This is a genomic window from Frankia umida (assembly GCF_023242945.1).
Lineage (GTDB): Bacteria > Actinomycetota > Actinomycetes > Frankiales > Frankiaceae > Frankia > Frankia umida.
On the sequence record NZ_JALKFT010000019.1, the window covers coordinates 1 to 57,671 of the forward strand.

At 72.8% G+C, this 57,671-nt stretch carries 38 protein-coding genes, 1 pseudogene and 1 riboswitch (1 of these 40 running past the window's edge); of the genes and pseudogenes, 15 read left to right on the forward strand and 24 right to left on the reverse strand.

Annotation, left to right across the window (positions count from 1 at the left end; genetic code table 11):
• The 5 genes and pseudogenes from MXD59_RS17740 to MXD59_RS17760 all read right to left on the reverse strand — a co-directional run.
• Nucleotides 1–269 (reverse strand): annotated as a pseudogene (locus MXD59_RS17740) (hypothetical protein); the annotation flags it as partial.
• Nucleotides 266–3,004 carry a PA14 domain-containing protein gene (locus MXD59_RS17745; protein WP_248825812.1) on the reverse strand — a complete coding sequence of 913 codons (2,739 nt, stop codon included), beginning with the start codon at nt 3,002–3,004 and terminating at the stop codon, nt 266–268. The pseudogene MXD59_RS17740 and the gene MXD59_RS17745, both read right to left, overlap by 4 nt.
• Before the next feature lie 73 nt (nt 3,005–3,077).
• Nucleotides 3,078–4,394, reverse strand: a complete 1,317-nt coding sequence (locus MXD59_RS17750; protein WP_248825813.1) for a glycosyltransferase — start codon at nt 4,392–4,394, stop codon at nt 3,078–3,080.
• A gap of 478 nt (nt 4,395–4,872) precedes the next feature.
• Nucleotides 4,873–7,491 (reverse strand): HelD family protein, encoded by a 2,619-nt coding sequence (locus MXD59_RS17755; RefSeq protein WP_248825814.1) that lies wholly within the window; start codon nt 7,489–7,491, stop codon nt 4,873–4,875.
• 74 nt (nt 7,492–7,565) lie between these two features.
• The gene (locus MXD59_RS17760; protein WP_248825815.1) at nt 7,566–8,225 is read right to left on the reverse strand and encodes a hypothetical protein; all 660 of its coding nucleotides are present in this window, start codon (nt 8,223–8,225) and stop codon (nt 7,566–7,568) included.
• Between the two features lie 183 nt (nt 8,226–8,408).
• On the opposite strand from MXD59_RS17760, the gene MXD59_RS17765 reads away from it, so the two are divergent.
• Nucleotides 8,409–9,467, forward strand: coding sequence for an Acg family FMN-binding oxidoreductase (locus MXD59_RS17765; protein ID WP_248825816.1), 1,059 nt, complete (start codon nt 8,409–8,411; stop codon nt 9,465–9,467).
• A gap of 4 nt (nt 9,468–9,471) precedes the next feature.
• Here the strand turns inward: MXD59_RS17765 and MXD59_RS17770 are convergent, their stop codons facing one another.
• Nucleotides 9,472–10,935, reverse strand: a complete 1,464-nt coding sequence (locus MXD59_RS17770) for a hypothetical protein (RefSeq protein ID WP_248825817.1) — start codon at nt 10,933–10,935, stop codon at nt 9,472–9,474.
• A gap of 311 nt (nt 10,936–11,246) precedes the next feature.
• Between MXD59_RS17770 and MXD59_RS17775 the strand changes: the two genes are divergently transcribed.
• On the forward strand, nt 11,247–13,526 hold the full coding sequence (locus tag MXD59_RS17775; protein WP_248825818.1) for a protein kinase domain-containing protein: 2,280 nt from the start codon (nt 11,247–11,249) through the stop codon (nt 13,524–13,526).
• A 550-nt stretch (nt 13,527–14,076) separates the two neighbouring features.
• Complete coding sequence (locus MXD59_RS17780) at nt 14,077–14,364, forward strand: DUF559 domain-containing protein (protein WP_248825819.1); 288 nt, start codon at nt 14,077–14,079, stop codon at nt 14,362–14,364.
• A gap of 268 nt (nt 14,365–14,632) precedes the next feature.
• Here MXD59_RS17780 and MXD59_RS17785 read toward each other — a convergent pair whose 3' ends face one another.
• The 5 genes from MXD59_RS17785 to MXD59_RS17805 all read right to left on the reverse strand — a co-directional run bounded on the left by MXD59_RS17785 (nt 14,633) and on the right by MXD59_RS17805 (nt 22,635).
• Nucleotides 14,633–17,197 carry an FHA domain-containing protein gene (locus MXD59_RS17785; RefSeq protein WP_248825820.1) on the reverse strand — a complete coding sequence of 855 codons (2,565 nt, stop codon included), beginning with the start codon at nt 17,195–17,197 and terminating at the stop codon, nt 14,633–14,635.
• A gap of 663 nt (nt 17,198–17,860) precedes the next feature.
• Nucleotides 17,861–18,982: an LmeA family phospholipid-binding protein gene (locus tag MXD59_RS17790; RefSeq protein WP_248825821.1), complete on the reverse strand. Its 1,122-nt coding sequence runs from the start codon at nt 18,980–18,982 to the stop codon at nt 17,861–17,863.
• Between the two features lie 692 nt (nt 18,983–19,674).
• On the reverse strand, nt 19,675–20,523 hold the full coding sequence (locus MXD59_RS17795) for an SDR family NAD(P)-dependent oxidoreductase (protein ID WP_248825822.1): 849 nt from the start codon (nt 20,521–20,523) through the stop codon (nt 19,675–19,677).
• A gap of 124 nt (nt 20,524–20,647) precedes the next feature.
• The gene (locus tag MXD59_RS17800; protein WP_248825823.1) at nt 20,648–20,806 is read right to left on the reverse strand and encodes a hypothetical protein; all 159 of its coding nucleotides are present in this window, start codon (nt 20,804–20,806) and stop codon (nt 20,648–20,650) included.
• A gap of 131 nt (nt 20,807–20,937) precedes the next feature.
• On the reverse strand, nt 20,938–22,635 hold the full coding sequence (locus tag MXD59_RS17805) for an FAD-binding oxidoreductase (protein WP_248825824.1): 1,698 nt from the start codon (nt 22,633–22,635) through the stop codon (nt 20,938–20,940).
• 137 nt (nt 22,636–22,772) lie between these two features.
• Between MXD59_RS17805 and MXD59_RS17810 the strand changes: the two genes are divergently transcribed.
• Nucleotides 22,773–23,561, forward strand: a complete 789-nt coding sequence (locus tag MXD59_RS17810; RefSeq protein ID WP_248825825.1) for a TetR/AcrR family transcriptional regulator — start codon at nt 22,773–22,775, stop codon at nt 23,559–23,561.
• The gene (locus tag MXD59_RS17815) at nt 23,558–25,201 is read left to right on the forward strand and encodes a glycerol-3-phosphate dehydrogenase/oxidase (protein ID WP_248825826.1); all 1,644 of its coding nucleotides are present in this window, start codon (nt 23,558–23,560) and stop codon (nt 25,199–25,201) included. The genes MXD59_RS17810 and MXD59_RS17815 overlap by 4 nt, the downstream gene beginning before the upstream one ends.
• On the opposite strand, the gene MXD59_RS17820 is transcribed toward MXD59_RS17815, so the two are convergent.
• The 3 genes from MXD59_RS17820 to MXD59_RS17830 all read right to left on the reverse strand — a co-directional run bounded on the left by MXD59_RS17820 (nt 25,118) and on the right by MXD59_RS17830 (nt 30,626).
• Nucleotides 25,118–28,009, reverse strand: coding sequence for an ATP-binding protein (locus tag MXD59_RS17820; protein WP_248825827.1), 2,892 nt, complete (start codon nt 28,007–28,009; stop codon nt 25,118–25,120). The two genes, MXD59_RS17815 and MXD59_RS17820, sit on opposite strands and share 84 nt — an antisense overlap.
• A gap of 159 nt (nt 28,010–28,168) precedes the next feature.
• Nucleotides 28,169–29,407, reverse strand: a complete 1,239-nt coding sequence (locus tag MXD59_RS17825) for an acyl-CoA dehydrogenase family protein (RefSeq protein WP_248825828.1) — start codon at nt 29,405–29,407, stop codon at nt 28,169–28,171.
• A 25-nt stretch (nt 29,408–29,432) separates the two neighbouring features.
• Nucleotides 29,433–30,626, reverse strand: coding sequence for an acyl-CoA dehydrogenase family protein (locus MXD59_RS17830; RefSeq protein ID WP_248825829.1), 1,194 nt, complete (start codon nt 30,624–30,626; stop codon nt 29,433–29,435).
• Nucleotides 30,627–30,847: 221 nt separating this feature from the next.
• Here MXD59_RS17830 and MXD59_RS17835 point away from each other — a divergent pair, with 221 nt between their 5' ends.
• Both MXD59_RS17835 and MXD59_RS17840 read left to right on the forward strand, forming a co-directional pair.
• Nucleotides 30,848–32,689 carry a glycerol-3-phosphate dehydrogenase/oxidase gene (locus MXD59_RS17835; RefSeq protein ID WP_372512125.1) on the forward strand — a complete coding sequence of 614 codons (1,842 nt, stop codon included), beginning with the start codon at nt 30,848–30,850 and terminating at the stop codon, nt 32,687–32,689.
• Between the two features lie 100 nt (nt 32,690–32,789).
• Nucleotides 32,790–32,933: a GPGG-motif small membrane protein gene (locus tag MXD59_RS17840; protein ID WP_248811362.1), complete on the forward strand. Its 144-nt coding sequence runs from the start codon at nt 32,790–32,792 to the stop codon at nt 32,931–32,933.
• A 71-nt stretch (nt 32,934–33,004) separates the two neighbouring features.
• Here MXD59_RS17840 and MXD59_RS17845 read toward each other — a convergent pair whose 3' ends face one another.
• Nucleotides 33,005–34,468 (reverse strand): dihydrolipoyl dehydrogenase family protein, encoded by a 1,464-nt coding sequence (locus tag MXD59_RS17845; protein WP_248825830.1) that lies wholly within the window; start codon nt 34,466–34,468, stop codon nt 33,005–33,007.
• Nucleotides 34,469–34,942: 474 nt separating this feature from the next.
• Between MXD59_RS17845 and gnd the strand changes: the two genes are divergently transcribed.
• Nucleotides 34,943–35,959 carry a phosphogluconate dehydrogenase (NAD(+)-dependent, decarboxylating) gene (gnd, locus tag MXD59_RS17850; RefSeq protein WP_248825831.1) on the forward strand — a complete coding sequence of 339 codons (1,017 nt, stop codon included), beginning with the start codon at nt 34,943–34,945 and terminating at the stop codon, nt 35,957–35,959.
• Nucleotides 35,960–36,032: 73 nt separating this feature from the next.
• Here the strand turns inward: gnd and MXD59_RS17855 are convergent, their stop codons facing one another.
• From MXD59_RS17855 to MXD59_RS17870, 4 genes are all read right to left on the reverse strand, one after another.
• The gene (locus tag MXD59_RS17855; protein ID WP_248825832.1) at nt 36,033–38,438 is read right to left on the reverse strand and encodes an ATP-binding cassette domain-containing protein; all 2,406 of its coding nucleotides are present in this window, start codon (nt 38,436–38,438) and stop codon (nt 36,033–36,035) included.
• Nucleotides 38,439–38,489: 51 nt separating this feature from the next.
• Nucleotides 38,490–38,903 carry a VOC family protein gene (locus MXD59_RS17860; RefSeq protein ID WP_248825833.1) on the reverse strand — a complete coding sequence of 138 codons (414 nt, stop codon included), beginning with the start codon at nt 38,901–38,903 and terminating at the stop codon, nt 38,490–38,492.
• Between the two features lie 5 nt (nt 38,904–38,908).
• Complete coding sequence (locus MXD59_RS17865; RefSeq protein WP_248825834.1) at nt 38,909–39,418, reverse strand: helix-turn-helix transcriptional regulator; 510 nt, start codon at nt 39,416–39,418, stop codon at nt 38,909–38,911.
• A gap of 114 nt (nt 39,419–39,532) precedes the next feature.
• The gene (locus tag MXD59_RS17870; RefSeq protein WP_248825835.1) at nt 39,533–40,315 is read right to left on the reverse strand and encodes a hypothetical protein; all 783 of its coding nucleotides are present in this window, start codon (nt 40,313–40,315) and stop codon (nt 39,533–39,535) included.
• Between the two features lie 484 nt (nt 40,316–40,799).
• Here MXD59_RS17870 and MXD59_RS17875 point away from each other — a divergent pair, with 484 nt between their 5' ends.
• The 7 genes from MXD59_RS17875 (at nt 40,800) to MXD59_RS17905 (ending at nt 51,878) form a co-directional block, all read left to right on the forward strand.
• The gene (locus MXD59_RS17875; RefSeq protein ID WP_248825836.1) at nt 40,800–44,048 is read left to right on the forward strand and encodes a helicase HerA domain-containing protein; all 3,249 of its coding nucleotides are present in this window, start codon (nt 40,800–40,802) and stop codon (nt 44,046–44,048) included.
• A gap of 303 nt (nt 44,049–44,351) precedes the next feature.
• Nucleotides 44,352–46,787, forward strand: a complete 2,436-nt coding sequence (locus MXD59_RS17880) for a hypothetical protein (RefSeq protein WP_248825837.1) — start codon at nt 44,352–44,354, stop codon at nt 46,785–46,787.
• 130 nt (nt 46,788–46,917) lie between these two features.
• Nucleotides 46,918–47,841 (forward strand): type IV toxin-antitoxin system AbiEi family antitoxin domain-containing protein, encoded by a 924-nt coding sequence (locus MXD59_RS17885; RefSeq protein WP_248825838.1) that lies wholly within the window; start codon nt 46,918–46,920, stop codon nt 47,839–47,841.
• Nucleotides 47,842–48,010: 169 nt separating this feature from the next.
• Nucleotides 48,011–48,133, forward strand: a riboswitch (TPP riboswitch).
• Entirely contained in the window at nt 48,123–49,103 is a 981-nt protein-coding gene (locus MXD59_RS17890; protein ID WP_248825839.1) for an ABC transporter ATP-binding protein, read from the forward strand. Its footprint overlaps the riboswitch before it by 11 nt.
• The gene (locus tag MXD59_RS17895; RefSeq protein WP_248825840.1) at nt 49,100–50,068 is read left to right on the forward strand and encodes an ABC transporter permease; all 969 of its coding nucleotides are present in this window, start codon (nt 49,100–49,102) and stop codon (nt 50,066–50,068) included. Before MXD59_RS17890 ends, MXD59_RS17895 begins: the two co-directional genes overlap by 4 nt.
• The gene (locus MXD59_RS17900; protein WP_248825841.1) at nt 50,065–51,081 is read left to right on the forward strand and encodes an ABC transporter substrate-binding protein; all 1,017 of its coding nucleotides are present in this window, start codon (nt 50,065–50,067) and stop codon (nt 51,079–51,081) included. Before MXD59_RS17895 ends, MXD59_RS17900 begins: the two co-directional genes overlap by 4 nt.
• Nucleotides 51,078–51,878, forward strand: coding sequence for a TenA family protein (locus tag MXD59_RS17905; RefSeq protein WP_248825842.1), 801 nt, complete (start codon nt 51,078–51,080; stop codon nt 51,876–51,878). Before MXD59_RS17900 ends, MXD59_RS17905 begins: the two co-directional genes overlap by 4 nt.
• A gap of 54 nt (nt 51,879–51,932) precedes the next feature.
• On the opposite strand, the gene MXD59_RS17910 is transcribed toward MXD59_RS17905, so the two are convergent.
• The 5 genes from MXD59_RS17910 to MXD59_RS17930 all read right to left on the reverse strand — a co-directional run.
• Nucleotides 51,933–53,795: a class I SAM-dependent methyltransferase gene (locus MXD59_RS17910; protein WP_283097097.1), complete on the reverse strand. Its 1,863-nt coding sequence runs from the start codon at nt 53,793–53,795 to the stop codon at nt 51,933–51,935.
• A gap of 10 nt (nt 53,796–53,805) precedes the next feature.
• A complete protein-coding gene (locus tag MXD59_RS17915; protein WP_248825844.1) occupies nt 53,806–55,011 on the reverse strand; it encodes a glycosyltransferase in 1,206 nt (401 codons plus the stop codon).
• Nucleotides 55,008–55,928, reverse strand: coding sequence for an alpha/beta fold hydrolase (locus MXD59_RS17920; protein WP_248825845.1), 921 nt, complete (start codon nt 55,926–55,928; stop codon nt 55,008–55,010). The genes MXD59_RS17915 and MXD59_RS17920 overlap by 4 nt, the downstream gene beginning before the upstream one ends.
• A 97-nt stretch (nt 55,929–56,025) precedes the next feature.
• Complete coding sequence (locus MXD59_RS17925; protein WP_248825876.1) at nt 56,026–56,337, reverse strand: acyl carrier protein; 312 nt, start codon at nt 56,335–56,337, stop codon at nt 56,026–56,028.
• A 59-nt stretch (nt 56,338–56,396) separates the two neighbouring features.
• Nucleotides 56,397–57,671 carry the end of a type I polyketide synthase gene (locus tag MXD59_RS17930; RefSeq protein WP_248825846.1) on the reverse strand. Its footprint extends 4,053 nt past the window's final position, so 1,275 of the gene's 5,328 nt are visible here — the last part of the coding sequence; its start codon lies off the right edge, out of view; the stop codon is at nt 56,397–56,399.

Sequence of the window (57,671 nt, forward strand, 5' to 3'; positions counted from 1 at the left end):
TCTTCGCCCGGGCCGCCCTGCAACGCCTCGGGGACAACTTCGCCCCGTCGCTGCCCCCCAAGAGCGACGAGGCACCCGCTGGGCGGGGGCGGGGCGGGGGGCCCCCCAGCGGGGGGGGGGACGGGCACCCCACGGCCGGGGGGTGCGGGGTGCCCGTCGGGTCCGGTGGGCAGGCCGCGCTGGACCAGGACGACCGCGGCGCCGTTGACCAGCACCACCACCAGCGCGACGAGCACCAGGGTGCCGCGGCGCCCGCTGTGGCCGGTCATCCGATCCGGACCCAGCGGGCGACCGAGGGAACCCCGGCGGTGTTCTGCGCGAACATCATGTAGTACCCCGGCGGTAGCAGGTTCGGATTGGCGGGGACGTCGACGTTGATCTGGCCGTTCTGGCCGGCGGTGACCGGCAGGTCGACGCTGCGCTGGTTGGGGTCGGCCTGATGGGTGACCGACGCGGGGCGCAGCAACGTGACGCGACCGATGTCGCCGGTGACGCCGAGGGTCTGATGGGAGCCGTAGCCAAAGGTGGCGGCGGCGGCGGTGATCGACGGCCGGGTCCGGGTCATGTACCACGGCCGGTAGACGGAGATGGTCTGGTTGAACGAGCCGTCCAGCGGGTTGTTGCCCAGCGCCGCGACGCTGCCGTCGGGCAGCAGGAAGGCCTGCGAGTGGTAGGTGCGGTCCTGCGGATCGGCGGGCACCGAGGTGAAGTGGTTGGTCACCGGGTCGTAGAGCGACGCCTCGTGCACCGGGTCGGAACGCAGGTGCCGGCCGCCGCCGGTCTCGAGGACCAGACCGTCGGGCAGGATCACCGCGCTGACGTACATCTTCGCCGCGGGCAGGTTCGGGCCGGGCTGCCAGTGCGGGTCGGCCTGACGCAGGTCGATGAGGTCGGTGCTGGCGATCGCGTCGGCGCCGGCGTCGCCGTTGCCGCCGCCGAGGGTCAGTACCCGGCCGGCCTGGGCCGGTGGCAGCAGCACCGAGGCGCCCTGGTCACGCAGGTTGACGTCACGCAGGCCGGGGACGTCGTTGACGGTGGCGGTGGCCGGATCGTAGATGTTCGAACCGGCCGCGGTCGGCGCGTTGCCGAACGTGTGGACGCCGGCGTAGAACAGCCGTCCGTCGGACATCAGTTTGAGTTCCGGGTAGAGCCCCCAGAAGAAGAACGTCTGGGGTACCTGGGCCGCCGGCAGCCAGCGGCCCTGGGTGCTGTCGAACTGTTCGGTGGCCACACTGCCCGCCGCGTTCTGGTCCAGCCCGCCGACGGCGATGACGTCACCGGTGCCGAGCGCGGTCAGGCTCGGATACCAGTGGCCGCCGCCGGGAAGGTCGTTCGTGACGGTGTAGGTGCCCGCCACCGGATCGAAGACATAGCTTTTCGCCAGGCCTTTGTAGTTCGTTGTCGGCGTCGAATAGGCAGATGTTCCGCCGGCCAGCAGAATGCGCCCGTCCGGGAGCTGTACATGCCCGGAGCAGAAAAGGTCGTCCGCAGTGGGTGCGTTCGCGAACTGGCCGGTGCTCGGGTTCCAGACGGTGGCGGTGAAGGCGTGCGAGTCGAACGCCGCCTGGTCGTTTCCCGAACCGGCGACGAGCAGCACGTCTCCGGTGTGCAGAACGCTGGCGTGCACGGAGCGCACGGGCATCTGGTAGCTCAGGGTCTGCCAGGTGCCGCCGCAGTCGGCGGTGCAGCCGCCGGGTGGGGGCGGCGGGACCGGTCCGGGATCACCGCCCCCGGTGTAGTCGACCCGGATCTGCGCGCCGCCGGCACGCTCGTAGTACTCGGTGACGAGGGTGTGGGTGCCCGCGGTCAGGGTCGGGGACGCGGTGAACGTCGTCGGGCCCTGATCGTTCCAGCCGTCGATGACGCGGGTGCCGTCGACGTAGACGCGGACCCCGTCGTCCGCCGTCGCGGTGATCTGGATCGGGCCGCCGGCGAAGCTGTCGACCCTGGTCCAGCGGGCGGAGAAGGCGTCGGTGCCGATACCGGGCACGTCCGGGCCGCTGTTGCCGTAGGGATGGTGCAGGCCGGTCTCGCAGCGGGCCGGCGTCGGCGGGCCGGTCAGGGTCACGTTCGGGAAGTACTGCGCCGACCACTGGATCGAGTTGCAGGACGCCACCGGTGCCGCGGTGAACTGTTCGCCGACGTGGACGGTCGCGCCGCCGGTGTGCTCGTAGTACTCCACCTTCAGGTCGTGGCTGCCGGCGCTGACCGCCACGTTCGCCGTGTAGGTGGTGGGGCCCTGGTCGCGCCACTGGTCGAGGACGGGCTGGCCGTCGACGTACACCCGGATGCCGTCGTCGGCGGTCACGGTAAGCGCGAGCGTGCCGGCGGCGAGCGTCTCGGTGCGCGTCCAGCGGACGGAGAAGTTGTCGGCGCCGATGCCGGGCAGTCCCGGGTCGCCGCCGCCCCAGTCGTGGTCGATGTCGGCCGAGCAGCGGGGCACGCTGGTGCCGCCGAGCGTCCGGTTCGGGAAGTACTGCCCCGACCACTGGCCGGCAGGACAGTCCGGGCCGCCGGTGCCGGGGTCCGGGTCCGGGTCGCCGTCGGGGTCGCCGGTGAAGTCGAGGTCGACCAGCGCGCCGCCGGCGGCCTGGTAGTACTCGACGACCACGGTGTGCGCGCCCGCGGTCAGCGTGCGCGCACCGGAGTAGGTCTGGGGGCCGTGGTCACCCCAGCCGTCGGCCACCGGCTGCCCGTCGATGAGCACCCGGACGCCGTCGTCTCCGGTCACCGAGGCGGTGTAGGCGCCGGCGGCGAGGGTGAACGTGCGGGTCCAGCGCACGGAGTAGTTCGTGGTGCCAAGGCCGGTGACGCCCGGGCCGTTCAGCGACCAGTCGAAGTCGACGGCGGCGTCGCAGCGCTGGGCGACCGAGGTGCCGGCCAGCGCCGTGCCGGTGAAGAAGTCGGCGTTCCACTCGGTGTTCGGACAGGTCAGCGCCTGGGCGGGGGTGCCCACCGCGATCAGGGCGAGGCCCTGTCCGACGGCCGAGGCCAGCAGCACCACGCCCAGCAGCGCCCGCCTCGGCCGTCTGGACCGCCCTGACCGCCCTGGCCGGTGCCGCCGTGCGCGGCTGGGATCAGCCGGGGGCATCGGTGGCCTCCTCGCCCGCGGCCGCCGCCGCGGGGACGAGGGTCCGCTCTCGGGCGGTGGGACGGGCCCGGCCGCTCAGGTGGCGCGGTGCCCGACGTCCGGTGGGCGGGGGCACGGGACGGGTGCGGTAGACCAGCCGGTCGACCACCAGGTAGCGCACCAGCACGGCGGCGGCGAGCGACAGCAGGGTCGCGATGCCCACGCCCACCCCCCAGCGGCCGACCAGCAGCGCCAGCAGGGGCAGCCGGATGACCAGGTCCAGGTTGTTGAGCAGGGCGAAGGTCGGATAGCGCCGCAGCCGGGAGCCGTCGCGGCGATCCCAGACCAGCAGCTCACAGCCGACGAAGTTCCAGGCGATCGCGGCCTGCGTGGCGATGATCGCCGCGGCCAGGTAGTGCAGCCCGAGGTGGTGCAACGCGGCGGTGCCGAGCAGGTTCGGCGCCGTGCCGGACGCGCCGACCAGCGCGAACCGGGCGGCCCGCGGCACCCGCAGGGCGAACAGGCGGCGGGCGAACCGCAGACCCTCGGTCATCGACGCGTTGGACGCCCCGGCGTGACGCTCGGCGAACGTGTAGCCGACCTCGCGCACCCGCAGCTGTCCCGCGGTGGCGAGCAGCTCCAACAGGATCTTGTACCCGTCGGGGCGCAGTCCCGCGGTGTCGACCGCGGCGACCCGCACCAGGAAGAAGCCGCTCATCACGTCGGAGACCCCGCGCAGCCGGCGCGGGAACGCGAGCCGGCACAGCAGGTTCGACCCGGACGAGACGAAGTGGCGGACCGTCCCGGACAGCCCGGACGCGCTGCCGCCGGCCACGTAGCGGCTGGCCACGACCACGTCGGCACCGTCGCGGACCGCCGCGGCCAGCAGGTCCGGGATCGTCTCCGGCGGATGCTGCAGATCACCGTCGATGATCACGGCGAACGGCGCCGCGCACAGGGCGAAGCCCTCGGTCACCGCGCCACCGAGCCCGCCCGCGCGCTGCCCGGCGGCCCGGTGGTGTATCCGCACCGGCAGCCGCACCGTCGCGCGGACCCGCTCGATCTCCCGCTGCGTCCCGTCGTCGGAGTCATCGACGAAGATGACCTCCCCGGCGACCCCGGCCAGCGCCGCGTCCAGGCGGCGCAGCAACGGGGCGACGTTGTGCACCTCGTTGCGGGTCGGCACCACCACCGACACCTGGAGGTGGGGGCCTCGGACACCCCGCACCGGGACGGGTTCGTCGTCCGGTGGGTTGCGGGGGCGCGGCAGGTCCGGTCGACGCAGCATTCCGGTGTGATCGTCGGGTTGTTCACCCGCGGACATCGGTGTCACCGCAGCCAGCCCAGGAATGATTTCTGTCGCCCCACAGGCATATTTCTTACCAAGAGCATGACGAACTTCCCCCAGGTTTACAGGCCGAACTTCGGCCCTTTACCGCTCCCCCGGGCCGACCCTCGGCCGAACATTTGACGGCCGGTGGAAAAAGTACACGCACACGCCCGCACGAGGGGCCAGAGCACCCACCCGGCACACTCCGAGACACAACCAGAACATCTACAGCATCCACAACGTGGCCCAACCCGGCATGAAATTCCCGACATTCCCGCCAGGAATTCACTGCATCTTCAACCGCTTACTTCCTGCGCCGAGATTCCGTTTCTGGCGGGCCAGGGAGCATGTCTCACCCGGGAAGACCGCACGCCGGATGACGGCCCGCACCGAGGGTCGCGGGCGAAACGGGTCCGACCGAATCCAGTGGGGTCCGACCGAATCCGGTGGGGTCCGGTTGAATCCGGCGGGGTCAGGCGGGGTCGAGGCCGTCGCGCAGCATGTCGGGCAGGTCACCGGAGTGCACGACGCACAGGGAGCGGGTGGCCCGGGTCAGCGCGACGTAGAGGTCGGCGAGCCCGCGGGTCGGTTCGGCGAGCAGGTCGGCGGGTTCGACGAGCACGACCGCGTCGAACTCCAGGCCCTTGGTCTCGGCGACGCTGAGCACGGCGACCGGGGCGTCCAGCGCGTTACCGGCGACGCTGGTCGGGTCGATCGAGTCGGGGGTGACGGCGAGTTCGGGCATCAGCGCGATCAACGCCGAGCGCAGGGGCTGGACGTCCCTGGGCCGAGCGATGACCGCGACCCGACCCGAACCCGCCGATCCGTCGTGGCCGCCCAGGCCCAGGCGCAGCGCCTCGCGTTCGGCGGCGTGCGCGACAGCGGCGATCACCTCGGCGGTCGGCTCGCCGGGGAGCACCGGCCGCTGCGCGAGCATCGGGCCAAGGCCGGTCACCTGCTCCACCGGCACGTCGCCGGCCCGCAGCGCCGTGGGGCGCCGGCCCACCGAGCGCACCGACACCGGTGCGACCAGGTCCGGGTCCTGCGCGCGCAGGACCTCGGCGGCCACATCCATGATCTCCTGGGGGGTGCGGTAGTTGACCGTGAGCCGCTCGATGGTGAACCGGTCGTCGACCACCGGGGCGAGCAGCCGCTCCCACTGGGTCGGCGCGCCCGGGCGGGCCGTCTGGGCGAGGTCGCCGACCAGGGTGGCGGTGCGCCCCGGGCAGCGGCGCCACAGCAGCCGCCACAGCATCGGTGAGATCTCCTGGGCCTCGTCCACGATCAGGTGGCCGAACGCCCAGCCACGGTCGAGGCTGGCATGCTCGGCGGCGCTGCGTCGGGTGCGTGGACCAGCCCAGCGGTCGGCCAGCGCGTCCGCGTCGATCTGGCCGTCCAGGCCCAGCATGTCGACGACGCCGCGGGCGTACTCACGCTCCTCGGCACGCTCCTGCTCGGCACGGCGAGCCGCCTCCAGACCGGCTTCCTCGTCCGGATCGCCGAGGAGTTCCGCCGCCTCGTCGAGCAGCGCGACATCCGCCGGTGTCCACTCCCCGGTGGCCCCGCCCGCCGTGGCCGACCCGCCCGCCGTGGCCGCGCCGCCCGGTATCCGTGGATGCGGGATCCGCCCGGAGGCCAGGTCCCGGGGCTGGGGCTGGGGCGTCGGCTGGGTGGGGGTGAGCAGGTTGGCCGGGGCGAACAGGTCATCGTCCGCGTCCGCGTGGGCCGAGGCCGAGGCGGAGCTGGGGCTGGGGCTGGGGGTCAGCAGGGCTCGTTCGGCGGGGGTGAGGTGGTTACCGGCGGCGCGGGCCAGGACGGCGGGCTGGTGCAGCAGGTCACCGATGAGCTGCTGCGCGGTGAGCAGCGGCCACAGGGCGTCGAGGGCGCGCCGCACGACGTCGTCGGTCCACAGGTCACCGGTGATCTGGCGGCGTTCGTCCTGGTCGAGCAGGCCGCCGGGGACCTGCCGGACGACCTGGTTGGTGAGCTCGGCGAGCAGTTCGCGCAGGAACACCCGGCGAGCGCCGTTGTGCGGGCGGCGGCTGCGGCGCGCACGGGTACGGGCCCGGGCGACCCGGTCCTGGCTGACCCGCAGCGTCATCCCGTCGTAGGCGAGGTTCAGACCACCGGAGGGCACGCGCTGGCGGTCACGGATCGCGGCGGCGATCACGTCCGCCATCCGTGGGTCACCCTTGAGGGTGGCGACCTCGACCGGTTCGGTGCCGGTCGCCTCGACGCCGGGGAACAGCCGCGCCGGGGTCGCGAAGACCACACCGGTCTCCCCGAGGGAGGGGAGCACCTGGTCGATGTAGCGCAGGAACACCGGGCTCGGCCCGACTATCAGCACTCCGGACTGGTCCAGCCGGGCCCGGTCGTTGTAGAGCAGGTAGGCGGCGCGGTGCAGCGCGACGGCTGTCTTGCCGGTGCCGGGGCCGCCGTCGACGACGAGGATGCCGTTCGCACGGGCGCGGATCACCCGGTCCTGCTCGGCCTGAAGGGTGGCGATGATGTCGTGCATCCGGCCGGTGCGCGGCGCGGACAGCGCCTCCAGCAGCACCGAGTCCCCGGACGACCCGGAGGTGCCGGAGGTGCCGGAGGTGCCGGACGACTCGGCGGCGTCGGACGCGGGCGACGGGTCGGTGCCGAGGGCGCCGCTCAGCGGGTCGTCGGCGATGCCGGTGACCTCGCGGCCGCGGGTGCGCAGATGGCGGCGACGCAGCAGGCCGTGCGGATCGGCCAGCGTCGCCCGGTAGAAGGCGGTGGCCACCGGTGCCCGCCAGTCGACGAGCATCGGCTCCTGCTCGCTGTCGGACAGGCCGATCCGCCCGATGTAGGTGCGCTGACCGTCGGTGTGATCCATCGCGCCGAAGCACAGCCGGCCTTCGGCCGCGTCCAGGCGGGCCAGGCGGTCGGCGTGGGCGGCGGCGAAGACGTCGCGTTCGACCACCGACTGCGGGGTGCCGGTGCCGACCGCGAGCAGCACGCCGCGCAGCTGGTCCCGGGTGATCTGGCGAACCTCGTCAAGGCGGGTGTAAAGGCGGTCCAGGTACGCCTGCTCCCGGGCACGCTCCACGTCCTGCGTGGTCGCCACGATCGCTCCCCTCCGAGAAAGTCAACCGCTCCAGATTACGGATACCGCCGAACGTTCGGCGGAGACGGGGCTGGTCAGGACATCCCGGAGGTCGACTCACGCAGGTCCGTGACGTCGTGTTCCTGCCGTACCCGCACCAGGGCGGCCACCAGACGAGGCAGATCGGTGCGTTCGACGAGGTCGGCCAGCCGGGTGGCACTCGTGGGCAGGCCGAGCTCGCGGGCGGTGCGGCACACCCGTTCGTCGATGTAGGGGATCAGCTCGTCCCAGCCGGCCTGGGCCTCCCGCAGGAAGATGTCGGCGCCGACCGGGCCGATGCCGTTGATCCGCTGGAGCAGGGCCCGTTCGCGTTCCGGCGAGCCGTCGGCGGCCCGGCGCAGGCCACGGATGTCACCGTCGTAGGTGTCGGACAGGTAGCGGCAGGCCGCTTCGAGCTGGTGGGAGATGCTTTCGTCGTAGCCGGCGTAGCCGTTGCCCCGAAGCACCTCAGTGCGCCGCGTCCCGGTCGCCTCCGCCATCGCCGCGGCGTCGGTCCAGCCGGCGTCCAGAAGTGCCCGGCAGGCCGCCACGGCGGACGGTGTCCGGATCGGCGCGCCCGCGAGCACCGCGAAGACGGTCAGGGCGAACATCCCCTCGGCGGTGTCCGCCGGCACGTCGGCGCCGATCTCCTCGGCGAACGTGCGCCCGTGCCGCTCGAGCAGTTCCGCGACCACCGCCTCGATGTCAGTTGCCATGCCATGGGGCTACCCGCGTGAGGTGACCGTGACTCCGCGCCGGCCCGTGCAGGTGCCAGGCGGCCCCCGGGCGGCAGTCGACCGTCCTTCCCAGCAGGTTCCGATCGGCGCATGTCGGGACGGCCACCTCTCCCGCACGCTGGAACAGGTAGTTGGGGCAGGTACCAGGCAGGGGAGGGTGACATGTCCACCGAAGCGGCGCAGTCCGTATCGTGCTCGCCGGAGCTGACCACCGGGCTGGCGCGGGAGGTGGTCGCGACGGCCGTCGCGGCGCCGTCCATCCACAACACCCAGCCCTGGCTGTGGTATCTCGATCCGGCTCTGCCCGGTGGGGCGCCGGCCGGGGCGGCGCTGACGCTGCGGGCCGACGTCGACCGTCAGCTCGGCGTCGTCGATCCGGACGGGCGTCAGCTGCTGCTCAGCTGCGGCGCGGCGCTCCACAACGCCACGCTCGCCCTGCGCATGCACGGCCTGGACCCGCGGATCACCCTCTTTCCGGACGGCGACGACCTGCGGACCCGGCCGCTGGCCCGGATCGCCCTGGCCGGGCGGCGCCCACCGGTCGACGCCGAGTGCGCGCTGGCCGCCGCGATCCCGCACCGGCACACCGACCGCCGACCGTTCGATCCGCGGCCGCTGACCCCCAGCACCGTCGACCGGCTGCGCGTCGCCGCCGAGGCGCAGGGCGCCTGGCTGACCGCGCCGACCGACCGGACCCTGCGACTCCAGGTCGCCGTCCTGCTGTCGCGGGCCGCCTGGATCGAGGCGCACGACGCCGACTACCAGGCGGAGCTGGCCCTCTGGAGTCGCACGGCGCCCGCACCGGACGGCATCCCGCGCAGCGTCGTCGTGCCCACCGAGGTTCCCCGCCAGTCCGAGTTCCCACTGCGTGACCTGGACGTCGACCTCACCGCCGCGGCCGGCATCGCACCCGAACTCGCCGGCTCGATCGAACATCCCGACATCCTGCTCATCGGCACCGACGCGGACACACCCGTCGACCGGCTGCGCGCCGGCGAGGCGATGCAGCGTGTCCTGCTCACCGCCACCACGCTGGGCCTGGTCACCTCGCCGATGTCGCAGGCCATCGACATGGCCGGGCTACGGGAGAGGTTCCGCGCCGCCACCGGCGGCCTCGGCCACGTGCAGATGATCCTGCGCGTCGGCTACCCCCATCCCGACTCCCCGCCGACGCCCGCCACCGCGCGCCGCCGGGTCGAGGACGTCCTGCGCGTCCCCTGAGCGCCTACGCGGCGGTGGTGTAGGCGACGCTGGCGAAGCTGTCAGCGGGCTGGCCGGCGGCGTTGACGCAGCGCACCGTGATCGTGGCCGTCCCACCTGGCGCGCCGGTGCTGGTACCGGTTCCAGCGCCGGTGCCGGTGCCGTCGGTGGCGGAGCAGCGGGCGGTGGGTTCGCCGTAGGGGGTGACCGCCACCAGGTCAGGGGTACGCGCGACACCGGGGAAACTCACCTCGTACCGTCCGATGGCCAGCCGACGGACCTGGTTGGTGGCGCCGGTGCTGTTCGCCGAGTACCAGCCCCAGGCGTTCACCGGCGCACCGATCGGAGCCTGCTGCGTCGGCCCGCCCCGCACGGAGACACCGGTGAAGGCGTGACCGAAGCTCGTCGCGTCCTGCGCCTGGGGGATCAGGGCGTGCCCGCTGGTGTAGAGCAGGACGAACGGGCTGTCCGTGCCGGTGGCGCCGCGGGCGCAGCCGACGAACACCGACTGCCGGTCCGCCCCGACCACCCGTCCGAGCGCGTTGCAGCCCACCGAGTCGTCACCGATCGCGTTGACCTGAAGGTTGTTCCCGTCCTTCGCGAACGCCGGGCCGATCAGGTCGATCGTGTAGTGCCCAGCCCCGACCCGGCGGACCTCGATCGTCCCCGGGCCGCTCACGCTGTACTCGTCCGCCGGCTTGGCCGTCGGTGCCGACGCGTCGTCCAGGCGCAGGTAGGCGTACGCCCCCGCGCCCGTCACCGGCTCGGCGGACGGGGACGTGGACGTCGTCGGCGTGGCGGTGGACGTCGCGGCGGTGGACGTCGCGGCCGGCGTGGTGGACGTCGCGGCCGGTGTGGCGGTGGATGGCTGCGGGACGTAGGTGAACATCGCGGTGAAGGCCGAGTCCGTGGCGGTTCCGGCGGCGTCGCGGCAGGTCAGGTCGACCTGCTCGGCCGTGCCCGCCGCATCCCAGCGGACCACGTGGCAGGACACGACGGGGGCGGTCGGTTCCGCGCTGGCGGCGCCCGTGCTGGCGGCCGCGTCCAGGGCGGTGACCAGCGGGATGCCGCGCCCGCCGCGGACGGCCAGGCCCGGGAAGGTCACCCGGTAGCTGCCGGTCGCCTGGTGGATGACGCTGACCTGCCCGTCCTGGGTGCGCGGGGTGCCCGGGGTGCTCTGAGGGGCGCTCGAGCGCCAGCTGCCGGCACTCGCCGTCGCCGGGACAGTCGTGGCCACGCCGATCTTCGCGGCCGCGTCGGTGAAGCGCGCGAAGCCCCAGGCCGGCGTGGTCCGCACCGCCGCCGGGGACCGGGACGTGCTGGCCACCGGGGTGGCGTCCGTCGGGCCGCTGCTGTCACCGCCGTCGCTGCCGCAGGCCGCGGGGACGAACAGCATCGCCGCACCGGCCAGGGTGGCGATGCTGCGCAGGCCGCGTCCCCTGCCGCGGACAGCGGTGCGGACTGTGGCGCGGGGTGCGGTCCCAACCATCGATCTGACTCCTGGGCCTTCGGTCGGCGGACATGATCTGAACCTGACGATGGCACAGGTTCCGGGAAGGGGATGCGCCGGGCGCCGGTCCATGCCTGTCTTTCCGATGACAGACCGTTTTGGCCTTTCGGGACGCCCCGCCGTATCGGTGACCAGCGAACCTCGCCTAAGATTTTCCTCAGGTGAACCGCCGGACGGCGGATCGGCAGATGAGCGATCAAAGGTCGGCACGGGACGCCGACGGGGTCACCACACGGCGTGATCTCGTACGGTCGGTAACCGAAGCGCGGCAGGTAGGGGAAACGGGAGCGATGGCATCATCGGATGCTGAGGTGGCGGCGCGCACCGTCCCCCTGGACGCGGACGACCCCCGCGAACTCGGGTCGTACCGGCTGCTCGGGCAGCTCGGCAAGGGCGGCATGGGCAAGGTGTACCTGGGCCGTTCGGCGAAGGGCCGACTTGTCGCGATCAAGGTGATCCGCAACGAGGCGGTCAGCAACCCCGAGTTCCGCGCCCGGTTCCGGCTCGAGGCCGAGACGGCGCGCCGCGTCGCCCGGGTCTGCACCGCCGAGGTCCTCGACGCCGACCCCGACGCCGAGTGGCCCTACATCGTCACCGAGTTCATCGAGGGTGAGACCCTCTCGCGCTACGTGCAGCGCAACGGCCCGCTGGCGGACGCGAACCTCGAGCAGCTCGCCGTCGGTGTCGCCGCGGCGCTGACCGCCATCCACAGCGCCGGGATCATCCACCGCGACCTCAAGCCCGCCAACGTCATCCTCTCCCCCTTCGGCCCGCGCGTGATCGACTTCGGTATCGCCCGCACCGCCGATGCGGGCAGCGGCCTGACCGGTGACCTGCAGCAGCTCGGCACGCCCGCGTTCATGTCCCCCGAGCAGATCGAGAGCAGCCCGATCACCTCGGCGGTGGACGTCTGGGCCTGGGGCGGCCTGGTCGCCTACGCCGCCACCGGCCACTACCCGTTCGGCGAGGGTTCGGCGCAGGTGCTGCTCTACCGGGCGCTGCACGAGGACCCCCGCCTCGACGACGTGGACGCGGCCCTGCGTCCCATCGTCTGGCTCGCGATGCGCAAGGACCCCAACGGCCGCCCCAGCGCCCAGCAGCTCATGCTCCGCCTGCTCGGCGACCCCTCCAGCTCCAACCCGGACGCGGCCGCCGCCGTCAACCCCGAGGACGTCACCAACGTCCTGCAGGGCTGGCAGCTGCCCGTCCCCGGTCCCGACAGCGCGACCGGCGCGGGCGGCGCCACCGCCGGGGCCACCGGCCCCACCTCCTACGCCGGCGCGCCGTACACGGGCGCCCCACACACCGGCGGGCAGCACACCAGCGCCGGCTACACCGCCGGCCCCGACGACGCCACCCGCCTGCCCACCTCCGGTTTCCGGCCGGGCGCCGGGCCCGCTGAGGGCACGGTCGGCGGGCAGACCCCCACCCGCCTCGGCGGCTCCGGCCCGGACGGGCCCGGTACCGCCCCGGGTGCACCCGGCACACCGCCTGGCCCGCACAGGCGCTCGAACCGGACTCCGCTGCTCATCGGCGGCGCCATCGTCGCTGTCGGCGCGATCCTCGCCGTCGTCCTGGCCATCGCCAGCGGCGGCAAGGACGACGACACCGCCACTCCCACCGCCACCGGCGGCGCCTCGGCCACGTCGACGGCCCCCGCGACCACCGCGCTGCCGGAATCCGCCCAGGCGCTGGGCAAGGATCAGATCGTCTACACCGCGAAGAAGAACGGCAGCTACAACCTGTTCACCGCGACGGTCCCCGCCGGCACTGGCGAGATCACGAACGAGAAGCAGATCACCTCCGACGCCGGCGACGAGATCCTTCCGGTCATCCGCCCGGAGCGCAAGACCATCGTCTACTTCGCCAAGGGCACCGACGGCCGCAACCAGTACATGGCCATCGCCGCCGACGGCGCCGGCAAACCCTTCCCGCTGTTCACCACCGGCGAGGCCGCGAAGCTCAGGATCCCGGACGACACCCGCCCGTCGTTCTCGCCCGACGGCGGTTCCATCGTGACCCGCTCGCTGACAGACGGTACTGGCGCATCCCAGGCCGGCCTGTACGTCGTGCAGATCGATACGTCCAAGGTCTCCCGGATCGCCGGGGCCGCGCCGCGTGCCACCGATCCGGCCTGGTCCCCGAGCGGCGACAAGATCGCCTACTGGGCCAACACGGCGGATGGTGAGCGCGGCTTCATCGTCACCATCGGCACCGAACCCGGCGCCAAGGCGAACCGGTTGACCGAGGGGCAGGGCAACGGGGACTCCGACCCGGCCTGGTCCCCGGACGGCGGGAAGATCGCGTTCACCCGCTCCGTCAACGGGAACCTGGAGATCTTCGAAATGGACTCCGGCGGCTCGCCGCCCGTGCAGGTCACCGACACTCCCGGCGACGACCAGGACCCGACGTTCGCACCCGCACCCGACGGCCGTCTGGTCTTCAGCGCGCAGCGACCAGGTGAGGACAAGCAGCTCCACGTCCTCGACCTGCAGAATCCCGCTGGCACCGACCACCGGATCACCCCCGGCAACACGCTGCCCGCCCACGTCCGCTGGAACGCCGGCTGACGGGTCCCCACCACGCGGCCAAACGACCGGGCGTCGCACACCCCGCCTTCTTTTTCCGCGGCGGGTGCCGGAGCTCGGTCCTCGTCCACAGGGGTCGGGGCTGTCCACAGCCGCCCGGCGGGCGTTTCGCTGGACGGTCCTCGGGCCGCGGACTCGGCGGATGGATCAGGCTCTCGACCGGGTGATCACCCTCGCCCGGCGACAGGATGACGTCGTCACCCGCGCCCAGGCCCTCGCGCTCGGTCTGTCCCCCGACGCGATCAGGACACGGCGGCACGATCTGCGGCCTGACCGCCGCTCGGCTTCATGGCGTGCCCGGCCTTCCCGAGCGCCGGTCGGATGAGCCGGTCGACCTCGCGTTTCCGAACGCCGACCATGCTCGTCTGCGCAACGGCTACCGTCGGCACCGGTCGACCCACACCCCCGATGAGGTCGCGGACCTCTCCGGCCTGCCCACCAGTTCGTTACCGCGAACACTTGAGGATCTTGCCTTTCTGTCCGGCTGCTGCTCTGCGACGCCGGCCTGCCACCGGAGGAAACCCAGTGGCGGGTGCGCGATCCGGCTACCGGCAGCATCGTCGCCCGCCTTGACTTCGCCTGGCCCACAGCGTTACTTGCCCTCGAGGCGGACGGCGTCGGCCCGCACAGCGAGCCTCAGGCGCTCTTCCGCGACCGGCACCGTCAGAACCAGCTCGTCCACCTGGGCTGGGAGGTTCTCCGCTTCACCTTCCTGGACGCGACCGCCCACGCCCGCCGCCTGACCGAGACCGTCCGCGCGGCCCTGCGCGACGCCGAATCCCGCCGCGCCACCCGCTCCCTGCGCGGCAGCCCAGGCTGACACTTGACGAAAGTCACCGTCCGTCACAGCCGCCTGGGCAGCTCGGTCCGGCGAAAGCTACACGGGTCGCCGTGGGGGTATTCGTGTCCGATTTGCCCCCCCACGGCGACCCGCGTAGCGGGATCTTGCCGCGCAGCCCACCGCGGGGAGTAGCGGGCGGCGTGGTGGGGGCGGCCTACCTGGGCAAGGGACGCAAAAAAGGAGCGCGCTGTGCGCGCCCCTTTTCCGGGGAGAGGAAACGAGCCGGGCGCTGTGCTGGCTGGCGGGGTTAGCGCGGAGGGGCGCCGGCGACGGCGGTGGTGGCGGGGGCGCGTTTGACGGTTTTGGGGTCCATCCGGCGGATGAGGATGGAGGCGATGATGATGCAGATGATGCCGACGGCCATACCGGCGGCGATGTCGGTGGCGTAGGTGGAGACGGTGTGCTGCCAGGTGGGGTCGACGACGACCTTCGGGTTGATCTTTTTGGTGGGGTCGTCGGGGCGGTTGACGCCGGCGAGGCTGATCCGGTTGAGGTCACCGACGGCGGCCATCGAGGCGAAACCCCAGCGGGCGGGGGCGATGTAGGCGACCTGCTCGAGGCCGGCAGTGCCGTGAACAGGGACGATGCCACCGGAGAAGATCAGCTGACCCATGGTGAGCAGGACCAGCAGCGGCATGGTCTTGTCGGCGTTGTCGACCATGGCGGAGATCAGCAGGCCGAGCATCGCCGAGGAGAGCGAGACGACGATCACCGCGATCAGCATGGCCACCAGCGAGTTGCCGAGGATCAGGCTTGACTGCGGTGTTCGCCCGGCGAGACCGATCAGGGTGAAGGGGATCGCCTGCGCCACGGTGATGAGGGTCAGGACGAGGACCTTCGAGCCGATATAGGCCGTTCGGGACAGGCCGATGGCTCTCTCGCGACGGTAGATCGCGCGTTCTTTCACGATCTCGCGGACCGAGTTCGCCATACCCATGAAACAGGCACAGAGAACCATGATCAGCAGGATGGTGGGGCCGTCCGAGTTCGGGGACAGCTGTTTGGCCTGGGTGGCGGAGAGTTCGAAGTTTCCGCCGATAGCTCGGGGAATGAGGCCCAGCAGGAACGGGAACGCGATGATGAGGCGCAGATAGGACTTGTCGGAGGCGACGACGGCCATGGTTCGTCGGCTGAGCGTCACCAGCTGCGACAGGACCGACTGCTGCCGGAGGGAGGGTAGCTCCTCCGGGGCGGGGCGCGCGGAGGGGGCGGTGATCGACGCCGGGACGTAGTACCGCGAGTTACGGAAACGGGCGGCCGACTCGACTCCGGGCATCGCCTCGAGCTGGAGGAAGACATCCGGGTAGTCGCGCTTGCCGAAGAAGGAGAGAGCGTCCTGCGGCGGGCCGAAGTAGGCCACGTAACCGCCGGGTGCGAGCACGAGGATGTAGTCGCACAGGTCGAGCTGGGCGACACTGTGGGTGACCACGATGACCGTCCGGCCGTCGTCCGCGAGGTTACGCAGCGACTCCATGACGTTCTTGTCCATGCCCGGGTCGAGGCCGGAGGTGGGCTCGTCCAGGTAGAGCAGGGTGGGGCGGGTCAGCAGCTCGAGGGCCACCGACGTCCGCTTGCGCTGGCCGCCGGACAGGCGCGCGACCTGGGTGTTGGCGTGCTGTTTGAGGCCGAGTTCGGCGAGTACCTCGTCGACGCGGTTACGGCGCTCGGTCTTGGTGACGTCCGGTGGGAAACGCAGCTCGGCGCCGAACTCGAGGGCCTTGCGCACGGTGAGTGAGGTGTGGAGCAGGTCCTCCTGCGGGACGTAGCCGATCCGGCGGCGCAGTTCGTCGTACTCGGAGTAGAGGTCCCGACCGGCGTAGCGGACGGTGCCCTTGTCGGCGGGACGGAACCCGGTGAGCGCGTTGAGCAGTGTCGACTTGCCGGCGCCGGACGGGCCGACGACGCCGAGCAGGGCGCGGCCGGGCAGCTTGAACGTCATGTCGTGCATGAGCTGCTTCTGGCCGGCCCAGACGTTGAGCGCCTCGGCCTCGAAGCTGACATCCCCGGAGTCGATGTACTCGACGAGCTGGTCACCCTCGAGCTGGAAGATGTGGTGACCGACGGCGATGACATCGCCCTGTTCGAGCGCGATCCGGTTGATCCGGCGACCGTTGACGAACACGCCGTTGGCCGAGTCGAGGTCGGCGATCTGCACACCGGAGCGTCCGATGTAGAGCTCGGCGTGGCGGCGGGAGGCGAGCAGGTCGGTGATGACGACGTCGTTGTCCCGGGCGCGGCCGATGGACATCGTGCCCTGGCGCAGGCGGTAGGTGGTGCGCCGCTCGTGCTCCTGCTCGAGGCTGGTCAGGCCACCGGAGCGCTCACCACGGCGGCGGTCGTCGTAGTCGTCGTAGTCGCGTCCGCGCTGGGCCGGGCTGGTGGGGCCCTGGTGGGGGCGCCCCGGGCCGCGGGGGGCCGCTCGGGGCGGGGTGTACCCGGACGAGTTCGGCAGCATCGTCTGCATGTCGTAGCCGGGGTCGTAGGCCGGCTCGTCGAGCTGCCCACGGCCCTGCGGGAACTCGGGGTGCACGACGACCTCGGGGCCGGTCGGGGTGCCCAGGCGCAGCCGCAGCTCGTCGTCCACGGCCACGGCCTCGGGCATCCGCTGCCCGTCCAGCCAGGTGCCGTTGGAGCTGATGTCGCGGACCACCCAGCCGCCCGAGGTCTGCTCGAGCAGGAGGTGGCGACGGGAGACCCGACTGTCGGCGATCACGTAGTCGGCGGTCCGGGCACGGCCGATGATGAACTGGGCGTCGGCGGGCACCGTGGCCGCGCCGGCCTCAGTGACGACTCTCAGGAAGGTCGTCTGCACGTGTATCCCCCTTCGCGACGGGACTCTGGCCGGGATGCCCCGCCGAACTCCACCTTGTCACCCGCGCGGGCGCCGTCACCCGCTCGGGCACCGTCATCCCCGTGGACGCTCTCACCCCCGTGGACCCTGTCACCCCCGTTGATGTCGCCACCCGATCGTGCGTCGCCGCCCGGGCGCCGGGCAGCGGTGGCATGCCGAACGATCACGCGCGCTCACCGATCATGCCGGATGTCCGATCGTAGCGCCGAGGGATGATCTTGATCCAACCCGGGTGACGTTGACGGCGCGTCGCTCGGCGGTGTGTCGCCGTCGCGCTTCGACCTGTGTACATCTCTCGGGTTCCTGCCGCCTCGTGGTCCTTCGGTGTTGCCGATGTCGATGCGGAGCTGCCCGCGAACGCCGGGTCGGCCCGCGGCAGGTCGCCCGCTCCCCCGGGGGCAGGCGAGGCGTTGCGACACGCGGCTCCCGTGCGGCACCCTATGAGAATGCCGGCCGGCCGGCGTGGGCGGTGACGGCTGTCGCCGAGCCGACCGGACCGTCACCGCAGCATCCGCCGCAGCCCGCACCACACCCACAGCCATCATCACAAACAGTAATGTGACATAGATCGCGCCCGTCCGGTGCGGATGGGGCGTGGAAACATCCGGGCAGTCACGGTGAGTGTCAGGCCGCCGGCAGGACGACATCCTTCGCGGTCGCCGTGAGCGACAGCCCGGTCCCGTTCGTCGAGGCGTCGACGATCGTCAGGTGGAAGGGCAGGCCGGAGACCGGGATCGGCACCGCGCCCAGCACCGATTTCAGCAGCTCACCCGGCACCGGGATGCTGAAGTTCAGGCCGTCGCCCTCCACCGTCAGCTGGGACGGGATCAGGCTGAGCTTGTTGTCGGTGACCTCGAACGTGGTCACGCCGCCGACCTGCTGCGAGCCGAAGCCCGGGATGGGCACGGTGCCGGTGACCTTGACCTGCTTGCCGCCGTCGACCGGGGTCACCTGCACCGGGGTCTTCTGGGTGGCCAGGTAGGCGTTCAGGTCGGCGTAGGTGATGCCGACCGTGGCCTTCACGTCGTCGACGGGAACCGTGCCGACGTTGTCGGTCAGGGCGTCGCCCAGCGGCACGTGCACACCCCTGAGGTGCGCCCGCACCGACGAGATCTTCGGGCCCGGGGTGGGAATGCCATCCAGGCCCACACCGATGTCGGTGAACTTGCCGAACAGCACCTGGGTGAGGAACGGGAACCCGCCGATGCTCACATCCGTGATGGTCGGCACCGGGTCGCCCGGCTTGAGGTTCTCGGCCAGACCCGCCTTCACCTGCGCCCGCATCTGCCCCTTGGCGATGACCACGCCGACCCGGTCACCGACCACGAACAGCACGACGAGGACAGCGAGCACGATCGCCAGGACACGCCGGCGACGGTGCGACCTGGCCGGCGGCGTCGGTGTGGCCGGCGCGCCACCCGGGCTGCCCGGGGCGCCACCCGGGCTGCCCGGGCCACTCGGGCCACCGGGTGCCACCGGACCGCCGGGGGCCGCCACAGCGCCGTAGGGGCGCGGCGCGGCGTCCCGGCCGGTGGGGTCCGCGGTGCCGCGGGCAGGGCCGTACTCGCCGGTCTGAGCGGCGATGGCAGCCCCGCGGGCGGCCGCGAGGGCATCGCCGCGGGCGGCGGCGTCGGCGGTGGGCCGGGTGAGCGGGGCGCCGGGTCCGCCGGCCCGCGGGCCGCGATCGGCGTGCGGCTGGTCGAGGTCCGGCACGATCGTCGGCCCCACCCCCCGACTGATGATCATCGTACCTTCGGCGGAGTCCGCGGCGGCGGACCGGTCGGGGCCCGGGGCGCCGTCACGACGAGGGACCCGGGCCGTCCGGTCGGTTGACCCCGGCACCCCTGGGACGGCGTCCCCCGCCCCCCCGGAGCCAGAGCCGGAACCGTACGAAGGTGGTACCCGAGGATCCGCTCCCCCGATCGGGCGCCCCGGTTGGAAGGATGCCGCGGGCGGCGGCGGACCGGCCGGGCGAAACGCCTCCGCGGGCGGCGGTGGCCCGGCCGGCGCACCCCGGCGCGGCCGTCCCGCACCAGCACCACCGGCACGCGGACCGCCAGCACCCGCGGCGCCGGTGCCCGGACCGCGCGGGTCACGCGGGTCACGCGGGTCACGCGGGTCGCCGAGCTGGGTGGCGTCCTCGTCCGCGGGCGCCACATGGGTGACCTCCGACTCAGGCCAGCCACCATCGCCGTCGCGTCCGTCGCCACCGCGTCCGTCGTTCACCGCACCATCTCCCGCCGTACCCGTCGGACGCCGCCTGCCACCGGACCGCACTCGCGCCGCATCGTCCCGTCGCCGGATAGTCGCATGTTTCGCACGCCGTGCGGCGGTTCGGGTGCGATCGTCGCCGGGGCGGACCTGTCGGATCGGCGACGCCGCGTCCGGGCGTCCGGTCACCCGCCGGTCGCTTCGCCCTGACCTCGGCTCACACCAGCTCACACCTCCAGAGGGAGCTGTGCCACCGGGGTGTCTCTTCTGACCGGTGCGAGCCGGAAGATGTCGCCGCGCGGTGCGGCGTACGCCTGCCAGAAGTGCTCGGCGACGTCGCGCGGCCGCAACGGACCGTCGGGGGCGATCCGACCGTCGAGCAGGACGGTGCGCAGCCGCACGCCCCGCGCCGCGAGCACCGGGCGCAGCGCCTCGGCCAGCGCCGTGAGCCCGGACTTCCCGACGGCGAGGGTGAACCGCCCGGCCACCGGCGCTGTCCGCGGGCTGGTGGAGGTCAGCACGATGGTGGCGCCCGGACGCTGCGTGAGCGGACCGACACCGGCCTGGATCGTGGCGAGCGCCCCGGTCACGTTGACCGCGAAGGTCTCCGTGAGCGTCGCCGGAGCCACGGTGAGCGCGGCCCCCCTGATACTGATCTTGGCGTTGTACACCAGGGCCGTCAGCCCGCCGATCTCGGTGGCGACCCGTTCGATCGCCCTGGTCAGCCCCGCCGCGTCGGTCACGTCCGCCACCAGACCCGAGACGGTGAGTTCCTGCGCGGCCAGTTCGCCGCGGATCCGCCCCAACGTCTCCGCGGACCGGGTCACGACCCCGAGCGCGAAGCCCTCCTCGCCGAACCGGCGCAGCAGCTCGACCCCGAAACTGGCCCCCGGCCCGACCACGACGAGCCCACGGCTGGTCACCTCGCCCCCGTCCGGCGCCGCCACGGCCGGGACGGCCGGGACGGCAGCCTTGGCCGCCGCGTCGTTGGCCGCCCCGGCGTCGGCCCTGGCGTTGGCGTCGGTCGTGGCGCCCGCTTCGACCTGTGTCGTGGCGCGCGCCCGGGTGCTGCTCATACCCCTTATCCTCGCCGAGTCCACGGCCGGACATGTCGGGGATGGCCGGATCGGCGCGTCGTCCCCGCCCACGGTGGGCCACCCGGCGGGATCGCGCTTCCCGGCTCGCCGAGGACCCCGCCGGTCAGCCGAGGGGGCGCCGACGTTCGCGTTCACGTTCGGCCTCGGCGGCGACCCGCAGCGGCGTACAACGGACGAACGCCCAGGCCAACGGGGGCAGGACGATGAACGCCGGAATGGTCATGAGCAGCATCGCGACGATCACGGCACCGAAGGTCTGCATCTGATGGATGTACCCCGGCTCACACCCGACCCCACCACCGGACGTGACCGACCTGAGCCGCTCGGTCTCGATGGCCGCGGGGCATCCGGTCGAGAGGCACCCGGTCGTGGGACGTCCGGTCTGGGCAGCGGTCAGGGGACGAGGACGCCGGGGTTGAGGATGCCGGCGGGGTCGAGGGTGCGTTTCACCGAGCGCAGGACGTCGAGGCCCAGACCGCCGATCTCGGCGCCGAGCCAGGGCTGGTGTTCGGTACCGACGGCGTGATGGTGGGTGATCGTGCCACCGGCGGCCACGATCGCCTCCCCGGCCGCGGCCTTGGCGGTCCGCCAGGTGGCGACCGGATCGTCGCCCTGGGCGCTCACGACGGTGAAGTACAGGGACGCACCCGTGGCGTACAGGTGGGACACATGGCACATGACCACCGGGGCCAGGCCCGCACTGCCAAGGGTGTCGGTCAGGGCCCGTCGCACGCCCGTGTAGAGCGCCGGCAGGGACGACCAGAAGCCGGCGGTCTCCAGGGTCTCGGCGAACACACCGAGGTCGAGCAGGGCGTCGCGCAGGTAGGGGGCGCGGAAGCGGCCGCGCTCCCAGTCGAGTCCGGCGTCCGGGCCGAGGGCGGTCGCACCGCCGGCCCGCAGGATCTCCGCGACCCGCGCCGCCCGCTCGGCCACCGCCGCCCCGGAACCCTCGAAACCCGTGATCAGCCGACATCCGCCGGCACCGCCACCGCCACTGGCGGCGGCGTCCGAGGTGTCGTTGTCGTCCGTGGCGGTCGGGCCGGCGAGGTTGGCGAGGGTCTCGGTCTCGTCGGCCAGGCGGCAGACGGTGGGACGCAGGTCGCGGGCAGCCAGGTCGCGCAGCAGGCGCGTCCCGGTGGCGAAGTCGGGTACCCGCCAGCCCTCGTGGACGCGGTGGGCGGGCAGGGGGTGTACCCGCACGGTCACCCGGGTGATCACACCGAAGGCCCCCTCGGAGCCCAGGACCAGTGCCCGCAGGTCGGGGCCGGCGGCCGAGGCGGGCGCCCGGCCGAGCTCCCAGCCACCGGCGGGAGTGGCCACCCGCAGGCCGACGACCAGCTCGTCGAACCGGCCGTAGCCGCCGGAGGCCTGACCGCTGGACCGGGTCGCGGCGAAACCGCCGATCGTGGCGTACTCCCAGGACTGCGGCACATGACCGAGGGTGAGACCGTGCGGTGCGAGCAGCTCCTCGACGCGTGGGCCGCGCAGGCCGGCGTCGAGTTCGACGGTGCCGGACTCCCGGTCGATGCGGCCGAGCCGGTCGAGTCGACGCAGGTCCAGCGCGATGACCGGACGCCCCTGTGCCGCAGGTGGGGCGAGCCCGCCGACCACGGACGTCCCCCCGCCGTAGGGCACGACGACGATCCGCTCACGGGTGGCGACCCGTAGCAACTCCAGCACCTCGTCGTGGTCGGCGGGCAGCACCACCGCGTCGGGTGCGGCGCTGGCGTCCCCGGAGCGCAGCAGCAACAGGTCGGTGGTGGAACGCCCCCGACAGTGCCGCACGCGCACCTCGGCCTCGAGGCGGACGTGGCCCTCGCCGACGATCGCCACGAGCGCGTGGCGGGCCGTCGCCGACAGCCGGACCGGGGGCAGCCGCACATCCGCCAGCGCCACCGGCCGGGACGGGCGCACCGGGATGCCCAGCTGGGTCAGCACGTCGGCGACACTCGCCGGCAGCGGCTGGTGCGCGAAGGCCGGCCCCCAGCCCCACCAGACCGGCTCCGCGGACGTGGCACCGGCGGCCCCGTCGTGGCCGTGGGGACCCGCGGCCTCGCGAGCCACGTCCGAGCGGATCTCCGCGCTGGTCATCTTCACCTCGGTTCGGGGTCGTCCGAATCGGTAGACTGCGACCGTGACAGTGTGACAGAGGATGTCACAGTGTCACAGCGCTCGACCTCACCATGACACATCCGACCGGCCGCAGCACGGCCACCGGGAGCACAGCGATGAGCATCGGCACAGACGCACCGCACGCGAAGTCGCCGGGCACGGTCGGACCGGAAGGCACGGTCGGACCGGAAGGCACGGTGCGCGATGCCGCGGTGCTCGACGCGGCGAAGGCGTCACTGCTGGCCGTGGGCGTGCGGCGGACCACGCTGACCGAGGTCGCCCGGCGGGCCGGAACGAGCCGGATGACGCTCTACCGGCGCTGGCCCGACCTGCGCGCCCTCGTCGGGGAGGTGATGACCCGGGAGTGGGGCTCGATCGTCACCGCCGCGGCCCGTCTCGCCGAACGCGATCCGCGCGGCGGCGAGCTGGACGGCATCGTCGACGAGATCGTCGCGACCGTCGAGGCGTTCCGGGTGAACCCGGTCTACCGCCGCATCCTGGAGACGGACGCGGAGATGCTGCTGCCCTACCTGACCGAACGCCGTGGCGCCACCCAGCAGATGATCATCGACCTGCTCGCCGAGCAGCTCGGCGCCGCGGCCCGCGCCGGCACGGTGCGTGTCGGCGATCCCGAGGCGCTGGCCGTGATGGTGCTGCTGGTCGTGCAGTCCTATGTGCTGTCCGCGGACGCGCTGGGTGGACGTGTCCCGACGAGGACGCGCGACGGTGAGCTGCGCCGGCTCCTGCGCACCTACCTCGCCCCGGATCACGACCCGACCGGCGACAGGGGGCTCGATCCGGAGCCCGACCCGGCCGGCGAGCCGGGCCCGGGCCGGCTGTTCGAGAACCGGCCGTTCGAGAACCGGCCGTTCGAGAACCGGCCGTCGGCGGGGCGGCTCGCGTGACGGGCGGCACCGCGGCGGGCGGGCTGGGCGGGACGTCCCTGAACGGGCGACGCCGCGAACGTGAGCTCGCCGAACTGGCCGCGGGGCGGTCCGTGGACCTGCTGGTCGTGGGCGGTGGGGTGACGGGGGCGGGGGTCGCGCTCGACGCGGCCTCGCGCGGGTTGAGCGTCGCGCTGGCCGAGGCGCGTGATCTCGCGTTCGGGACCAGCCGGTGGAGCTCGAAGCTCGTCCACGGCGGCCTGCGCTACCTCGCCCATGGTGATCTTCCGGTGGCGTGGGAGAGCGCGGTGGAGCGGGACGTCCTGCTGCGGCACACCGCGCCGCATCTCGTCCGGGCGCTGCCCATCGTCACCCCGCTGACCGGCGATCTGTCCAGGCCGGGGGCGACGCTGGTGCGGGCCGGGCTCGGTGTCGGTGATGTGCTGCGGCGTGCGGCCGGCACGCCCCGGGAGATGCTGCCCGGTCCGCGCCGGCTCACGACGGTGGAGACGCTGGGATTCGCCCCGGCGCTGCGGCGCACGGGGCTGCGCGGCGGGCTGGTGTACTGGGACGGTCAGCTCGTCGATGACGCCCGGCTGGTCGTCGCCCTGGCCCGCACCGCGGCCGGTTTCGGGGCCCGCGTCCTGACCAGGCTGCGCGTCCAGCAGATCGAACCCGGCCGCGGGTCGGGTTCGGGCGGCGGCGCGGCGGGGTTCCTGGTGACGGCGTCGGACGAGCTTGGCGGCGGTCCGGTCACCCTGCGGGCCCGCGCGGTCGTCAACGCGACCGGGGTGTGGGCGCCGACGCTCGCCCCGGGTATCCGGCTGCGGCCCAGCCGCGGCACGCATCTGGTGGTGCGCGCGGGGGTGCTCGCCGGCGGGCGGGCGGCGCTGTCCGTGCCGATTCCGGGTGAGTTCGGGCGGTTCGCCCTGGTGCTGCCGCAGGATGACGGACGGGTCTACATCGGGCTCACCGACGTCCCGGTCGAGTCGATCACCGACGTGCCCGAACCCGACGAGGAGGAGATCACCGAGCTGCTCGGGGTCGTCTCCCGGGTGTTCGCCGCCCCGCTGGACCGGGCCGACCTGCTCGGCGCGTTCGCCGGTCTGCGCCCGCTGCTGGACGGGCCGCCGGCTGGCCATTCCCGCGACGCCGGGCGCGGGTCCCGCGTGTCCCGTGGTGCCCGCACGGCAGATCTGTCACGGCGCCATCTGGTGCACACCGACGCGGGCGGCCTGGTCACCGTCGTCGGCGGGAAGCTCACCACCTATCGGCGGATGGCCGCCGACGCGGTGGACGCGGCGATCACCGCGTCCGGGCTGACCGCCGGGCCGTGTCGGACCACGCGGCTCGGGCTCGTCGGATCGGCACCGCGCGAACGACTTGCCGGGATCGCCGCACCGGCCCGGCTCGTCGAGCGCTACGGCACCGAGGCTCCCCGGGTGCTGGCGCTGGCCGCCGACGCGCCCGAACTGCTCGAACCGGTGGGTGAGGCGACCTCCGTCACCGGCGCGGAGTGGCTGTTCGCGATCCGCCACGAAGGGGCGCTCACCGCGGCCGACCTGGTCGACCGCCGCTCACGCATCGGTCTGGTCCCGGCGGAACGTCGCGCGGCGCTCGCCGCCGCCACCCGGTTGTTCGACCATGCCACGTCCCGCTGAATCCAGCAGACCACGTCCCACCGGGGCGGACTCGTCGCCGGCCCGCACCGCACCGCGCAGGCCCGCCATCGTGGACGGAACAACCGGCGCGCCTGCGTCCACCCCCAGCGGGAGGAGGTCGGGGTCGTCGTCCGGGGCGTCGAAGGGGCGCGGCTGCGGGCCCGTCCCATCGGCGGACCAGCGCAGTTCGACGCAGACGACCCCCTCGGCCATGGACGCCGTCGAACGCACCAGGCCGGCGCCGGCGGGACCGAACTCGCCGAACCGGCCGAAGTCACCCAGGGTCGGGCCGCGGCCGTTCCCCGGTGCGGACGCCGTCGCCGCCCGCACCGGGTAGGACAGGTAGATCTCGGCCCGATCCGCATCGAGATAGGCGGTGAGCAGCACCGTCTCCCGTCCGATGGAGGACAGCACCGCCGAGACGCGGGCCAGCAGTTCCGCGCCGACCGCCGGGGGGATCGCGGTGAACCGGCCGTCGTTCTGCACGGTGACGGCGACCCCCCGCGCCTCGGCCGCCTCGATCGGACCAGCGAGGTCGGCCAGGACCTCCGGGCCGGCGCCGGTCAGCTCCCGGCGCAGCGCCCGGGCCTGCGCGGTGCACCGCGCGCGGGTGTCGGGGGAGTTCGGATCCAGCCGGTCAGCGGCGATGTCGCGCAGCAGGGGCAGGAAACGGGCGTCGAGCTGGGCGAGGCGGGCCTCCCGGTCCTGGCGCAGCGCGATGTCGAGAATCCGCTGGTCGGTGACGCCGGCGGCCAGCCGCTCGGAGCGCGCCCGTTCCTGCGCGCTGGCCCGCAGCACCGGTCCGAACATCGTGACCAGCACCTGCGTCATGATCAGGGCGTAGACCGCCCCGGCGAGGCGGGCCAGCACCAGGTGATCGTGACGACCGCCCAACGCCAGCACGAGCATGGTCATCGCCAGCGCCGCGAGCCCCGCGGCGGCGTACCGCTCCCGGCGACGGCGCGACAGGACGGCGAACGCCAGCCACAGCGGGTTGACCATGGTCGTGGCCCAGCACACGATCACCTCATCGGGCCGTTCCACGGTGTTGAACGCCCCACCCACCGCGGAGCCGATGGCGAGCAGCACCGCGCCACGGGCCTCCGCCGGGCGCAACGGCCGACGTTTGCTGATCCACGCCGTCGCCCCGATGGCGAGGAACGTCGCCAGCCAGATGACCATCGACAACGGCACGGACCGGGCCTGATCCCGGTGGATGATCACCGGGATCAGTGAGGCCAGCCAGCCCACCACCACCGCGACCGCGAAGCCGCGCCGGGCCGTCGTGCTCAGCTCCTCCTCGATCCGGTCCACGGCCGCCGCCGCCGACTCGGCCGCGGGCGCCGCGCCCGCACCCTCCGAAGACGGCGCACCCCCCGAAGACGGCCCGTCGACCTGGAGCGGTGCGCCGCCGGGAAGCAGTGCGCCGTCGAGAAGCAGTACGCCGTCGGCGGGCAGCGCGGCGGTGGACGCGGGTTCGGCCCACCCTGACATGTGGACGGGCACCCGCGGCGGTCCGTCCCAGGCCAGGGTGATCTCGGTGCCCTGGCCCGGCGCCGACGTGATGCGGGCGTCCCCGCTGACCGCGCGCATCCGGGCCGACACGGAGCTGCGCAGGCCCAGGCGGACGCTGTTCGCCGCGACCTCGTCCGGTTGGAAACCCCGCCCACGGTCGATGATGCTCACCCGCAGCCGGCCCGGTTCGAGCAGCGTGACGACCCGGGCCTCGTCGGTCCCGGCGTGGAAGCGCACGTTGCGCAGCGCCTCCCCCGCGGCCAGGACCACGGCCGTCGCCACCTCGTCGGGCACCCAGCCCACGCCGGTCCCGTCCGCGGTGGCATCGATCGTCGTGTCGCGGGAGACATGGTCGACGGTGATCTTCAGGCCGGCGGCGCTGGCCTGGGTCACCGTCCGGGCGAGGCGCTCGAGCAGACCGGGGCCGGACCGGCGGGCGCCGACGGGCCGCGACCCGAGGTGTTCCTCCACCTCGCGCACACTCTGCGCGCACTGCTCGCGCAGGAGCCCCGCGGGCATGTCCTCGGCCATGCCGATGCCGGTCAACGTGTTGAGGATCGTGTCGTGCAGCAGGCGTTCGCTCTCCTGCGCCGCCCGTTCGCGCGCCTCGGCGACCAGCATCCGTCGACGGCGCGCCGTGGACTTCTGCTGGCGCAGATCGGCGTCGTCGGCGACCCGGAGCAGCCGCATGAGCGCGTAACGCAGCAAGGTCGCGATGACGATCAGGATCAGCGTCGCCGCGAAGACCTGCGGCCGCTGCCCCACTCCCGTGACGAGATGGACGACGCCCAGCAGCGCCACGGCACCCAGCAGGGCCCGCCGGGTCAGCGAGAAGGCCGCGGTGACCGCCGCGGTGAGGGCGGCGACGAACACCAGCGAGGACGGATCACCGCGCACCGGATCCGGCACGATCCAGGGGGCCAGGGCGACACCCACCGTCGCCATCAGCACGTCCAGCCTGGCGAGCACCGATGGGATGCGGACCGACTCCCCGGAGTCCTCCCGCTCACCGTCGAGGCCCGGCACCGCACCGGCGGCGGGATCGGCGGCGGACGCGGAATCGGCGGGCCGGTCGTCCGGGCGGGCGTCGGCGAGCTGGGGGCGCAGCAGGATGAGGACCAGCACGCTCCACGCGAACATCCCGGCCGCCCCGGCGACCGCGACCGGATGGTCACGGTACCGGTCGAACCAGACCGCGACGGACGACACCAGAAATGCCAGGTGCACCATCCGTAGCTGGATGGCGCACCGGACCATCACCCTTGCCAGTGCCTGCACGGAACGTCCGTTCATATCGCATAAGTGTGGACGATCTGGCTACCCGCGCCGACACCCGGGACGCGCGACAGGCCGCCGCGGGCCGATCTGGCCGAGGAAAAGCTCCGAGTAAACCCAGATGTCCGCTGCTGTGGACATGTGTCTGCCGTCCCCCGACGCCGTGCTCGCTCGGGGCTACGGCATGGGGCCCACCGCTGTCCGCGCGATCTCGGCCAGATGGTCCCCGCTGTCGCCGTAGGCCGCCGCGAGTCGTTTGGCGCGCTTGTAGAAGAAGTGGGTGTCGTGCTCCCAGGTGTAGCCGATGCCACCGTGGTACTGGATCATCGCGGCGGTGACGTCCCGCGCGGTGTCATTGGCCTTGCTCTTCGCGATCGCCACGGCGAGCACCGCGTCGACCCGGTCGACGTCCACCGGGTCAGCCAGCTCCGTGGCGTCGGCGGGGGTGTTGGCAGGGGTGTCGGCGGGGGTGGAGTCGACGGCGTGGGCGGCGAACAGGACGGCGTGCTCGGCCATGGTGACCGCGACGTGCAGGTCGGCGAGGTGATGCGCGAGCGCCTGGAAGGAGCCGACCGGACGACCGAACTGGACGCGGGCGCTGTCGTAGGCGACCGTGCGCCGCAGGGCCTCCCGGGCGAGACCGACGAGATCAGCGGCGGCCAGCACCGCGCCGCGGCGCAGCAGGTCGGCGAGGGCCGCGTCGTCGGAGCCGGGCAGGCGCCGGCCCAGCACGCCCTCGAGGGTCACCGCGGCGAGGCGGGTCGTCCCGTCGAATCCGGACTGCGGCGCCACCCGCACCCCCACCGCGCACGGATCCACCAGATACAGGCCGACGCCGTCGACGGGCACGACCGCCGGGCCTCCCGTGGCATCGGCGTCCGCGCCGGGCGCCGTTTCCGGGGCGGCTTCCAGGGCGGCGACGACGAGCAGGTCGGCGACGGCGGCGTACTCGACCCCGCTGGCCATCCCGTACAGGCGGCCGTCCGAGGTGGCGCGCACGGCGATACCCGGCCGGCCGAGGCCGCCGCCGGGGCCACGCAGCGCGACCGTGGCGACGAGCTCACCGCCCCCGAGGGGACCCAGCACCGCGGTGGCCTGCGCCGACGAACCGAACCGGCGCACCGCCTCGCCGGCGAGCACGGTCGACGCCCACGGTCCGGGCAGCACGCCGGCGCCGAAGGCCCGGGCGATCACCTGCGCGTCGACCAGGCCGAGGCCGAGGCCGCCCTGGTCGACGGGCACGCACACCGACAACCAGCCCTGGTCACCGATCGTCCGCCACAGTTCGCGGGGATGGCCGTCGCCGCCGGTGTCCTCGAACACCGCCCGCACCGCCGTCAGGTCGAAGCGATCGGCGAGCACGTCACGGACGGTCTCGGCCAGGGCACGCTGCTCATCGGTGAGAGCGAAGAACACGGGCGCGGGCTCCTCGGGACGGGCCTCAGGCGAGGCGGGTGTTGGGCAGGCCGAGCACGCGTTCGGCGACGATCGAACGCTGGATCTGGGATGAGCCACCCCAGATGGTGACCGACCGGGTCCAGAAACTCTCCCGCCGCAGGGCGGTCAGATCCAGACCGCCGAACTCGCCGAGCGGATGGTCCAGACCCACATCCGCGCCGAGCACCTCGTCGAACGTGTCGAACAGGCCCTGGTAGGCCTGCGACCACTGCAGTTTGGTCACCGACGAGGCGAAGCCGAGGTCCCGGCCGCGTTCGACCTCGGTCAGCACGTGCAGGGCGTGGTAGCGCAGGCACTCCAGCTCCACCAGGCGGCGTGCCAGGGACTGGCGGACCGACGGGTCACGGTCACGGCCGAGCGCGCGGGCGACCTCGACGATCTGGTCGTAGGCCCGGCGGAAGTCGGTGTACTGGCCCATCGCGGACGCCCCACGCTCGAACGACAGCAGCAGCATCGCCGTCGCCCAGCCGTTGCCGAGGCCGCCGACGCAGTCCGCCGCGGGCACCCGCACATCGGTGAAGAACACCTCACCGAACTCGCTGATCCCGCTCAGCTGCCGGATCGGGCGCACCTCGACACCGGGTGAACGCAGGTCGATCAGCAGCAGCGACAGGCCGCGGTGTCGACTCGCGGCGGGATCGGTGCGCACCAGGGCGAACATCCGGTCGGCGTGGCGGGCCGACGTCGTCCACACCTTCTGGCCATGGACGAGGAAGTCGTCGCCGTCGCGTTCGCCCCGGGTACGCACCGAGCCGAGGTCCGAGCCGGATTCGGGTTCGGAGAAACCCTGGCACCAGATCACGTCGTTGCGCAGCATCGGCGCGAGGATCCCGGCCTTCTGCTCGGGCGTACCGACGGCCATCACGGTCGGCGCCAGGAACGTCAGGCCCAACGGGTTCACCGAGCGGGGCGCGCGGGCGCGGGCCAGTTCCGCGTCGGCCAGGGCGGCCATCGTGGGCGAACCGCCGCGCCCGCCGTACTCGGTCGGCCAGTCGATCCCACCGAAACCGGCCAGGGCCTTACGCCGCTCCCAGCCGCGGCGCAGGTCGAAGGACTCGTCCTCGCCCAGCGTGGTCCAGAAGCCCGGTGCCGCCCACGCCGCGGGCAGCTCCGCGGCCAGCCAGTCCCGCAGGTCACGACGGAAATCCGCCACTTCGGGTGGGTAGGTCAGATCCACGTGGTCAACCCCATCTGTCGGCTTCGTCGCTTCCCCCCGCCAGCGCGCAGACAGTGAGACGGTAGTACCCGACGGCCGGCCATGTGTCGGTGGACGGTCCTCTGGTCCCCGACACCTCATCGTTCACGGAGCCCACAGGCGACGGTCACCGCGAGCCGGCACGATGGACCCGCACGATGGGACCGGCCACCGCCAGCGCCGCACGAAGGAGGATCACCGTCTTGACGTCGACCAGGCCCGCGGCGCCGGGGGTCCTCGACCCCGCCGGTCGCACCGCGGCACTGCGCCGGATGCGCACCGAGGTGATGGACATCGTCGTGATCGGCGGCGGCGTGACCGGGGCGGGGGTGGCCCTGGACGCCGCCACCCGCGGCCTGTCCGTCGCCCTGGTCGAGGCGCGTGACCTCGCCGCCGGGACATCCAGCCGGTCCAGCAAGCTCATCCACGGCGGCCTGCGCTACCTCGAGCAGCTCAACGCCCCACTCGTGCGCGAGGCCCTGCGGGAACGTTCGCTGATGCTCGACACGCTCGCCCCGCATCTCGTGCACGCCATCCCGTTCCTGCTTCCGCTGACCCGCCACGGCTGGGAGCGGGCCTACCTCGGCAGTGGCGTGCTGCTCTACGACACCCTCGGCCAGGGTCTGGCCCGCATCGGCCCCGGTGGCGACGGGACCGTGCCACATCACCGGCACCTCACCCGCAAGGCGGCGCTGCGGGCGTTTCCGTCCCTGCGCCCGGACGCGCTCGTCGGCGCCATCCAGTACTGGGACGGGCAGGTCGACGACGCCCGGCACACCATGTTCGTCGCCCGCACCGCGGCCCGTTACGGCGCGGCGGTGGCCACCAGCGCCCGGGTCGTCGGGCTGCTGCGCGAAGGTGAGCGGGTCGCCGGCGTCCAGGTGCGTGACCTGGAGTCCGGCGAGGAGATCGAGCTGCGCGCCCGGGAGACGATCAACGCCGCCGGGGTGTGGACGGACGACATCCAGGCCATGGTCGGCGGGCGCGGGCGGCTGTCGGTGCGGGCGTCCAAGGGTGTGCACATCGTCGTCCCGCGCGACCGGGTCCACGGGGAGACCGGGCTCATTCTGCGCACCGAGCGCAGCGTCCTGTTCGTCATCCCCTGGGGCGGGCAGTGGATCATCGGGACGACCGACACCGACTGGAACCTCGACCTCGCCCATCCGGCCGCGTCCAGCGCCGACATCGACTACCTGCTCACCACCGTCAACCGGGTGCTGCGCACCCCCCTGACCACCGAGGACATCACCGGCGTCTACGCGGGTCTGCGGCCGCTGCTGGCCGGCGAGTCGCAGGACACCTCGGCGCTGTCGCGTGAGCACGCCGTCGTCTCCCCCGCACCGGGGCTGACGATGGTCGCCGGTGGGAAGTACACGACCTACCGGGTGATGGCCGCCGACGCCGTCGACGCCGCCGTCCGCGGGCTCAACCGGACGGTCCCCGCCTCGTGCACGGAGAAGATCCCCCTGCTCGGCGCGGACGGCTACCCCGCCCTGTGGAACGCCCGTGAGCTCCTGGCGCGCCGTAGCGGTCTGCACGTCGGTTGGATCGAACACCTGCTGCACCGGTACGGCACGCTCGCCGAGGAGGTGCTGGAGCTGGCCGCGTCCCGGGCCGAGCTCGGCCGTCCGCTGCCCGGCGCGCCGACCTACCTGGCCGCCGAGGCCGTCTACGCCGTCACCCACGAAGGCGCCCTGCACCTGGAGGACGTGCTGACCCGCCGCACCCGGATCTCCATCGAGACCCGTGACCGGGGCGTCGAGGTGGCTCGGGCCGTCGCCGACCTGCTCGCCCCCGTCCTTGGCTGGGCACCGGCCGACCGCGACCGCGAGGTGGAGCACTACCTGGCCCGGGTGGCGGCCGAACGCGCCTCGCAGCAGGAGGCCGACGACGCCACCGCCGACGCCACCCGCCTGGGCGCGCCGGACGTACGCCACCTCGGCCACCCCGCCGAGCGCCGCGCGCCAGCACCGACACCCACCGCGGCTCCTTCGGCACCGGCCGCGTCCTCGGCCTCCTCAGCCTCCTCGGCGGCACCGGGCTGAACCGCGCGGACGGCGGGGAATGGCCCGGCGGGGCGAGATCGGGGGCACCCCGATGTCACCCGGGGGTTTTACCGGGGCCGGGCGCGGAACGACGTCCACCATGGGAACTGTTCTTTGGTTGATCGCGGCGATTTTCGTCATCGCCGGTGTCGTGACAATCGTGCGCGGCGCACTGCTTTACGGCATCGTGCTCATCGTGGTCGGGCTGCTCATTGGCCCCGGGGGTGTTTCCATCTTCGCCTGAGCCGCACGGGGCTCACACCCGCGTCGCTTTCGGGCCATGTCCGGGCGGCGCGGGTGGGTCCCGTGGTCGCGTCAGAGGCCGTATTCCTCCAGAAGTCCCAGCCACACCTCGCTGACCGTCGGAAATGCCGGCACCGCGTGCCAGAGCCGATCCAGTGACACCTCGCCGACAATGGCGACGGTTGCCGCGTGCAGCAGTTCCTGGGTGTCGGCGCCGGTGAACGTCGCCCCGACCACCACCCGTCGGTCCTCCTCGATGACCAGCATCGACGTGCCGACCGCACCCGTTCCCCGCACCGACGCGCCCGCCACCCCGCCGGTCGGGACACGAACCGCCCGCACCGCGAGCCCCGCCTCGCGCGCCGCCCGTTCGGTCAGTCCCACCGCCGCCACCTGCGGGTCGGTGAAGGTCACCCGTGGCACCGCCCGCCCGTCGGCATGGTCGCGGGCGGGCCGTCCCGCGCTGTCGTGGCGTCCGACGATGACGTCCGCGGCGATGCGGGCCTGGTACTTGCCCATATGGGTGAGCAACGCCCGGCCGCAGACGTCGCCGACGGCGTACAGCCACCCCTGCGGGACCGCCCGGGCCCGCAGGTGCTCGTCCACCTCGACGAACCCGCCGGGACGCGACCCGATCGTCTCGAGGCCGAGGTCGTCCGTCGCCGGGGTGCGCCCCGCCGCCACCAGGATCTCGTCCGCGACCAGTTCCCGTACCACCCCCGCCGGACCGGTGACCTGGACGGACACCTGCGGACGGCGCTGGTCGGCCCGGTGTGCCGGCGGGCGGTGCACCGCCGTCGCGCGGGTGTCGACCAGCACGGTGATGCCCTCGGCCTCGAACGCCGCCCGTACCTCGTCGCCGACGAACTCCTCCTCGCGGGCCAGCAGCCGCGGCGCTCCCTCCACGACGGTGACCGACTCGCCGCCCAGCCGTCGAAACGCCTGCGCCAGCTCGGCTCCGACCGCCCCGCCACCGAGGACGACCAGGCTGCGCGGCACATGCCGGGCGCCGGTCGCCGACCGGTTGTCCCACGGTTCGGCCTCCGCCAGCCCCGGCACCGGCGGGATCGTCGCCCGCGTTCCCGTGGCCAGCACCACCGCCCGCGACGCCACCAGCAGCCGTTGCCCGCCGTCGGCCAGGAACACCCGCACCTCACGTGGCCGGCCGGTCAGGCGGCCCGTGCCCCGCACCAGTTCGACGCCGCGCTCGGTCAGCCACGGAACCTGGCCGTCGTCGTGGTAGTCGCCCACCAGCTCGTCGCGGCGGGCGAGGACGGCCGCCACATCCAGCCGCCCGGTGACCGCCGCGGCCGCACCCGGTACCCGACGGGCCGCCGCGAGCACCTCCCCCGGGCGCAGCAGGGTCTTGCTGGGGATGCACCCCCAGTAGCTGCACTCGCCGCCGACGAGTTCCCGCTCGACGATCGCCACCGCGAGCCCCGCCCGCGCGCACCGTCCCGCGACGTTCTCCCCCGCCGGCCCGGCGCCGAGCACGATCACGTCCACACCCGCGCCGTCAGTGCTGGTCCCGTCCATGGGCGCCTCCCAGGCTGCCGTCGGCCGACGTCCATCCAGCCGACGTCCGGCCGTTACCTCGTCCCGCCAGGATGACCATGGCCACCTGGCCGTGACCATTCGACACGGCTACCACCCTCGCCGCGGCCGCTACCCCCGTCTCGGCCGCGTGCTCTGGCACGGTCGGGTCCGTACCGTACGCGGGCCGACCATGCTGATCCGTGAACGGCGAGGCCCGGCGGCGAGGCGGGGCCGGCCCACCGGCGATGGGAGCGGTACGAAAGGTGCGACGGTGACGAGAAGCACTCCGCCCGATCGGACGCCACGCCGACCGCGATCGGGAGACCCGCGGTGTCAAGGGAACAATGGCAAGACAAGCCGAAGCACGGTCCGGTCCGGTTGCCCCATGTCGTCGCGATCCCCGTCGACGGGACCGCACGCCATGGCGTGTCATCGGGACCGGACCACCGAGAACGAGACGAGCGGGGAGACGAGATGCAGCTCGGGATGGTCGGACTCGGCCGAATGGGTGCGAACCTGGTGCGCCGCCTGATCCGCGACGGCCACGAATGCGTGGTCTACGACGTGAACGCCGACGCCATCAAGGCCCTCGAGGCCGAAGGCGCCACGGGGGCCCGGACCCTCGCCGAGTTCGCCGAGGCCCTGCGCCCACCACGCGCCGCGTGGATCATGGTGCCGGCGGGCCTGACCGGCGAGACCGTGGCCAAGGTGGCCGAACTGTTCACCCCCGGTGACATCATCATCGACGGTGGCAACTCCTACTACCGCGACGACATCCACCGGGCGAAGGAGCTCGCCGGGCGCGGCCTGCACTACGTGGACGTCGGCACCTCCGGCGGCGTGTTCGGCCTCGAGCGCGGCTTCTGTCTGATGATCGGCGGTGAGACCGACGTCGTCGCCGGACTCGAGCCGCTGTTCGAGACGATCGCCCCCGGCGTCGGCGACGTGCCGCGCACCCCCGGCCGTACCGGCGAGCCGACCCAGCCGGAGAAGGGCTACCTGCACTGCGGCCCCGCCGGCGCCGGCCACTTCGTCAAGATGGTCCACAACGGCATCGAGTACGGCATGATGGCCGCGTTCGCCGAGGGCCTCGCCATCCTCGACAAGGCCAACATCGGCCACGAGATCGCCGAGCACAACGCCGAGACCACACCACTGGCGAACCCGGAGTACTACCAGTACGACCTGGACACCGCCGCGATCTCCGAGGTCTGGCGGCGCGGCAGCGTCGTGGCCTCGTGGCTGCTCGACCTCACCGCCACCGCCCTCGTCGAGGACCCGGAACTCACCGAGTTCTCCGGCCGGGTCTCCGACTCCGGCGAAGGCCGCTGGACGGTGCTCGCCGCCGTCGACGAGGGCGTGCCCGCCCACGTGCTGACCGCCTCGCTCTACGAGCGCTTCAGCTCCCGCGGCGAGGGCCTGTTCGCCGACAAGCTCCTGTCCGCGATGCGCAAGCAGTTCGGTGGTCACGCCGAACAGCACAAGTCCTGACCCGGACGGCCGACCGCTGACGCCTCACCGCTGACCGCTGACCGCTGACCGCTGACCGCTGGCGGCTGGCCGGTCAGGCGTCGATGTAGGCGGCGAGGTGTTGGGCGGTCAGCGTCGTCCGGGCTGCGACGAGGTCGGCGGGCGTCCCTTCGAAGACGATCCGGCCGCCGTCATGGCCCGCGCCGGGACCGAGATCGATGATCCAGTCGGCGTGGGCCATGACGGCCTGGTGATGCTCGACGACGATCACCGACTTGCCGGCGTCGACGAGCCGGTCGAGCAGGGCGAGCAGCTGCGCGACATCGGCCAGGTGCAGGCCGGTGGTCGGCTCGTCCAGGACGTAGACGCCGCCGCGTTCGCCCAGGTGGGTGGCCAGACGCAGCCGCTGACGCTCACCGCCGGACAGGGTCGTCAGCGGCTGGCCGATCCGCAGGTACCCGAGGCCGACGTCGACGAGCCGGTCGAGAATGACCCGGGCCGCCGGGGTGCGGGCGTCGGCGGGACCGGACGCGCCGAAGAACGCGGCGGCCTCGGCGGCTGACATCGCCAGCACCTCGCTGATGTCCCGACCGCCCAGGTGGTACTCGAGCACCGACGCGTCGAACCGGCGGCCCTCGCAGTCCTCGCAGGTCGAGGCGACACCCGCCATCATCGCCAGATCGGTGTAGATGACACCGGCGCCGTTGCAGGTCGGACAGGCACCCTCGGAGTTGGCGCTGAACAGGGCGGGTTTCACCCCGTTGGCCTTCGCGAAGGCCTTGCGGATCGGGTCGAGCAGACCGGTGTAGGTGGCGGGGTTGCTGCGCCGGGAACCACGGATGGCGCTCTGGTCCACCGAGACGACCCCGGCGGACGCCGGGATGGAGCCGTGCACGAGCGAGCTCTTGCCCGACCCTGCCACCCCGGTGATGACGACCAGGACGCCCAGCGGGATGTCGACGTCGACATCGCGCAGGTTGTGGGTGGTGGCGCCGCGGATCCGCAGCTGCCCCTTCGGCGTGCGCACCGTCTCCCGCAGGGTGGCGCGGTCGTCGACGTGCCGGCCGGTGACGGTACCGGCGGCCCGCAGCCCGTCGACGGTGCCCTCGAAGCAGACCGTGCCGCCGTCGGAGCCGGCGCCGGGGCCGAGATCGACGATGTGGTCCGCGATGGCGATCGTCTCGGGTTTGTGCTCGACGACGAGCACCGTGTTGCCCTTGTCCCGCAGGCGCAGCAGCAGATCGTTCATCCGGGCGATGTCGTGCGGGTGCAGCCCGGTGGTGGGCTCGTCGAAGACGTAGGTGATGTCGGTGAGCGACGAGCCGAGGTGGCGCACCATCTTGACCCGCTGCGCCTCACCGCCGGACAGCGTGCCCGAGGGCCGGTCCAGGCTCAGGTACCCCAGGCCGATCTCCACGAACGAGCCCAGGGCGTGGCGCAGGGACGCGACCAGCGGCGCGACCGACGGCTCGTCGATGCCCTCGAGCCAGCCGGCGAGGTCGCTGATCTGCATCGCGCAGGCGTCGGCGATGGAGATCCCACGGATCTTCGAGGATCGGGTCGCCTCGGCCAGCCGGGTGCCGTCGCAGTCCGGGCAGGTGGTGAAGGTGACCGCCCGGTCGACGAACGCCCGGATGTGGGGCTGCATGGCCTCACGGTCCTTGGCCAGCATCGACTTGCGGATCTTCGGGATCAGCCCCTCGTAGGTGAGGTTGATCCCGTCCACCTTGATCTTGGTGGGTTCCCTGTGCAGGAGGTCGTGCAGCTCCCGTTTGGTGAACCCGCGAATCGGCTTGTCCGGATCGAAGAAGCCGCAGCCGTTGAAGATCCGACCGAACCAGCCGTCCATGCTGTAGCCGGGGATCGTGATGGCACCCTCGTTCAGCGACCTCGTGTCGTCGTAGAGGGCGGCCAGGTCCAGGTCGGACACGTTGCCGCGGCCCTCGCACCGCGGGCACATGCCGCCGGTGCGGGTGAACGTCGTGCGGACGGCCTTCGCCTCGCTGCCCCGTGCGACCGTGATCGCGCCGCTGGCCCGCACGGACGGCACGTTGAACGAGAACGCCCCCGGCGGGCCGATGTGGGGCTGCCCGAGCCGGCTGAACAGAATCCGCAGCATCGCGTTCGCGTCGGTGACGGTCCCGACGGTGGAGCGTGGGTCGGCGCCCAGCCGCTGCTGGTCGACGGTGATCACGGTGGTCAGCCCGTCGAGGACGTCGACGTCCGGGCGCGACAACGTCGGCATGAACCCCTGGACGAACGCGCTGTACGTCTCGTTGATCAGACGCTGCGACTCGGCGGCGATCGTGGCGAACACGAGCGAGCTCTTGCCCGACCCGGACACCCCCGTGAACACCGTGAGCCGCCGCTTGGGCAGTTCGACACTGATGTCGCGCAGGTTGTTCTCCCGGGCGCCGTGCACCCGGATCAGATCATGCCGGTCGGCCACCACGGGCCCCACGGGCGTGGACGCCACGGACGTGGACGTGGACGTGCTCATCGTGTCCCATCTCGGCCATGGCGCACCTGGCCATGGCCCTGCCGAGGTGAGTTAGCGGATCTGTTGGAGGCGGATCAGAGTGCCGGCGGGATCGCGCACCGCGCAGTCCCGGACGCCGTAGGGCTGCTCGGTCGGCTCCTGGACGATCTCGGTCTCGCTGGCCTGCAACCGGTCGAAGACGCCGTCCAGGTCCGCGGTGGCCAGCAGGATCATGGCGTAGGTTCCCTTGGCCATCATCTCGGCGATGGTGCGCCGCTCGTCCTCGGTCACCCCGGGATCGGCCGCCGGCGGGGCCAGCACGATGGACGTCCCGGGCTGGTCGACCGGGCCGACCGTGATCCAGCGCATCGTGGCGTGCCCGACGTCGCCCCGGACCTCGAAGCCGAGGATGTCCCGGTAGAAGGTCAACGACGCCTCCGGGTCGCGATGCGGGAGAAAGCTGCTGTGAATGGTGATGCCGCTCATGACGGTCAGGCTAGCTGCGGCTCTGTGACCTGCGCTTCTCCATTTCTGACCGGATCGTCGGTCACCTCTGGTGGTCGACTGCGCACCGACCTGCCCGCCGGGATGCGGACCGGCCTGCTCACCTGCCTCGCCACACAGGCCGGCAGCCCCTGGGTCGAACGCGCGGCCGCGCGCCGGTAGGCGGTCGGCGTCATCCCGACAAGATCGGTGAAACGGCTGCTGAAACTGCCCAGCGACGAGCAGCCGACCGCGAAGCAGACGTCGGTGACGCTCAGATCGCCGCGACGCAGCAGCGCCATGGCCCGCTCGATCCGGCGGGTCATCAGATAGGAGTAGGGCGGCTCACCGTAGGCGAGGCGAAACTGCCGGCTCAGGTGCCCTGCGGACATGTGCACGCCGCGGGCCAGCGCCTCGACGTCGAGCGGGCGGGTGTACTCCCGGTCGATCCGGTCACGGACCCGGCGCAGCAGCACGAGCTCGCGCAGCTGGAGTTCCCGCGCGCGTCGGCCGCTCACGGCGGCGGTCACCCCAACTCCGGCGGTCACCCCAGCTCCGGCGGTCGTCTCATGGCGGTCATCGTGCCACGGGGGTCCGACAGTTTCCGACGCTCCCGCCGCGGACCAGCGCGGCTACACGTCGGCGCTGAGATCGGCCACATCACCCATAATGATCATGGGATGGGCCTGGGGTGACAGCCAGCGCATGACCGAGACCAGCGTGTCCTGGGTGAGCGCGACGCAGCCGCGAGTCGGCGCCTGATGGTCGACGTGCAGCCAGATGTCCCCACCCACCTGGTCGCCGAGTGGACGACTCGGGTCCGAGGGCGGGCGTCCGGGGACCCGGTTGTAGTCGATCGCGACGACGTAGTTGAACGCGTCCGCGAGTGGCTCGCCCTGCGGTGCCGCGGTCTGGTAAAAGGACGGCTGGTATTCGTAGGGCAGCGCCGAACCGGGGTCCGGGAGCCGACCACCGGCCGCCGTCAGGCTGAACACGCCGATCGGGCTGCGCAGGTCGCCCTCGTGATGGGCGCCGGTCCACCCGTTGGCCCCGTTGCGCCCGGTCATCGGCGCACCGAAGGAAACCCAGGGAGACCGCGTGCCAGCTCGCTGCCACAGCATGACGCTGTTGATGTTCGCGTCACGATCGATCCCGGTGACCACGATGGCCTGACGTGCCGCTCGGGGCACCTTGGCCATCATCACCGAGCCGATGCCCGGGATCGCCCCGTCGTGGCCGACGACGGTCCCGGGGCCGGGTGTCGCCGCCCCGTTCGGACCCATCGGCCGCGCCGACGCCGACGTGGGCCGGGTGGAGCCGTCCGCGGAATCGTCAAGGTTCAGGACGCCCGCGGCACCGACGACGAGGGCCGTGCCGATGGCCGCCAGGATGAGGACGGACGGTCGGCCGCGCACGGCCCGCGCGCTCGATCGCGCGGCACGCCCCGCCCTGCGGTGATCAGCCATGTCTCCGGTTCCCGGGCCACGCCCTGGGCGGGCGCCATCCTGCTCTGGGCGGCGTTACGCGGCGGCAGGTCCAGCGAGAGGACCATGCCCGGTCGCCCACGGCGATCTTCCCCCCGCCGCGCAGGTGCGACTCACCCGCACCACTTCCGACGATACGTTCAGCGCTTTCGCGGCCTCGGGGTGGTCCCGGGCTCCGCCCCCGTCCAGACGGCCCACATTCGCGGGTCACGCGACCTCCTGCGACATCTCGACCGACACTGCAGAGCACATCCCTGTCCGTGCTCTTTCGATCACGCAAGGAAACATCTCCCTCACGCGAGGAGAGCGTCAAACCACGCCGAGACGCGACGAATGGAACAATGACGGCGACGCACCGCATCCGTACTCGGGCGGCTGCCGCCCTGGGGCTCTCAGCGAAGCAGGCTCGACGACCGTGCTCGACGGATTCCAGTTCCATCGCATCCTCAGCGCCCCGCGCCGCCCGGACCCGGGCGCCGGGCCCGATCCCGTCCCATCCGCCCTGTTCGCGGCCCTGGTCGGCGCCCATGCCGAGCTGATCGCGCTCGAGGGCGAGGGTCGGTCCGGGACGGGACTCGCCCTCGCGTGGCTGCGCGGTCCGGGCGAGACCCACATCCAGGTCCTCGCCGGCGGCCGACCGTACTTCCCCCCGGACACCGCCGCCCTCACAGCCGCCGTCCTCGCGTCGCCCCCCGCACCGACGGGCCCCGAGCAGCACCCGGACGATCCGCCGCGCGGCCTCCTCGAGGGCGCGTGGCCCGGTCACCGACTGCCGCGGCTCCCACCGCCGCCCGGTTCTCCCCCACCCGGTGTACATCGGTCGGGGGAGCCGCAGTCGGCGTCCCGGCGCCCGGACCAGCACAGCGATCCCGTCCCGATGCTCTATCCGCCGGGCGCCACCGCGCGGCCGGTCCCGTCCGAGACGGTCGCGGCCAACCTGGCGCGCCTTCCGTACTGGCTGCGGTGCGCCGGCGCACCCGACGCGCTGTGGGCGAACGGTTCCAGCGGTCAACCGGGTGGCGGTAACGCGGCCGGCGGCGGTGGCGGTGGCGGGCCGCGCCGCGGTTCGTTCGATGACTACGCCGCACACCTGTCCGGGCCGTTCGCCTGGCTGGTGGTCGCCTGGCCGGTCCCGCCGGAACACCTCGAGGCCGAACGGGACGCCCTCACCCGGAGCATCCCGGCGCTGCGCATGCGCGAGCACGACCAGGGCGCGCGGCTCGACCTCGAACGGGCCGAGAACCGGCATCGGGAACTCGGCCGGGCGGCCGCCAGCGGCATGTGGGACGTCGAGATCCTCGTCGGCGCGGCCAGCCGGGCCAGCGCGTTCTCGGTGGCCGCCCTGCTGGGCGGCGCCAGCGACCTTGACGACCTGCCCTACACGTTGCGCCCGCTGGGCCCGGTGAGTTCACTGGCGGGTGCCCTGGCCGCGCGCACCCCGCCCGGATCGCCGGCGTCCGCGCGCAGCCCCTTCCGCGCCGGCGCCGAACTGCTCGCCGCGCTCGCCCGCCCGCCCGCCCGCGAACTGCCCGGTATCACCCTGGTCACCCCGCACACGTTCGACGTCACCCCGGAGGGCCCGAACCGCACCGGTCCGGCCGATCCGACCGGGTCGCCGGGCGCGGTGCGTCTCGGGGACGTCCTCGACGCCGGCTGGTCGCCGGCGGGAACGCTCAGTGTCACCCGGGCGACGCTGAACCGGCATGCGTTCGTCTGCGGCGCCACCGGCTCGGGGAAGTCGCAGACCGTGCGTGGTCTGCTCGAATCGCTGACCCGCATGCCGGACGCCATTCCCTGGCTGGTGCTGGAACCGGCGAAGGCGGAGTACGCGCGGATGGCCGGGCGCCTCGCCGACCTGACCGACCCCGCGCATCCCGGCGGCGGTGGACGCGGCGAGGTGCTGGTCATCCGGCCGGGCCGGCTGGACGCGCCACCCGCCTCGCTCAATCCCCTGGAACCCGAGGCCGGGTTCCCGCTGCAGAGCCACCTTGACCTTGTTCGAGCGTTGTTCCTGGCCGCTTTCGAGGCGCACGAGCCGTTTCCCCAGGTCCTCGCCCGCGCGTTGACCGCCTGCTATGTCGATCTGGGTTGGAATCTCGTCCTGGACCGGCCCGAACCCGCGCACCGCCCGCGTCTGCACGTTCGCGGGCCGCGCGCCGACCCGCTCGTCGACGCGCGCCGGCGTTACCCCACCCTCGGCGATCTGCAACGAACCGCCACCCGGACCGTGGAGAACATCGGCTACGGCGCGGAGGTCACCGCGGACGTCCGCGGCTTCGTCGACGTACGTATCGGCAGCCTGCGCCAGGGCAGCCCGGGCCGTTTCTTCGAGGGTGGCCATCCACTCGACATCGGCGCCCTGCTCACCCGCAACGTGGTCTTCGAACTCGAGGACATCACCAGCGACCAGGACAAGGCCTTCCTGCTCGGAGCCGTGCTGATTCGCGTTGTCGAACACCTGCGGGTGCGGTACGGGGCCACCGGTGCCGGCGGACTGCGCCACGTCCTCGTCGTCGAGGAGGCGCACCGGCTGCTGAAGAACGTCACCGACGGTCCGGCGGCGGCCGCCGTCGAACTGTTCGCCTCGCTGCTCGCGGAGATCCGCGCCTACGGCGAAGGTCTGGTGGTCGTCGAGCAGATCCCGGCGAAGATCCTGCCGGATGTCATCAAGAACACCGCGCTGAAGGTGATGCACCGCCTGCCGGCCGCCGACGACCGCGAGGCCGTCGGGGCGACGATGAACCTGCGCCCGGAACAGTCCGAAGTCGTGGTGGCGCTGCCAGCCGGCGTCGCGGCCGTCAGCGTGGACGGCATGGACCGCCCCGTGCTCGCCCGGATGACCGCGGGCGACGCGCGGGAGTCGACCCGGCAGGCCCGCCATGTCAGCGTCCCGCTGGCGGCACGACGCAGCCCCCGCTGCGGACCGGTGTGCCGCACCGAGCGCCCCTGCGATCTCGGGGAGACCGAGACCGCGGCCCTCGCCGCGAACGACCCTCTCGTGGTGCTGTGGGTGGAGGCGCTCGCCGCGCACCAGGTGATGGGATTCGCCCATCTGCTTCGGGAGGACCCGTTCGGCCCGTCCGCGGCGCTGCGGGCGCAGCTCGAGGCGGCGCGGCCACGCCACCTCGACTGCCTGCTCGCGCACGCCGTCGACCGGGCGGTCGCGGCTCGTGCCACGCTGCTGGCGCCCTTCGTCGACCCCGACGAGTTCGCCGACGCGCTGCACGCCACCCTCCGCCGGCGGCTGGCCGGCCCGGCCGATACCGGCGACCGGGACGGGACCGACTCGCGGCGGCTCACCGCCGGGGTGTACCGATGGCAGGACATCCGCGTGGCGCTCGGTGAGGCGGTGGGCCGAGACGGTGAGAACGCGCCCCCGCACCCGCTCACGGACGCCTGGTACGACCGCGGCCTGGACATCACCGGCGACACCCTCGGCGAGCAGCTCTCCTGGCTTCGGACGAGCACTGTCTACACCCAGGGAGCGGACCAGGTCTGCCTCGGCGACACCACCGGCAGCGGCCTGCTCGAGGCGGTCCGGAAGATCGGTGGCGGGACGGACCAACCCGCCGTTCTCCGCGCTGTGCGCCGAGCGTGCGACGGCCCCCATCTGGCGGACCTCGTCGACCAGATCGCCAACCTTCTCCACGCCGACAGCCCGTGATTCTCCAGGCGGCCAGGCCAGGACGACCACACTGGCGCACACCCGACGACGACGACGTCGTCACGCGCGCCGACCACCGCCCCGCACGCGGTCGGCGGAACGCGACAGAACGGACACTACGCGCCATACTATCAACGGGGAGAGACCAACACACGACGCCAGGTACCCGATCTCGGCCGCCCTCGCACGGCGGACGCCACCGGGCGATGCTCGCTCGACGTGGCGGCGCGGGGCAGGGACCCGGGCGCCGGGTGACAGCCGGGTGACAGAGAGCCAGTCGGTCAGTCAGGTCGGGGGACGAGGATGGAGAGGGCGACACTGGCGGCGCAGGCGACGCTGGCACGGGGCCTGTTCGTGCCGGCAGAACGCTGGGGCTGGGAGTTCGTCGATGGCGGCCCGCCCACACCGAGCCCGGTCGCCGAACAGCGACCGGTGTTCACACCGCCGAGGCTGCCCGATCTGCGGGCGATCTCCGACCGGCGCGGCCGGGCGCTGCGGCTGCTCTGGGTCAGAATGCTCCTGCCCGTCGCGTTCGTCGCGTTCGGCGTCCTGCTCGCCCACGACGGCGGGATCCTCTTCGTACCGGCCGGATTCGGCCTTGCCATCCTGACCGGACTACCGGTCCTGGTGCATCAGCTACGGCTCGTCCGGGCACGCAGGCGCACCGCGACGATCACGGCCAGGGCGCGGGCCGCACACGACAGGGCGACCGCGGCATGGCAGGCCGCGGTCTCGGCCCATGATCAGACCGAGCGGCGGCGGCGGGCGGCCAGCAGCGCCTTCCATCCGATCACCGCGCCGGCTTCGACTCCGCGTGTGGACGTGTTCGGTGGCGACGGCGACGGCTGGGCCAGCCTGTTGGCCACGGCTGGCGCGTCCCTGCTGGCCAGCGGGACCGGTGTGCTGCTGGTCGACCTCAGCGAACGGACGGTGGGCGGTGGTCTGGCCCGACTCGCCGGTGAGGTCCGGTGCCCCGTCGAGTCGTGGGACCTGCCCGGCCAGCTCGACGAGGTGCGGCTGCTCGCCGGTCTGGGGCCGCGTGAGGCGGGCGAGCTCGTGGCGGACGCCTTCGAGCCGACGGGAACACGTGAACCGGATCCGCACCGTCGGGCGCTGCACGCCGATCTGATCAGCGCGGTCACCGAGGTGCTCGGGCAGGACCTGACGTTCAGCCGTCTCGCCGAGGGCCTGCGGGTGCTCGAGGGGCTCGAGGACGGCACGCGCACGACCGCGATCTCCCCCGCGCAGGCCATGGAGCTGGTCGGGCGCATGAACGCCTTCGGACGCGGCGAGCGCATCCCCGACGAGCTGCGCTACCTGCGTTCCTCGCTGCGGGCGCTGTGCCCGCCCGCGCCAGCCGGCGCCACGGACCCCAGGGCCTGGGACGTGGCGGGAACCGGCGCCCTCGGTGCGGGGCCGGCGCACCTGGCTGGGGGACGTGCGCTGTCGACGTGGTGGCCGGTGCGTGGGTTACGGGTGATCGCGACCTCGAGCCGGACCACGGCGATCGCCCACAAGGAACTGGCCGATCGTCTCGTCGTGCAGGCCCTGCTCCGGCAGCTTCGTCGGCGGATCCAGCTTCCTGTGGCGGGGCACGACCTCGTGGTGGTCGCCGGTGCGGACGGTCTCGGGCGCCCGGTACTGACGGCGCTTGCCCGGCAGGCCGAGACAGCCGGCACGCGTCTGGTGCTGTTGTTCGAACGGCTCGCTGACGACACCGAGCGCCTGCTTGGCAGCCAGGGCGCCTCCACGATCATCATGCGGCTCGGCAACGGCAAGGACGCGACCACCGCGGCGGAGTTCATCGGCCGCGGCCACCGGTTCGTCCTGTCGCAGGTGACCGCGCAGGTCGGCCGAAGCTTCACCGCCGGCGACAGCGACAGCGTCGGCACCCAGGACGGCACCTCCGACACCACCGGGACCAGCGGTGGTTCCGCCAGAACCTACGACGGCACCCGGCTGCTGCCCTGGTTGCAGAACTCCTCGACGAACACCGGCTGGCAGGAATCGGTGACGACCTCGCGTTCACGCACCTGGCAGCGCACCGTGAACACGTCGGTCAGCGACTCGACGACCGACGGTGAGACCTCCGCACGGGTCTACGAGTTCCTGGTCGAACCGACCACCGTGCAGACCCTGCCCACCACGGCCTTCCTGCTGGTCAGTGCGGTGGACGGACCAGGACGGGTCGCCATGGGCGACTGCAACCCCGGCATGGTGTTGCTGCCCGGGGTCTCTCCCGACCCGGCGACGGGCCCCGCGGTGCCCGTCACGGTCGCCCAGGGTGGCGCCGTCGCGTTCGCCGCCGCACCAGCTCCGGCCGGGCCGCCAGCCGTCGAACGTCCGGGCGCGCCGGCGGCGCGACCGGCGGAGCCTGCGCGAGCGGTCGAGTCCACGGCCTGGCCGACAGCGGGTGGATGGTCCTCGGCCGGCTCCGTACCGGTACCTCCCGAGCTGCTCACACCGCGAGCGACGGACTTCGCCGTCCAGCCGGCCACTCCACGACGCGACATCGACGTGACGTCGCGTGCGACCTTGGGTGCGTCCGGCTGGGTGCCGGAAACCTCGCCGCTGATCTCCCAGCCGCGCCCTGCTGGCGGGCGGGCAGCGACCGGCGGGATACCACCAGAACCACCGGGCCCCTCGGCGGCACCGGTCACCCGGCCCGCCGATGACAGCGGCGAGCGACCACTGCGCCGTGGCCGGCGACGGATCAACCCACCACGCACACCGACCTGAACCCAGCTCGCCCTGAACCCAGCTCGACCTGCACCCAGAGCGCCGCTGAACCCGGCTTGCCAGCCGCCAAATTATCCACAGTCAAAAGAAGACCCTGGATCAACACCAGAACAACCATCATTGTCGACTCATGGCCCATAACCCTGGCCGACTCTCCTGGCAGGAGATCGCCACCATCCAGGCCGGCGTGATCACAGTCCGCGATGCGGTCGCCGCCGGTGTCCCCCGAACCGAGATCCGCCAGCACGTCGCCGACGGGCGCTGGCGACAGCCCTACCGCGGTGTGCTGATCACCGAGCTGACCGCGGTGGGCGACATGCAGCGCCTGTGGGCGGCGATGGAAGCCGTCGGCCGCGACGGCGTGCTGGCCGGCGCCGCGGCGGCTTCGCTCGCCGGGCTGGCCGGCCACGCCGACGAACCGGTGACCATCCTGGTGCCCACCGCCCGCCGCATCACGGCACCCCCGGGCATCGTCGTGCGGCACAGCGCCCGCCTCGAGCAGGCCGATCTCGACGGCTGGCGGCTGCCCCGTCGCACCAGGCCCAGCCGATCCGTCATCGACATGGTCGAGTGGGCTCCCTCCCAGGCCGCGGCGGTGTCGATCCTCGGCGCCGCGGTGTCCCAGGAGGTGGTGACGCTGCGCGGGCTACGGGACGCGCTGGCCCGGCGTGGCCCCATCACGCGCCGGACCCTGATCGCCGAGACGCTCGACGCGCTTGAGGTCGACGCGCCCCGGCTGGCCGAGGCGATGTTCCGCCGCCTCGAACAGCACCACCGGCTGCCGGTCGCCCGCTACCTGACCGACGGCCCGCCCGACGAGCCGACCTCGCAGCTGCGCGTCTGCTTCGACCCGTGGCCGGTCCAGGCCGAGGTCGTGCCCATCCTCGGTCCGCCCTGCACCGTCGATGACAGTGCGGGTCACCTCGTCGTCCGCCTGCCCACGCGGATGCTGCGGGAGACACCGGAACAGGCCGTCACGTTCGTCACCGGGGCGTTGCGCAGGCGGGGATGGGTGTCGACCCTCCCCGCCCAGGACGCCGCGCTGGCCTCATGAGCCGCCCGGGCCGGGCTCCGGCCTGGTAGTCGCCTCACCCGTGCCCGCCCGCCCATCGGGTTCCGGCTCGCCACGCCGACGCCAGGACCCGATGGGCGACGGCGATGCAGGTCACGGTGGGCGATCGGGGCCGTGGGGTTGGCGAAGGACTGAACGTGCCGTACTTTTGGGCGAACAATGCGGGAGCTTCCACCCGAGGAGGCTGAGAGGGCGGCTGGGCATCAGCCCGGCGCCGCCGACCGCCTGAACCTGTCCGGGTAATGCCGGCGTAGGGAGTCATCGTGGTCGGGCGCCGCCGCCGCACAGCCGAAGCACGCCCGAGCAGCGCACCGCCCGACCCGGTATCACCGTCCGATCTGGTACCGCCGTCCGATCCGGGTATCGAGCTGGCCGGCATCCGCCGCGGTTTCGGTGACACCCTCGCCGTCGCCGATGTCGATCTGCGCGTCGAGCCCGGCAGCCGCCTCGGGATCGTCGGGCCAAGCGGGTGCGGCAAGTCGACGTTGCTGTCGATCGTCTGCGGGTTGGACGAGCCGGACGCCGGGCGGATCAGTGTGCTCGGTGCCACCGCGGCGCCGGGCCGCCTCGCCCACTGCGCGTGGATGCCGCAGCAGGATCTGCTGCTGCCGTGGCGCAGCGTCCTGGCCAACGCCCGCATCCCGCTGGAGAACCAGGGCCGTGGCCGCGAGGAGGCGTCGCGGGAGGTCTGGCCGCTGCTGGAGCGGTTCGGTCTCGCCGACTTCGCCGGGCATCGACCGGCCGCGCTGTCCGGGGGGATGCGCCAGCGGGTGTCGTTCCTGCGGACGCTCGCCGCCGGCAAACCGGTGCTGCTGCTCGACGAACCGTTCGGCGCGCTCGACGCGATCACCCGTGCCGACCTGCAGGACTGGCTGCGTTCGACGCTCGTCGGCGAGCCGCGCACGGTCCTGCTCGTCACCCATGACGTCGAGGAGGCGCTGCTGCTGTGCGACCGGGTCGCGGTGATGTCCGCCCGCCCCGGCCGGATCGTCTCGACCTTCGACGTGCCCACCTTCGACAGCGGCCCCACCGCCGGCAGCCCAGTCGTCGCCACCCCAACCGTCGGCGCCGGGAACGGCCACACCGCGGGTTCGGTGCGGCGGGCACGCCTGGCCGACCCCCGGTTCATCGCCCTGCGGGATGCCGTTCTTGCCAGCCTGGAGCGGGCCCGCGAGCCGGAGGGGCCGGACCGGGACGCACCGCGCTTCCGGGGCGGCGTGGCGACACCGGAATCCGTGCGATGAGCGGCCGGTCGGACAGCGGCCGCTCGACGCGGGCGCTGTGGCCCGGTGTCGTGGTCGGCCTGGTGGTGCTGGGCTGCTGGGACTTCGTCACCCGGGTGCTGCGGGTCGAGGAGTACATCCTGCCCGCACCGGACCAGGTCGCCTCGACGCTGGTGCGCCGCTGGAACGACACCCTGGCAAGCGCCACCTGGGTGACGGCGAAGGAACTCGTCGCCGGATTCGCCCTGTCGCTCGCCGCGGGGCTCGGCATCGGCTGCGCCCTGCACTTCTCCGCTGTGGCACGGCGCGCGCTGTACCCGCTGCTGATCGGCTCGCAGACGATCCCGATCGTGGTGATCGCGCCGATCCTCGCGATCGTGTTCGGCTACGGGATCACCCCGAAGCTGATCCTGGTCGCGTTGATCTGTTTCTTCCCGGTGGTCGTCGGTACGCTCGACGGCCTCGCCTCGGTCGATCCGCGGCTGGTGGCGATGATGCGCACGCTGCACGGCGGCCGGCTGGCGATCTTCGTCCGGGTGGAGTTCCCGGCGGCGCTGCCCTCGGTGTTCACGGGGCTTCGGCTCGCCGCCGCCTACGCGGCCACCGGGGCGGTGTTCGGCGAGTACTCCGGTGCCGCCGACGGACTTGGTCATGTGATGCGCCAGGGTGTGCCGCAGTTGCAGTCCGACCTGGTGTTCGCGGCGATCGTCCTGCTCACCGCCATGTCGGTGGCGCTGTTCGCCCTGGTGTGCGCGGCCCAGCGGCTGCTCGTCCCCTGGCATCGTCCCGCCAGCACGCATGCCACCGCCGGCACCCGCCCGGGCGGGAACGGAATCCGGGCGGGCGGGGGCCGCGCGCGTGCCATGCGCCGCGCTGGCGGCGATCGTGCCACCGCCCGTCCCGACGGCGCTGGGAATCCTCCCGCCGCCCCGGTCGACGGGGTCCGCACCACTGTCTGTTCGGCCCGAGAAGGGAACGTTCGATGATCTCGCCGCGCCTGCGCCGGCTGACCCTCCCAGCGGCCGCACTGCTCGCCGTCGTCCTCACCGCCACGACGGCGTGTGGTTCCGACGATGACGCGGGCGGCGCACAGCGAGCAGCCACGGTGCTGCTCGACTGGGAACCCAACCCGGACCATCTGGCCCTCTACGCGGCGCTGGACGGCGGTGACTACCGGGATGCCGGGCTCAACGTCACGCTGCGCTCGCCGTCCGACCCGTCCGATCCGTTGAAGCTGGTCAGCACCGGCACCGTTGACCTGGGCATCTCCTACGAACCCGAGGTGATCATCGGGGCGGCGCAGAAGCTCGACGTGGTGGCGGTGGGCGCGCTCGTCCCGACCGCCCTCAACTCGATCATGGCGATCGGGTCGGCCGGTATCACCAGCGCCGCGGATCTCGCCGGCAAGACGATCGGCACCGCGGGGCTCAGTACCGACGAGGCGTTCCTGGATGCCATCGCCCGCGCGAACAGGATCGATCCGGCGTCGCTGCACCGGGTGGACGTCGGCGCCGACCTGCTTCCGGCGATGATCTCGAAGAAGGTCGACGCGACGCTCGGCGCCTACCGCAACGTCGAGGGTGTCACGCTCACCGCCCGCAACCTGGCACCGAAGGTCATCCCGGTGACCGACGCCGGCGTGCCGCAGTACGACGAGCTCGTGATCGTCGCCAAGCGGAGTCGACTCGCCAGCGACCCGGCCTACGCCACCCTCGTGCGCGACTTCCTGCGGGCGACCGCCGCCGGCAACGAGAAGGCGCTCGCCGATCCGGAGCAGGCGAGCGAGACGCTGCGCGACGCCGCCGACGGCTACGACCCCAAGCTCCTGCCCACCATGATCAAGGAAACGGCGCCGCTGCTGCGCAACCCGGATGGCTTCGGCCGGATGGACGTCGCCGACTGGACGTCGTTCATCACCTGGATGCGCACGGAGAAGCTGATCACGTCCACGGTCGCGGCCGCGGACGTCGTCACCAACCAGTACCTGCCCGCCCGGTGAGCGAGCCGGTTCACCTACCGGCGCCCGCGGCGGGCCAGCCCTGCGACCTCGGTGGCTTCGCCGCCGTGCCCGGCGTCGCCACGCCCGGGTCGTTCACCGCGCAGCTGTGGACGTCGACGCGGGAGATCTACCAGGCGATCCTGCGCCATCCGTTCCTCACCGGGCTCACCGACGGCAGCCTGCCCCGGTCGGCGTTCGGCCGCTTCATCGTGCAGGACACCCATTACCTGCGCGACTACGCACGGGCGTTGGCGGTGTGCGCGGCCAAGGCGCCGACCGAAGCGGATGTGCGCGCCCTGGCCACCGACGCCGCCGATGCCATCGCCGCCGAACAGGCGATGCACGCCGACCTGCGTCAGGCCCTGGCCGACGACGGCGACGGAGACGGAGACGGGACGTGGGGCGGGCGCGAGGACGGGGGTGGTGCGGCCGGGATGCGGGATGTCGTCGGGCCGACGACGCGGGCGTACACCAGCTATCTGCTGGCCACCGGGTACGGCGGGTCGTTCCTCGAAGGTCTCGCCGCGGTGCTGCCCTGCTACTGGATCTACGCCCGGGTGGGCGCGGAACTGCTCGCCGCGTCCTCCCCGGATCCGCTCTACGCCCGTTGGATCGCCGCCTACGGCGATCCGGCCTTCCAGACGGTGGCCGACCGGGTCATCGCGCTCACCGATCGGGTCGGCGCGCAGGCGTCGCCGACCGAGCGGGAACGCGCCACCGACCATTTCGTCGTCACCGCGCGCTACGAGTGGATGTTCTGGGACGCCGCCTGGCGCGGTGAGACCTGGCCGGTCTGACCACACCACCGCCCGACCGTCCCGTACCGACACGGCTGGTACGGGACGGTCGGCTCAGAGCTCGCGACGGGCGATGATCAGGCAGGTGCTGGAGTAGCGGGGGGCGTGGACGAAACGCCGGCAGAGGCGGTCGGCCACCCGGGCCAGGGTCAGCAGCGGGCTCACGATGGCCATCATCAGCGCCCAGGCGACCGTCGCGACCGGGCCGGCGGCCCGGCGCAACCAGGGCATCGGCTGGGGGGCGATGGCGTTGACGGCGAACCGCAGTGCCAGCGTGAGATCGCCGGGGCCGCAGGGGGCGGCGAAGCGCACCAGCACGGGCCGCAGGCCCCGGTCGGTCAGGGCGGCGAGCAGGTTGTCCACCGGGATGAAGTGGGCGCGTTCGGGGATGGCCCAGCCGGACCAGAACCGGCCGAGCAGCCGCGCCTGCACCGATTCGGCGTTCGCCAGTTCGCACAGCAGCAGGCCGCCGGCGGGCAGGGCCTTGGTGACGGCGTCGAGTTCGGCGGACGGGTCCTCGCTGCCTTCGAGATAGCCGAACATGCTGATCACGTCGTACTGGCCGGCGACGGAGTCCGCGATGTCGGAAAGCCGCCCGTGGTAGGCGTGGTCGACCCAGCCGCGGCGCAGGCCCTCGTCGAGGCAGGCGGAGCTGTCCGCTCCGTCGAACACGGTGGCCGGCCAGCGTTCGCGGGCGGCGTTGGGCAGATGCCCGAAGCGGGAGCCGACGTCCAGCCAGGTGCGGGGCAGCCCGAACGGCCGCACGGCGGCGACCTGGTCGCGCCGGTCCCGGGCGATCACCGCGAGCACCCGTTCACCGAGGTCGGCGCGCAGCCCGTCGTACCGGTCGCGCTCGTAGAACTCCTGCCCCTCGGCGTTCAGCGCCGGGTTGAGGAACATGTGCCCGCAGTGCTCGCAACGGTCGAGGGTGAACTCGCCGGGTTTGCGCAGCAGCATGTCGGGGGCGACCAGCCGGACGGCGAGTTCCGTCGACCCGCACCACGGGCAGTCGTCACGGGCCCGGCGCAGGAACCGGTCGAGACCTTCCTGCACCTCGCGGTGGTAGGCGTCACGGCTGGCGGCACGGCGCACCCGGGCGGCGTGTTTGACCGGGTCGGCGGGCAGACCGGCGGCCTTGGCCGCGGCGGCCCGCGCCGACTGGGTCCGTCCGGCCCGCACCGAGTCGATGACGAACAGCACACCACCGAGAATCCGCACCAGAGGTGAGCGGATCAGGTCGCGGGGGGCCAGCGGCACCCTGCCGGCGCAGACGACGAACGGCTGGAACCAGAACAGGGCCAGCGCGGTGATGCCCCACGCCTGGTTGTAGTGCAGACCGATACCGGTGGCGACCTGGGGGACGAACGGGAAAAGCTGGTAACGCCGGGTGAACCGGTAGGCCCGCTGCTGCACCCGGACCCGCATCGCGGCGTCGTCGCGGGCGGCCCGCAGACCAGGCAGGACGGCCAGGTCGGTCGAGTCCGAGGCGAACAGCTTCACCCGCTCGGTGATGTCGACGAGTTCGACCGGGTCGAAGTCCTCCCGGGGGCTGATCCCGGCGCGGTCGAGGATCTCCGAACGCACCAGCAGCGCCTGGAAGGCCCCCCGGCCCGGCACGCAGCGGTCGGTGCGGTAGGTGCGGGTGTCGACCATCCGGGCGACGTCGAGGGCGCGTTCGACGGTCAGGTCGGTCGGCACCAGGTCGAGGACGTCGAGGTGGTCCCGGCTTGCGTGGTAGCTGGCGGCTCGACGGGCACCGTCGGTCATCTCGACGCCGGCGGCGATGAGGAACTCGTGCCGCGGGTCGACCGGCCGACCGGAGGCGGGAACGGTCTCCAACCGGCGCAGCCGGCCACGCAGCCGCACCGCATTGATGATCAACCCGACGCACACCGCGGGCGCCAACCACGCGAGCAGCCCGCTCACCTCATGCGACCAACTTCTCGACGTGGTCGGCCGCGGCGGCGACCCCGCCGGCGAGCCGGAAGGCGTCGCGCAGCCGCTCGGCCGCGAGTCGGTGGATCGGGTCGTCCAGAACGGCGCTCACCGCGGCCCGCACGTTGGACGCGCCGGCGCGGCCGAACTTGATCCGCACCCCGGCGCCGGTGCGCACCACCTGTTCGGCGATGATCGGCTGATCATCACGGACGGGGGCGACGACCAGGGGCAGGCCGTGGGTGAGCGCCTCGCACACGGTGTTGTTACCGGCGTGGCAGACCACCGCCGACAGCCTGCTCATCAGCTCGATCTGCGGCACCGACTCGGTGACCAGCAGGTCGTCGGGGGCGTTGAGGTCGTCGATGAGCCCCGGTGGGGCCACCACGATCGCCTGCACCCGGTCGGTGAGGGTCAGCAGCCCTTCCGCCGCGGCCCGCAGGAACCGGCCACCGGCCTCCCGGGTGACGGTGCCCAGCGAGACGAGCACCGCGGCGCGCCGCGGGTCCAGCCACTCCCAGGGAAACGGGGTGCTGGCGACCCGCAGTCCACCGGTGGCGCTGCCCACGAAGACCGTGTTGCGGGGTGCGACCGACGGCTGCGGGGTGTCCGGGCGGCGCAGCAGGTCGGCGACGGAGAAGACGATGACCAGTTCGTCGGAGAAGCGCAGATCGACGGCGTCCGCGTCCGCGCTGGTCAGGCCGTGGGTGAGCTGGAAGTCGCGGAGCAGCCCGCGGACCCACTGGCCGAGACCGGCGAGCACCCCGTAGGGATCGTCGAGTTCGGCGGAGGTGGTGGCGAGGGTCGCCCAGTGCAGCCCGTGGCGCCGGGCGACCAGGGCCGCGCCGATGGCCTGCTGGTCGGCGACGATCGCGTCCGGGTGGAACCGGGCGACGATCTGTTCGATCGCGGGGATCATCGCGGTGTTCAGCGGAAGCAGGAACTCCTCCCACAGGAACTTCAGCGACGCCGGGCCGCGCAGCCCACGCGAACGGGCGACGACGGCCTCCCGGTCGGCGTCGCCGGGCAGGTCCGGCAACCCGAACACGGTCATCCCGGCAGGGATCAGATGGCCGATCACGTCCAGGTGGCCGGCGATCGCGACCTCATGGCCGCGGGCGGCGAGTTCACCGGCGACCCCGATCGCCGGGTTGACATGCCCGGTCAGCGGCGGAACCACGAACAGCACCCGGCTCATCCGCGGCCGCCCTCCGCCGCGGCCGCGGGCCGGGGGGTGTTGAGATCGGGCGGCGGCACCATGTCGGTCACCCACCGCGGGGTCTCGAAACGCCGTTCGGTCCGCGGGACGTAGACGGGCGGTTCGGTGCCGCGATCCTCGAACAGCCACCAGCGCATCAGCTCACGCAGGTAGCCGGTGGCCTCCCGCAGCACCATGTGGGTGTGGTGGGCGAGGACCACCAGGGTCGTGTTCGGGATGACCGAGGTGAGGGTCTCGGCCTGGTCGACGATGTCCGAGTTCTCCCCGTAGACGACGAGGACGGGCATCGCCAGTCGACCGAGCGCCTCGGTGGAGAACGGCTGGGTCGCCAGCATGTCGCCGGCGATCGTCGTCTCCTGCAGCAGCCGGCGGGCCGAGCGGGTCGCGCGGCCCGCGACCCGACCGGCGGCCTGCTGCAACCACTGCTCGACCTCGTCGTCGGACATCGCCGCGAGGATCTGGCTCAGCGACCGGGCCATCTCCTCGCCGAGCCCCTCCAGCAGGAACGGCGGTTCGATCAGGGTCAGACTCGCCACCCGTTCGCCGTGTTCCAGCCCGTAGGCGAGGGCCATCGTCGCGCCGTAGCTGTTGCCGACGAGGTGCACCGGCTGGTCCACGCCGAGCTCGTCGAGCAGGCCCGTCAGGTCGGCCAGGGAGTCGGTGAGCCGGTAGCCGTCGGGGGTGCGTTCGCTGCGGCCGTGACCACGCAGGTCGTAGCAGATGACGTCGCAGCCGGCATCGGAGAGATAGGTGCCCAGCGACAGGTAGAAACTGGACATGTTGTCCATGACCATGCCGTGCAGCATCACGACGGTCGGGATGTCGGTGCCCGCACCGCCCGGCGGGCCGATCCGCTGCACGTGCAGCCGGACGTCGTTCGCGACGATCTCACTCATTCGCACCACTCTCCTGCTCGGTCGCTGAGTCCCCCAGCACCGCTGTCCCCCAGTACGGCTGTTACCCGGATGCCTGTCCCGCGGGACGGCTGTCGGCTCAGATCGAACCGGTCGTCGCCGGGGTGGGCAGGCTGTCGACGACGAACTCCACCACCTCACCGACCCGCATGTTGATGACCTGGTCGACGTCCCGGGTGGCCAGGAAACCGACGAAGTCGACGGCGTCGCCGTACCGCTCACGCAGCCGGTCGGCGAGCGCGACGAACTCGATGCTTTCCAGTTCGAGGTCCTCGCTGAACGACGTGTCCATGGTGATCTTCATGTCGAACGCGTATTCCTCGCCGATGACGTCGCGGACGTCTTCGGCGATCTCCTCGAGCACGCGGGTCTCCACCGCTGGCCGGTCCATCTGCGCCACCTTTTCCCCGGTCGCCGCTGGGACGCCGGTCACGATTTTCTGCTGCGCTGTCATCTGGAAAAGCTCCGTTCCCCGACGCTGTCACGCTGGTGCGCACGGCCGGGACGCCCGGCCACGACATCGGCCTCGACCTCGGGTGAGGTCCAGGCGACGACATAACGTGCGGGAAGGTCGGCGCGGTCGGCGGACGCCGCGGAATCCGGACGGCCGGAGCCGATCCGCGCATCGTCGGGCAGAATCCGGCCGGCGGCATCCACGGTACGCAATGCCACCCACCGCCCATGCGACCGCCGGTCGCCACCGTCCCCCGGTTCCCCCGCGGCCTGATCACCCACGGCCTGATCACCCGTGGCCAGGTCACCGGCCACGGTGACCCGCAGCAGCAACGGCGGGCCGGCCGTGCCACTGGCGGGAAACGACGACCACACCGGCGGCGCCGGATACGGTCCGTCGACGACGAACTGGCGTGGACGACCCGCCAGGCCCGTGCCCCGTGCCTTCGCCGCCGCCTCCTTCGCCGCCCACAGCCGGGTGAACCACACCGCCCGCGCCGCGTCGTCGTCGCCGGCGAGCCGGTCGAGCAGATCCACCTCGGACGGGGCGAGCGCGGCCCGCTCCACGCCGGGGGCGCGCGCCACGATCCGCTCCACGTCGATGCCGACCGAACCGGCGGCCGACACCAGCGCGACGGCCAGTTCCGGCTTGTGCGCCAGCGACACCCAGGGCGCGTCAAGGACCGGCACACCCGCCCGCACCGGCAGTGGCCGGACCCGGGGGGCACCGAGCGGGTCGTTGTCGATCCCGACCTCGATCGCCCAGACCGGCCCGGCACCGCGGTCCCACAGCCAGCGACGGACGGCGTCCTGAGCGGCGATGCGGCCCAGCAGCCGGCCGCGGGCGGCCCGCGGGTTCAGTGCGGCGAGCCTGGCCCGGGCCTCCGCGTCCAGGTAGTGACGCACGATCAGTTCCCGGGAGGCCGACTCGCTCCACCGGTCGAGCGCCACCAGCCAGCCCTCACCGGCGGGCTGCGCGACGGTGTGCAGCTCCGGGGAACGCACCATCGTCCACAGCACCGCGTCGTTGGCGAACCGGCGATCGGTCCAGGCGGTGATGATCGCCCAGCACCGCCCGTCGGCCCGGCGCAGTTCCAGATCGGCGACGACGGTCCGCTCGGCCACCGCGCGGATGCGCACCACGCAGTCCAACGCCTCGCCGACGACCGGCGGCGGGCCGAAGAAACGCACGTCCGCGATGGACTGGGGCAGCAGCAGCGAATCCTGCGCCAGATGTTCCATCGCCCAGTACCCGAACAGCTGCCCGGCGTT

Excerpts from the sequence above, each read along its gene's own strand:
- MXD59_RS17750 (WP_248825813.1), bottom strand. The coding sequence starts at position 4,394 with ATGTCCGCGGGTGAACAACCCGACGATCACACCGGAATGCTGCGTCGA.
- MXD59_RS17760 (WP_248825815.1), bottom strand. The coding sequence starts at position 8,225 with ATGGCAACTGACATCGAGGCGGTGGTCGCGGAACTGCTCGAGCGGCAC.
- MXD59_RS17765 (WP_248825816.1), top strand. The coding sequence starts at position 8,409 with ATGTCCACCGAAGCGGCGCAGTCCGTATCGTGCTCGCCGGAGCTGACC.
- MXD59_RS17770 (WP_248825817.1), bottom strand. The coding sequence starts at position 10,935 with ATGGTTGGGACCGCACCCCGCGCCACAGTCCGCACCGCTGTCCGCGGC.
- MXD59_RS17775 (WP_248825818.1), top strand. The coding sequence starts at position 11,247 with ATGGCATCATCGGATGCTGAGGTGGCGGCGCGCACCGTCCCCCTGGAC.
- MXD59_RS17790 (WP_248825821.1), bottom strand. The coding sequence starts at position 18,982 with ATGATCATCAGTCGGGGGGTGGGGCCGACGATCGTGCCGGACCTCGAC.
- MXD59_RS17795 (WP_248825822.1), bottom strand. The coding sequence starts at position 20,523 with ATGAGCAGCACCCGGGCGCGCGCCACGACACAGGTCGAAGCGGGCGCC.
- MXD59_RS17800 (WP_248825823.1), bottom strand. The coding sequence starts at position 20,806 with ATGCAGACCTTCGGTGCCGTGATCGTCGCGATGCTGCTCATGACCATT.
- MXD59_RS17805 (WP_248825824.1), bottom strand. The coding sequence starts at position 22,635 with ATGACCAGCGCGGAGATCCGCTCGGACGTGGCTCGCGAGGCCGCGGGT.
- MXD59_RS17810 (WP_248825825.1), top strand. The coding sequence starts at position 22,773 with ATGAGCATCGGCACAGACGCACCGCACGCGAAGTCGCCGGGCACGGTC.
- MXD59_RS17820 (WP_248825827.1), bottom strand. The coding sequence starts at position 28,009 with ATGAACGGACGTTCCGTGCAGGCACTGGCAAGGGTGATGGTCCGGTGC.
- MXD59_RS17840 (WP_248811362.1), top strand. The coding sequence starts at position 32,790 with ATGGGAACTGTTCTTTGGTTGATCGCGGCGATTTTCGTCATCGCCGGT.
- MXD59_RS17845 (WP_248825830.1), bottom strand. The coding sequence starts at position 34,468 with ATGGACGGGACCAGCACTGACGGCGCGGGTGTGGACGTGATCGTGCTC.
- gnd (WP_248825831.1), top strand. The coding sequence starts at position 34,943 with ATGCAGCTCGGGATGGTCGGACTCGGCCGAATGGGTGCGAACCTGGTG.
- MXD59_RS17855 (WP_248825832.1), bottom strand. The coding sequence starts at position 38,438 with ATGAGCACGTCCACGTCCACGTCCGTGGCGTCCACGCCCGTGGGGCCC.
- MXD59_RS17860 (WP_248825833.1), bottom strand. The coding sequence starts at position 38,903 with ATGAGCGGCATCACCATTCACAGCAGCTTTCTCCCGCATCGCGACCCG.
- MXD59_RS17880 (WP_248825837.1), top strand. The coding sequence starts at position 44,352 with ATGGAGAGGGCGACACTGGCGGCGCAGGCGACGCTGGCACGGGGCCTG.
- MXD59_RS17885 (WP_248825838.1), top strand. The coding sequence starts at position 46,918 with ATGGCCCATAACCCTGGCCGACTCTCCTGGCAGGAGATCGCCACCATC.
- MXD59_RS17895 (WP_248825840.1), top strand. The coding sequence starts at position 49,100 with ATGAGCGGCCGGTCGGACAGCGGCCGCTCGACGCGGGCGCTGTGGCCC.
- MXD59_RS17900 (WP_248825841.1), top strand. The coding sequence starts at position 50,065 with ATGATCTCGCCGCGCCTGCGCCGGCTGACCCTCCCAGCGGCCGCACTG.
- MXD59_RS17915 (WP_248825844.1), bottom strand. The coding sequence starts at position 55,011 with ATGAGCCGGGTGCTGTTCGTGGTTCCGCCGCTGACCGGGCATGTCAAC.
- MXD59_RS17920 (WP_248825845.1), bottom strand. The coding sequence starts at position 55,928 with ATGAGTGAGATCGTCGCGAACGACGTCCGGCTGCACGTGCAGCGGATC.
- MXD59_RS17925 (WP_248825876.1), bottom strand. The coding sequence starts at position 56,337 with ATGGACCGGCCAGCGGTGGAGACCCGCGTGCTCGAGGAGATCGCCGAA.